52 protein-coding genes (1 of these 52 only partly in view) are annotated in these 55,224 nt (G+C 62.8%); 45 read left to right on the forward strand and 7 right to left on the reverse strand.

Going from position 1 to position 55,224, the window contains the following annotated elements; genetic code table 11:
• From nuoG to ACK4FJ_RS15100, 17 genes are all read left to right on the forward strand, one after another.
• On the forward strand, positions 1-1,506 hold the 3' portion of the coding sequence (gene nuoG, locus ACK4FJ_RS15020; protein WP_409767526.1) for an NADH-quinone oxidoreductase subunit NuoG. 558 nt of this gene lie to the left of the window's left edge; 1,506 of the gene's 2,064 nt are visible here — the last part of the coding sequence; its start codon lies off the left edge, out of view; its stop codon occupies positions 1,504-1,506.
• Positions 1,499-2,530, forward strand: a complete 1,032-nt coding sequence (nuoH, locus tag ACK4FJ_RS15025; RefSeq protein WP_409767527.1) for an NADH-quinone oxidoreductase subunit NuoH — start codon at positions 1,499-1,501, stop codon at positions 2,528-2,530. Before nuoG ends, nuoH begins: the two co-directional genes overlap by 8 nt.
• Before the next feature lie 3 nt (positions 2,531-2,533).
• Positions 2,534-3,022, forward strand: coding sequence for an NADH-quinone oxidoreductase subunit NuoI (nuoI, locus tag ACK4FJ_RS15030; RefSeq protein ID WP_409767528.1), 489 nt, complete (start codon positions 2,534-2,536; stop codon positions 3,020-3,022).
• A gap of 26 nt (positions 3,023-3,048) precedes the next feature.
• Positions 3,049-3,663 carry an NADH-quinone oxidoreductase subunit J gene (locus tag ACK4FJ_RS15035; protein WP_409767529.1) on the forward strand — a complete coding sequence of 205 codons (615 nt, stop codon included), beginning with the start codon at positions 3,049-3,051 and terminating at the stop codon, positions 3,661-3,663.
• Positions 3,664-3,665: 2 nt separating this feature from the next.
• Positions 3,666-3,974, forward strand: coding sequence for an NADH-quinone oxidoreductase subunit NuoK (gene nuoK / locus ACK4FJ_RS15040; RefSeq protein WP_300298993.1), 309 nt, complete (start codon positions 3,666-3,668; stop codon positions 3,972-3,974).
• A 13-nt stretch (positions 3,975-3,987) separates the two neighbouring features.
• Positions 3,988-5,916, forward strand: coding sequence for an NADH-quinone oxidoreductase subunit L (nuoL, locus tag ACK4FJ_RS15045; protein WP_409767575.1), 1,929 nt, complete (start codon positions 3,988-3,990; stop codon positions 5,914-5,916).
• Between the two features lie 4 nt (positions 5,917-5,920).
• Positions 5,921-7,435, forward strand: a complete 1,515-nt coding sequence (locus tag ACK4FJ_RS15050) for an NADH-quinone oxidoreductase subunit M (protein WP_409767530.1) — start codon at positions 5,921-5,923, stop codon at positions 7,433-7,435.
• A gap of 36 nt (positions 7,436-7,471) precedes the next feature.
• Positions 7,472-8,905, forward strand: coding sequence for an NADH-quinone oxidoreductase subunit NuoN (gene nuoN, locus ACK4FJ_RS15055; protein WP_409767577.1), 1,434 nt, complete (start codon positions 7,472-7,474; stop codon positions 8,903-8,905).
• Positions 8,906-8,932: 27 nt separating this feature from the next.
• The gene (locus ACK4FJ_RS15060; RefSeq protein ID WP_409767531.1) at positions 8,933-9,667 is read left to right on the forward strand and encodes a biotin--[acetyl-CoA-carboxylase] ligase; all 735 of its coding nucleotides are present in this window, start codon (positions 8,933-8,935) and stop codon (positions 9,665-9,667) included.
• A 12-nt stretch (positions 9,668-9,679) separates the two neighbouring features.
• Positions 9,680-10,444, forward strand: a complete 765-nt coding sequence (locus tag ACK4FJ_RS15065) for a type III pantothenate kinase (protein WP_409767532.1) — start codon at positions 9,680-9,682, stop codon at positions 10,442-10,444.
• A gap of 5 nt (positions 10,445-10,449) precedes the next feature.
• The gene (locus tag ACK4FJ_RS15070; RefSeq protein WP_409767533.1) at positions 10,450-12,114 is read left to right on the forward strand and encodes a ribonuclease J; all 1,665 of its coding nucleotides are present in this window, start codon (positions 10,450-10,452) and stop codon (positions 12,112-12,114) included.
• A gap of 108 nt (positions 12,115-12,222) precedes the next feature.
• A complete protein-coding gene (gene mce / locus ACK4FJ_RS15075) occupies positions 12,223-12,627 on the forward strand; it encodes a methylmalonyl-CoA epimerase (RefSeq protein ID WP_409767534.1) in 405 nt (134 codons plus the stop codon).
• Positions 12,628-12,647: 20 nt separating this feature from the next.
• Complete coding sequence (locus tag ACK4FJ_RS15080) at positions 12,648-12,911, forward strand: DUF1467 family protein (protein WP_409767535.1); 264 nt, start codon at positions 12,648-12,650, stop codon at positions 12,909-12,911.
• Positions 12,912-13,316: 405 nt separating this feature from the next.
• A complete protein-coding gene (locus ACK4FJ_RS15085) occupies positions 13,317-13,709 on the forward strand; it encodes a hypothetical protein (RefSeq protein ID WP_409767536.1) in 393 nt (130 codons plus the stop codon).
• 89 nt (positions 13,710-13,798) lie between these two features.
• Entirely contained in the window at positions 13,799-15,127 is a 1,329-nt protein-coding gene (proS, locus tag ACK4FJ_RS15090; RefSeq protein WP_409767537.1) for a proline--tRNA ligase, read from the forward strand.
• 44 nt (positions 15,128-15,171) lie between these two features.
• Positions 15,172-16,398 (forward strand): lipoprotein-releasing ABC transporter permease subunit, encoded by a 1,227-nt coding sequence (locus ACK4FJ_RS15095; RefSeq protein WP_409767538.1) that lies wholly within the window; start codon positions 15,172-15,174, stop codon positions 16,396-16,398.
• A complete protein-coding gene (locus ACK4FJ_RS15100) occupies positions 16,391-17,068 on the forward strand; it encodes an ABC transporter ATP-binding protein (RefSeq protein WP_409767539.1) in 678 nt (225 codons plus the stop codon). Before ACK4FJ_RS15095 ends, ACK4FJ_RS15100 begins: the two co-directional genes overlap by 8 nt.
• Positions 17,069-17,076: 8 nt before the next feature.
• On the opposite strand, the gene ACK4FJ_RS15105 is transcribed toward ACK4FJ_RS15100, so the two are convergent.
• Positions 17,077-17,661 carry an NAD(P)H-dependent oxidoreductase gene (locus ACK4FJ_RS15105; RefSeq protein ID WP_409767540.1) on the reverse strand — a complete coding sequence of 195 codons (585 nt, stop codon included), beginning with the start codon at positions 17,659-17,661 and terminating at the stop codon, positions 17,077-17,079.
• A 146-nt stretch (positions 17,662-17,807) separates the two neighbouring features.
• Between ACK4FJ_RS15105 and ACK4FJ_RS15110 the strand changes: the two genes are divergently transcribed.
• Positions 17,808-18,539, forward strand: coding sequence for an SDR family oxidoreductase (locus tag ACK4FJ_RS15110; protein ID WP_409767541.1), 732 nt, complete (start codon positions 17,808-17,810; stop codon positions 18,537-18,539).
• Between the two features lie 3 nt (positions 18,540-18,542).
• Here the strand turns inward: ACK4FJ_RS15110 and ACK4FJ_RS15115 are convergent, their stop codons facing one another.
• Positions 18,543-19,457 (reverse strand): DMT family transporter, encoded by a 915-nt coding sequence (locus tag ACK4FJ_RS15115; protein ID WP_409767542.1) that lies wholly within the window; start codon positions 19,455-19,457, stop codon positions 18,543-18,545.
• Between the two features lie 160 nt (positions 19,458-19,617).
• Here ACK4FJ_RS15115 and ACK4FJ_RS15120 point away from each other — a divergent pair, with 160 nt between their 5' ends.
• Genes ACK4FJ_RS15120 through ACK4FJ_RS15130 form a run of 3 tightly spaced genes read left to right on the forward strand, consistent with a single transcriptional unit; the run spans position 19,618 to position 23,049 of the window.
• Positions 19,618-20,088 (forward strand): (2Fe-2S)-binding protein, encoded by a 471-nt coding sequence (locus ACK4FJ_RS15120; RefSeq protein WP_409767543.1) that lies wholly within the window; start codon positions 19,618-19,620, stop codon positions 20,086-20,088.
• Positions 20,085-22,112 (forward strand): molybdopterin cofactor-binding domain-containing protein, encoded by a 2,028-nt coding sequence (locus ACK4FJ_RS15125; RefSeq protein ID WP_409767544.1) that lies wholly within the window; start codon positions 20,085-20,087, stop codon positions 22,110-22,112. Before ACK4FJ_RS15120 ends, ACK4FJ_RS15125 begins: the two co-directional genes overlap by 4 nt.
• Before the next feature lie 4 nt (positions 22,113-22,116).
• Positions 22,117-23,049 (forward strand): helix-turn-helix transcriptional regulator, encoded by a 933-nt coding sequence (locus tag ACK4FJ_RS15130; protein WP_409767545.1) that lies wholly within the window; start codon positions 22,117-22,119, stop codon positions 23,047-23,049.
• 4 nt (positions 23,050-23,053) lie between these two features.
• Here ACK4FJ_RS15130 and ACK4FJ_RS15135 read toward each other — a convergent pair whose 3' ends face one another.
• On the reverse strand, positions 23,054-23,584 hold the full coding sequence (locus ACK4FJ_RS15135; RefSeq protein WP_409767546.1) for a GNAT family N-acetyltransferase: 531 nt from the start codon (positions 23,582-23,584) through the stop codon (positions 23,054-23,056).
• Positions 23,585-23,904: 320 nt separating this feature from the next.
• Between ACK4FJ_RS15135 and dnaE the strand changes: the two genes are divergently transcribed.
• From dnaE to ACK4FJ_RS15150, 3 genes are read left to right on the forward strand one after another with little or no spacing between them, the layout of a single operon-like run.
• Positions 23,905-27,375 carry a DNA polymerase III subunit alpha gene (gene dnaE, locus ACK4FJ_RS15140; protein ID WP_409767547.1) on the forward strand — a complete coding sequence of 1,157 codons (3,471 nt, stop codon included), beginning with the start codon at positions 23,905-23,907 and terminating at the stop codon, positions 27,373-27,375.
• A gap of 9 nt (positions 27,376-27,384) precedes the next feature.
• The gene (gene pepN / locus ACK4FJ_RS15145; protein WP_409767548.1) at positions 27,385-30,015 is read left to right on the forward strand and encodes an aminopeptidase N; all 2,631 of its coding nucleotides are present in this window, start codon (positions 27,385-27,387) and stop codon (positions 30,013-30,015) included.
• 53 nt (positions 30,016-30,068) lie between these two features.
• Positions 30,069-31,319 (forward strand): MFS transporter, encoded by a 1,251-nt coding sequence (locus ACK4FJ_RS15150; protein ID WP_409767549.1) that lies wholly within the window; start codon positions 30,069-30,071, stop codon positions 31,317-31,319.
• On the opposite strand, the gene ACK4FJ_RS15155 is transcribed toward ACK4FJ_RS15150, so the two are convergent.
• Together ACK4FJ_RS15155 and ACK4FJ_RS15160 are read right to left on the reverse strand one after the other, a co-directional pair.
• Positions 31,316-32,638: a pentapeptide repeat-containing protein gene (locus tag ACK4FJ_RS15155; protein WP_409767550.1), complete on the reverse strand. Its 1,323-nt coding sequence runs from the start codon at positions 32,636-32,638 to the stop codon at positions 31,316-31,318. The genes ACK4FJ_RS15150 and ACK4FJ_RS15155 overlap by 4 nt on opposite strands.
• Positions 32,639-32,702: 64 nt before the next feature.
• Entirely contained in the window at positions 32,703-34,016 is a 1,314-nt protein-coding gene (locus ACK4FJ_RS15160) for a pentapeptide repeat-containing protein (RefSeq protein WP_409767551.1), read from the reverse strand.
• A gap of 288 nt (positions 34,017-34,304) precedes the next feature.
• Here ACK4FJ_RS15160 and rpsB point away from each other — a divergent pair, with 288 nt between their 5' ends.
• From rpsB to gloA, 16 genes are all read left to right on the forward strand, one after another.
• Entirely contained in the window at positions 34,305-35,093 is a 789-nt protein-coding gene (rpsB, locus tag ACK4FJ_RS15165) for a 30S ribosomal protein S2 (protein ID WP_409767552.1), read from the forward strand.
• A 111-nt stretch (positions 35,094-35,204) separates the two neighbouring features.
• Positions 35,205-36,128 carry a translation elongation factor Ts gene (tsf, locus tag ACK4FJ_RS15170; RefSeq protein ID WP_409767553.1) on the forward strand — a complete coding sequence of 308 codons (924 nt, stop codon included), beginning with the start codon at positions 35,205-35,207 and terminating at the stop codon, positions 36,126-36,128.
• Positions 36,129-36,342: 214 nt separating this feature from the next.
• Complete coding sequence (pyrH, locus tag ACK4FJ_RS15175; RefSeq protein ID WP_409767578.1) at positions 36,343-37,053, forward strand: UMP kinase; 711 nt, start codon at positions 36,343-36,345, stop codon at positions 37,051-37,053.
• 89 nt (positions 37,054-37,142) lie between these two features.
• Entirely contained in the window at positions 37,143-37,664 is a 522-nt protein-coding gene (frr, locus tag ACK4FJ_RS15180; protein WP_409767579.1) for a ribosome recycling factor, read from the forward strand.
• A 2-nt stretch (positions 37,665-37,666) separates the two neighbouring features.
• The gene (locus ACK4FJ_RS15185; protein WP_409767554.1) at positions 37,667-38,404 is read left to right on the forward strand and encodes an isoprenyl transferase; all 738 of its coding nucleotides are present in this window, start codon (positions 37,667-37,669) and stop codon (positions 38,402-38,404) included.
• Positions 38,385-39,113, forward strand: coding sequence for a phosphatidate cytidylyltransferase (locus ACK4FJ_RS15190; RefSeq protein WP_409767555.1), 729 nt, complete (start codon positions 38,385-38,387; stop codon positions 39,111-39,113). Before ACK4FJ_RS15185 ends, ACK4FJ_RS15190 begins: the two co-directional genes overlap by 20 nt.
• Positions 39,104-40,330 (forward strand): 1-deoxy-D-xylulose-5-phosphate reductoisomerase, encoded by a 1,227-nt coding sequence (locus ACK4FJ_RS15195; RefSeq protein WP_409767556.1) that lies wholly within the window; start codon positions 39,104-39,106, stop codon positions 40,328-40,330. Before ACK4FJ_RS15190 ends, ACK4FJ_RS15195 begins: the two co-directional genes overlap by 10 nt.
• 20 nt (positions 40,331-40,350) lie before the next feature.
• Positions 40,351-41,487 (forward strand): RIP metalloprotease RseP, encoded by a 1,137-nt coding sequence (gene rseP / locus ACK4FJ_RS15200; RefSeq protein ID WP_409767557.1) that lies wholly within the window; start codon positions 40,351-40,353, stop codon positions 41,485-41,487.
• A gap of 48 nt (positions 41,488-41,535) precedes the next feature.
• Complete coding sequence (gene bamA, locus ACK4FJ_RS15205; RefSeq protein ID WP_409767580.1) at positions 41,536-43,842, forward strand: outer membrane protein assembly factor BamA; 2,307 nt, start codon at positions 41,536-41,538, stop codon at positions 43,840-43,842.
• 15 nt (positions 43,843-43,857) lie between these two features.
• Complete coding sequence (locus tag ACK4FJ_RS15210; RefSeq protein WP_409767558.1) at positions 43,858-44,424, forward strand: OmpH family outer membrane protein; 567 nt, start codon at positions 43,858-43,860, stop codon at positions 44,422-44,424.
• Between the two features lie 2 nt (positions 44,425-44,426).
• Positions 44,427-45,458 carry a UDP-3-O-(3-hydroxymyristoyl)glucosamine N-acyltransferase gene (lpxD, locus tag ACK4FJ_RS15215; RefSeq protein ID WP_409767559.1) on the forward strand — a complete coding sequence of 344 codons (1,032 nt, stop codon included), beginning with the start codon at positions 44,427-44,429 and terminating at the stop codon, positions 45,456-45,458.
• Complete coding sequence (fabZ, locus tag ACK4FJ_RS15220; RefSeq protein ID WP_409767560.1) at positions 45,451-45,921, forward strand: 3-hydroxyacyl-ACP dehydratase FabZ; 471 nt, start codon at positions 45,451-45,453, stop codon at positions 45,919-45,921. The genes lpxD and fabZ overlap by 8 nt, the downstream gene beginning before the upstream one ends.
• A 4-nt stretch (positions 45,922-45,925) precedes the next feature.
• A complete protein-coding gene (gene lpxA / locus ACK4FJ_RS15225) occupies positions 45,926-46,732 on the forward strand; it encodes an acyl-ACP--UDP-N-acetylglucosamine O-acyltransferase (RefSeq protein WP_409767561.1) in 807 nt (268 codons plus the stop codon).
• Positions 46,713-47,543 (forward strand): LpxI family protein, encoded by an 831-nt coding sequence (locus ACK4FJ_RS15230; protein ID WP_409767562.1) that lies wholly within the window; start codon positions 46,713-46,715, stop codon positions 47,541-47,543. Before lpxA ends, ACK4FJ_RS15230 begins: the two co-directional genes overlap by 20 nt.
• Positions 47,533-48,741 carry a lipid-A-disaccharide synthase gene (lpxB, locus tag ACK4FJ_RS15235; protein ID WP_409767563.1) on the forward strand — a complete coding sequence of 403 codons (1,209 nt, stop codon included), beginning with the start codon at positions 47,533-47,535 and terminating at the stop codon, positions 48,739-48,741. The genes ACK4FJ_RS15230 and lpxB overlap by 11 nt, the downstream gene beginning before the upstream one ends.
• A gap of 57 nt (positions 48,742-48,798) precedes the next feature.
• Positions 48,799-49,239, forward strand: a complete 441-nt coding sequence (gene gloA, locus ACK4FJ_RS15240) for a lactoylglutathione lyase (RefSeq protein WP_409767564.1) — start codon at positions 48,799-48,801, stop codon at positions 49,237-49,239.
• Between the two features lie 71 nt (positions 49,240-49,310).
• On the opposite strand, the gene ACK4FJ_RS15245 is transcribed toward gloA, so the two are convergent.
• Together ACK4FJ_RS15245 and gltA are read right to left on the reverse strand one after the other, a co-directional pair.
• Complete coding sequence (locus ACK4FJ_RS15245) at positions 49,311-49,520, reverse strand: hypothetical protein (protein ID WP_409767565.1); 210 nt, start codon at positions 49,518-49,520, stop codon at positions 49,311-49,313.
• A 47-nt stretch (positions 49,521-49,567) separates the two neighbouring features.
• Positions 49,568-50,872, reverse strand: a complete 1,305-nt coding sequence (gltA, locus tag ACK4FJ_RS15250) for a citrate synthase (RefSeq protein ID WP_409767567.1) — start codon at positions 50,870-50,872, stop codon at positions 49,568-49,570.
• A 222-nt stretch (positions 50,873-51,094) separates the two neighbouring features.
• Here gltA and ACK4FJ_RS15255 point away from each other — a divergent pair, with 222 nt between their 5' ends.
• The 5 genes from ACK4FJ_RS15255 to ACK4FJ_RS15275 form a co-directional block, all read left to right on the forward strand.
• The gene (locus ACK4FJ_RS15255) at positions 51,095-51,679 is read left to right on the forward strand and encodes a malonic semialdehyde reductase (protein ID WP_409767568.1); all 585 of its coding nucleotides are present in this window, start codon (positions 51,095-51,097) and stop codon (positions 51,677-51,679) included.
• 404 nt (positions 51,680-52,083) lie between these two features.
• Entirely contained in the window at positions 52,084-52,455 is a 372-nt protein-coding gene (gene rpsL / locus ACK4FJ_RS15260; RefSeq protein WP_341896894.1) for a 30S ribosomal protein S12, read from the forward strand.
• A 15-nt stretch (positions 52,456-52,470) separates the two neighbouring features.
• A complete protein-coding gene (rpsG, locus tag ACK4FJ_RS15265; RefSeq protein ID WP_409767569.1) occupies positions 52,471-52,941 on the forward strand; it encodes a 30S ribosomal protein S7 in 471 nt (156 codons plus the stop codon).
• A gap of 30 nt (positions 52,942-52,971) precedes the next feature.
• Entirely contained in the window at positions 52,972-55,050 is a 2,079-nt protein-coding gene (gene fusA, locus ACK4FJ_RS15270) for an elongation factor G (RefSeq protein ID WP_409767570.1), read from the forward strand.
• A gap of 54 nt (positions 55,051-55,104) precedes the next feature.
• On the forward strand, positions 55,105-55,224 hold a 120-nt coding region (locus tag ACK4FJ_RS15275), incomplete at its 3' end, for a GTP-binding protein (RefSeq protein ID WP_409744194.1).

Raw genomic sequence — 55,224 nt, forward strand, 5'->3', positions numbered from 1 at the left:
GAGCTGTCCGGCAACGTGATCGACCTCTGCCCGGTGGGCGCGCTGACCTCCAAGCCCTACGCCTTCACGGCCCGCTCATGGGAACTGCGCAAGACCGAAAGCGTCGATGCCATGGATGCCGTCGGCGCGAATATCCGCGTCGACGTGCGTGGCCGCGAGGTGATGCGTATCCTGCCGCGCCTGAACGAAGACGTGAACGAGGAATGGCTCTCCGACAAGGGCCGCTTCGCCTATGACGGCCTGAAGGCCCGCCGCCTCGACCGTCCCTATGTGCGCAAGAACGGCAAGCTGCAGGAAGCCAGCTGGAGCGAGGCCTTTGCCGCCGTCGCCGCCGGCCTGAAGGGCCTGGCCGGCAATCAGGTCGCGGCGATTGCCGGCGATCTGGCCTGCGCCGAAAGTGTCGTTGCGCTGAAGGACCTGATGGACAAGCTGGGCTCGGCCAACCTCGATTGCCGCCAGGATGGCGCGAAGATCGACCCGGCCCAGCGCGCCGGCTACATCTTCAACAGCGGGATTGCCGGCATCGACGAGGCTGATGCGATCCTGATCGTGGGCAGCAATCCGCGTCGCGAAGCCGCCCTGATCAACGCCCGTATCCGCAAGCGCTACCTCACCGGCAAGGTGAAGATCGGCCTGATCGGCGAGCAGGCACAGCTGACCTACAAGTACGATTACCTTGGCGCCGGTCCGGCCACGCTGAAGGATATCGCCGAGGGCCGTCATGCCTTTGCGGACGTTCTGAAGGGCGCGCAGAAGCCGATGCTGATCCTGGGGCAGGGCGCGATTGCCCGTGCCGATGGCGCCGCGATCCTGGCACTGGCGAAACAGGTCGCCGATGGCTGTGGCCTCGTGAAGGACGGCTGGAACGGCTTCAACATGCTGCATACCGCCGCCGCCCGTGTGGGCGCGCTCGACCTGGGCTTCGTTCCGGGGCAGGGCGGCAAGGACGTGACCGGCATCATGGCCGGCGCGCAGGCGGGCGAGATCAAGGCCGTTTACCTGCTCGGTGCCGATGAGATCGACATGGCCAAGCTCGGCTCGGCTTTCGTGATCTATCAGGGTAGCCACGGCGATGCCGGTGCGAAGCGCGCCGACGTGATCCTGCCGGGCGCCGCTTATACCGAAAAGGATGCCACCTGGGTGAACACGGAAGGCCGCGTGCAGCTCGGCCGCCGCGCCGCCGCACCTCCGGGCGAGGCACGTGAGGACTGGGCGATCATTCGCGCGCTGTCTGACGTGCTCGGTCAGACACTGCCTTACGACAATCTGGGCATGCTGCGCCGGCGCATGCTGCAGGCCGCGCCGCATTTCGGTGCCGTCGACAAGCTCACCACGGCCGCCTGGGGCAATTTCGGCGCGGCCGGCGCGGTGAGCGATCTGCCGTTCGTGTCGCCGGTGGCCGATTTCTACCTGACCAATCCGATCGCCCGCGCCTCGGCGACGATGGCCGAATGCTCGGCCCTCGCACGCGGCGCTGCCATGCCGAAGACGGGTACCCATGACTGACGCTTTCTGGAACACGCTCTGGACCGGCTACGTCTTTCCGGGCGGCCTGATCCTCGTCCACATCTTGATGCTGACGGTGCCGCTGCTGATCGCGGTGGCCTACCTGACGCTGATGGAGCGCAAGGTGCTGGCGGCGATGTCGCTGCGCATGGGCCCGAACGTGGTCGGTCCCTTCGGCCTGCTGCAGCCCTTTGCCGATGCTGCCAAGCTGATCTTCAAGGAAACCATCATCCCCTCGGGCGCGAACAAGTTCCTGTTCATCATGGCGCCATGCATCACCTTCATCCTGGCGCTGATCGCCTGGGCGGTGATCCCAGTGGCGGAAGGCTGGGTGATCGCCAACATCAATGTGGGCGTGCTGTACCTCTTCGCGATCTCATCGCTGGGCGTCTATGGCATCATCATCGCCGGCTGGTCGTCGAATTCGCGCTACGCCTTCCTCGGTGCGCTGCGCTCCTCGGCGCAGATGGTGTCCTACGAAGTCTCGATGGGCTTCGTGATCATCACCGTGCTGCTCTGCGTCGGTTCGCTCAATCTCTCGGCCATCGTGGAAGCGCAGAAGACGGTGTGGTTCGCCCTGCCGCTGTTCCCGATGTTCATTGTGTTCTTCATCTCGGCCCTGGCCGAGACCAACCGCCATCCCTTCGACCTGCCCGAGGCCGAAGCCGAACTGGTCGCCGGTTATCAGGTCGAATATTCGTCGATGACCTTCGCCCTGTTCTTCCTGGGCGAATACGCGAACATGATCCTGATGTCGGGCATGACCACGATCCTGTTCCTCGGTGGCTGGCTGCCACCGTTCGACATCGCGCCCTTCAACTGGATTCCGGGCATCGTCTGGTTCTGCCTGAAAATCTTCCTGCTGCTGTTCGTGTTCATTTGGGTGCGCGCCACCGTGCCGCGCTACCGTTACGACCAGCTGATGCGTCTGGGCTGGAAGGTGTTCCTGCCGTTTTCGCTGTTCTGGGTGGTGGCCACCGCGGGCGTTCTCGTCGCCTTCGACCTGCTGCCGAAAGGGGTGTAAGCCATGGCTCTGCTTGACCGCGGTGCCCGCTCGATCTTCCTCTGGGAAGTGGTGAAGGGGCTTGGCCTGACCTTCAGCTACATGTTCAAGAAGCGGGCCACCATCAACTATCCCTATGAAAAGGGTCCGTTGGGGCCGCGTTTCCGCGGCGAGCATGCGCTGCGCCGCTACGCCAACGGCGAAGAGCGCTGCATCGCGTGCAAGCTGTGTGAGGCGATCTGCCCGGCCCAGGCCATCACCATCGAGGCCGAGCCGCGCGAAGATGGTTCGCGCCGCACCACGCGCTACGACATCGACATGACTAAGTGCATCTATTGCGGCTTCTGCCAGGAAGCCTGCCCGGTGGATGCCATCGTCGAGGGGCCGAATTTCGAGTTCGCCACCGAGACCCGCGAAGAGCTGTTCTACAACAAGGACAAGCTGCTCGCGAATGGCGAACGCTGGGAATACGAGATTTCGCGCAATATCGCCGCTGACGCGCCGTACCGCTGAGCGCATCGCAGGCGAGGGGGTAAACTATGATCATCCAGGCCTTGGCCTTCTACCTGTTCGCAGCGATCACCGTCGCCTCCGGCTTCATGGTGATCGCCTCGCGTAACCCGGTGCATTCCGTGCTGTTCCTCATCCTGGCCTTCTTCAACGCGGCCGGGCTGTTCGTGCTGATGGGTGCGGAATTCCTCGGCATGATCCTGGTGATCGTCTATGTCGGCGCCGTGGCGGTGCTGTTCCTCTTCGTGGTGATGATGCTCGACATCAATTTCGTCGAGCTGCGCCAGGGCTTCCTGCAATACCTGCCGATCGGCGGCCTGATCGGCCTGATCCTGCTGGTCGAACTGGCCCTGGTGCTGGGCGGCTGGGTGATCACCCCAGCGGCCAAGTCGGTCGCCACCGATCCGATCCCACCGCTTGACCAGGTGACCAATACCCACGCGCTCGGTGCCGTGCTCTATACCAAGTACATCTACCTGTTCCAGGGCGCCGGCCTGATCCTGCTGGTCGCCATGATCGGCGCCATCGTGCTGACCCTGCGCTCACGTCCGGGCGTGAAGCGCCAGAGCATCTCCGAGCAGGTCAGCCGCCCGCGCGATGCCGCGGTGGCGATCCGCAAGGTCGAGCCGAGGAAGGGAATCTGACCATGACCATCGGCCTCGGGCATTACCTCACCGTCGCGGCGATCCTGTTCACGCTTGGGATCATCGGCATTTTCCTGAACCGCAAGAACGTGATCGTCATCCTGATGTCGATCGAACTAATGCTGCTGGCGGTGAACCTGAACCTGGTGGCGTTTTCCACCCACCTGAACGATCTGGTCGGCCAGGTCTTCGCGCTGTTCGTGCTCACCGTCGCGGCGGGCGAGGCGGCGATCGGGCTGGCCATCCTGGTGGTCTATTTCCGCAACCGCGGCACCATCGCGGTTGAAGACATCAACATGATGAAGGGCTGAGGCGGCGATGACGATGTACCATCTGATCGTTTTCCTGCCCCTGCTAGCCGCGATCATCGCCGGCTTCTTCGGGCGCCGCATCGGCGATGTTGCCGCCATGGCGGTCACCTGCGCCGGCGTCATCATCTCGGCCATTCTGTCCTGGGTTGCCTTCTACCTGGTTATTTCAAAGGGCCAGGTCGAAGTCGTGAAGGTGCTGGACTGGATCGATTCCGGCAGCTTCAGTGTCGACTGGGCGCTGAAGATCGACCAGCTCACCGCCGTCATGCTGGTGGTGGTCAATACCGTGTCGGCCGTCGTGCATGTCTACAGCGTCGGCTACATGAGTCACGACGAGCACCGACCGCGCTTCTTCGCCTATCTGTCGCTGTTCACCTTCGCCATGCTGATGCTGGTGACGGCCGATAACTTCGTGCAGCTCTATATGGGCTGGGAAGGCGTGGGCCTGGCCTCCTACCTGCTGATCGGTTTCTGGTTCAAGAAGCCATCGGCCAATGCCGCCGCCATCAAGGCCTTCGTGGTCAACCGCGTCGGCGATTTCGGCTTCGCGCTCGGCATCTTCGCGCTGTTCCTGGCCACCGGCTCGGTCACTTTCGATGCCGTGTTCCAGGCCGCGCCGGATCTGGCCGGCAAGACCTTCCATTTCCTGTGGAAGGACTGGGACATCCTGACGGTCGCGACTTTCCTGCTTTTCCTGGGCGCCATGGGCAAGTCGGCCCAGCTTGGCCTCCATACCTGGCTGCCGGATGCCATGGAAGGCCCGACCCCGGTTTCGGCCCTGATCCACGCCGCGACGATGGTCACCGCTGGCGTCTTCATGGTGGCGCGCTGCTCACCGCTGTTCGAATACGCGCCTGACACGCTGGCCTTCGTGGCCGTGATCGGCGCCAGCACAGCCTTCTTCGCCGCCACCGTCGGTCTGGCGCAGAACGACATCAAGCGCGTGATCGCCTATTCGACCTGCTCGCAGCTCGGCTACATGTTCTTCGCGCTGGGCGTTTCGGCCTATCCGGCCGCGATCTTCCACCTGTTCACCCACGCCTTCTTCAAGGCGCTGCTGTTCCTCGGTGCCGGCTCGGTGATCCATGCCGTAAGCGGCGAGCAGGACATGCGCAACATGGGCGGCCTGTGGAAGCACATCAAGATCACCTACGCGATGATGTGGATCGGCTCGCTCGCGCTGGCCGGTTTCCCGATCTTCGCCGGCTATTATTCCAAGGACATGATCCTGGAAGTGGCCTATGCCGCCGGCGGGGTGGGCACCTATGCCTATGTGCTGGGCATGGCCGCCGCCATCCTGACGGCCTTCTATTCCTGGCGCCTGCTGTTCATGACCTTCCATGGCGAGCCGCGGGCCGATCATCACGTGATGGAGCACGTGCATGAAAGCCCGATGGTGATGCTGCTGCCGCTGTTCGTGCTGGCTTTCGGCGCGGTGTTCGCCGGCATCGCCTTCCACGACGGTTTCATCGGCCATCACTGGAAGGAATTCTGGGGCAACTCGATCCTGATCCTGGAAAACCACAAGGCGATGGACGAGGCGCATAACGTGCCCTTCCTGGTCAAGGTCGGTCCGATCATCGTCGGTGTCATCGGCATCGCCATCGCCTGGCTGGCCTATATCCGCGATACCAGCCTGCCGGTGGCCGCCGCCAAGCAGCACCGGATGCTGCATCAGTTTCTGCTGAACAAGTGGTATTTCGACGAGCTGTACGACCGCATCTTCGTGCGGCCGTCATTCTGGCTCGGCCGCCTGTTCTGGAAGGGCGGCGACGGCAAGATCATCGACGGCCTCGGGCCGGACGGGCTTGCCGCCACCGTGGTGCGGCTGGCCAAGCGGGCCTCGATCCTGCAGACCGGCTATGTCTATCACTATGCCTTCGCCATGCTGATCGGCGTGGCGGCGCTGGTGACCTATTTCTTCAGTGCGATGGGGCACTAATCCGATGTCGAGCATGCCCTTGCTGTCCATCGTCACCTTCCTCCCGCTGGCGGGCGCCGCCTTCATCTTCCTGGCCCGCGGGCCGGAGGAGATCGTGGCCCGCAACGCCCGCGCGGTCGCGCTGTGGACCACCACGATCACCTTCGCGGTCTCGCTGCTGATCTGGCTGAATTTCGACAATTCGACTGCCGCCTTCCAGTTCGTCGAAAAGACCGCCTGGGTCGCGTCCGGCATCAACTACCATATGGGCGTCGACGGCATCTCGATGCTGTTCGTCATCCTCACCACCTTCCTGATGCCGTTCTGCATCCTGGCCTCGTGGGAAGCCATCGAGACCCGCGTCAAGGAATACATGATCGCCTTCCTGGTCATGGAAACCCTGATGATCGGCGTGTTCTGCGCGCTCGACCTGGTGCTGTTCTACCTGTTCTTCGAAGCCGGCCTGATCCCGATGTTCCTGATCATCGGCATCTGGGGCGGTAAGCGCCGCATCTATGCCAGCTTCAAGTTCTTCCTCTACACGCTGCTCGGCTCGGTGCTGATGCTGCTGGCGATCCTGTATATGTATTTCACCGCTGGCACGACCGACATCCCCAGCCTGATGAAGACCGGGCTGTTCTCGGCGCAGGCGCAGACATGGTTGTGGCTGGCCTTCTTTGCCTCGTTTGCCGTGAAGATGCCGATGTGGCCGGTGCATACCTGGCTGCCGGACGCGCACGTCGAGGCGCCGACCGCCGGCTCGGTGATCCTGGCCGCCGTACTGCTGAAGATGGGCGGTTACGGCTTCCTGCGCTTCTCGCTGCCGATGTTTCCGCTGGCCAGCGAGTATTTCGCGCCCTTCGTCTTTGCGCTCAGCGTGATCGCCATCGTCTATGCCTCGCTGGTGGCGCTGGTGCAGGAGGACATGAAGAAGCTGATCGCCTATTCGTCGGTGGCCCATATGGGCTTCGTCACCATGGGCATCTTCACCTTCAACACCCAGGGCATCGAGGGCGCGATCTTCCAGATGCTCAGCCACGGCATCGTGTCGGGCGCGCTGTTCCTCTGCGTCGGCGTGGTCTACGACCGCCTGCATACCCGCGAGATCGCGCGCTATGGCGGCCTGGTCAACAACATGCCGAAATACGCCTTTGTCTTCATGCTGTTCACCATGGCCAATGTGGGCCTGCCGGGCACCGGCGGGTTCGTGGGTGAACTGCTCACCCTGGTCGGTGCCTTCCAGGCCAACACCTGGGTGGCTCTGATCGCCACCTCGGGCGTGATCTTCGCCGCCGCATATGCGCTCTGGCTGTATCGCCGCGTGGTGTTCGGCGAGCTGACGAAGGCCGACCTGAAGGCGCTGGTCGATCTCAGCCCGCGCGAGATCGCGATCTTCGCCCCGCTGGTGATCATGACCCTGTGGATGGGCATCTATCCGGCGCCTTTCTTCGATGTGATCGCCGCTTCGGCCAAGCACCTGCTGGAACAGCATCAGACCGCGCTTGCCGCCGCCAAGGCGGTAGCGACCGCCGCCCGATAGAGCGGAAGAGGAGTTCGACCCGTGACCGCTTCGACCATGCCCGTCCTGGCGCCGGCCTATCCGGAGATCTGGCTCGCCCTGGCATCGATGGCCCTGCTGATCTTCGGCGTCTTTCGAGGCGACACGTCTACCCGCCTGGTGTCGTGGCTGGCTGTCGCCGTGCTGGCGGTTGCCATCCTGCTGGTCGCCCTGCAGCCGGCCGGCACCGTGACCACCTTCGGCGACATGTTCATCGCCGACGGTTTCGGCCGTTTCGCCAAGGTGCTGATCCTGCTCGGTTCGGGTTTCTCCATCATTCAGTCGCTGGGCTATATCCGTTACGAGCGGATGGAGCGTTTCGAGTATCCCGTGCTGATCCTGCTGGCCAGCACCGGCATGATGATGATGGTCTCTGCCAACGACCTGATCGCGCTGTATCTCGGTCTGGAACTGCAGTCGCTGTCGCTCTATGTGCTGGCGGCGTTCAAGCGCGATTCCGGCCGCGCCACCGAAGCGGGCCTGAAGTATTTCGTCCTTGGTGCGCTGTCGTCGGGCATGCTGCTCTATGGCAGCTCGATGATCTATGGCTTTGCGGGTTCGACCAGCTTCCCGCTGATCGCCCAGGCCCTGGCCGGCGGCGGCCAAGCCTCCATCGGCCTGGTGGTCGGTATCGTTTTCCTCTGCGCCGGCCTGGCCTTCAAGGTGTCGGCCGTGCCGTTCCATATGTGGACGCCTGACGTCTACGAAGGTGCGCCCACGCCGGTGACGGCCTTCTTCGCCGTGGCGCCCAAGGTGGCGGCCATGGCGCTGTTCGTGCGCGCCTTGCTCAGCCCGTTCGGCGAAGTGGCCCATGACTGGCAGCAGATCATCATCGTGATCAGCGCGCTCAGCATGATCCTCGGTGCGTTTGCCGCCATCGCCCAGAGCAACATCAAGCGACTGATGGCCTATTCCTCCATCGGCCATGTCGGCTATGCCCTGATCGGCCTGGCCGCCGGCACGCAGGAAGGCGTGCGCGGCATTCTGATCTATCTCGCCATTTATCTGGCCATGAATGTCGGCACCTTCGCCATCATCCTCTCCATGCGCCAGAAGGACCGCATGGTGGAAGGCGTGCAGGATCTGGCCGGCCTGGCCAAGACCCATCCGGGCATGGCCCTGCTGCTGGCCGCCTTCATGTTTTCGCTGGCGGGCGTGCCGCCGCTGGCCGGTTTCTTCGGCAAGTTCTACGTCTTCATGGCCGCCATCAATGCTGGGCTCTATACCTTGGCCGTGCTGGGCGTGCTCAGCTCTGTGGTGGGTGCTTACTACTATCTGCGCATCGTCAAGATCATGTATTTCGACGAAGCGTCTGAACCGCTGGCCAAGCCGGTGCGTGGCGAACTGGGGGCGGTGATGACCGTGACCGGGCTGTTTACGATCCTGTTCTTCGTGATGCCTGGCCCGCTGCTGGCCGCCGCCGAGACCGCCGCCAAGGCGCTGTTCCCGTAAGCGGGGCAGGGCCGGCGGACCCACGGGATGAAGTGGGATCTGCGGACGTTCGACGTCCTCGACAGTACCAACGAGGAAATCCGCCGCCAGGCCGAAACCGGCGCGGAAGAGGGGCTTGCCGTGCTAGCGCGCAGCCAGACGGCAGGCCGTGGCCGCCGCGGCCGGACCTGGGAGTCGCCTGCCGGCAACCTGTTCCTTTCCCTGCTGCTGCGCCCGAAAGCCTCGCCCGCGCAGGCCGCGACGCTGTCCTTCCTGACCGCCGTGGCGCTGGCCGAGGCACTGGAACTGGCCGCGCCGCAGCTTGGCCCCGCCATCACCTGCAAATGGCCGAACGACGTGCTGGTGAACGGCGCCAAGATCGCCGGCATCCTGCTGGAATCCCGCACACGGCCCGATGGCAATCTGGATTGGGTCACGGTCGGCATCGGTGTCAACCTGGCGCGCCACCCGGAGCAGACGCCGTACCCAGCCACGGCGCTTGCCGCTCACGGCTCACAGGTGGCGCCGGAGGATTTTGCACCATGGCTGCTGGCCCGTTATGGCTACTGGTATGGCCGCTGGCGGCAGGAGGGTTTCACGCCTGTCCGCGAGGCCTGGCTGAAAAAAGCCCAGGGGCTGGGCCTGCCGGCCGTGGTGCGCCTGCCGGATCGTGAACTGCACGGGCGGTTCGTGGCGCTGGACGACAGCGGCGCCCTGCTGCTGGAAATGCCGGACGGCCACGTGCAGACTGTCACGGCGGGCGACGTTTTTCCCGCGGGCTGAAAGGACGACGCCATGCTGCTCGCCATCAATGCCAACAACACCAACGTGAAATTCGGCGTCATCGACGGCGACCGCATCGTGGGCGAATGGCGGCAGCATACCTCTGCGATGCGCACCGCCGACGAACATGCCGTCTGGCTGCTGCAGCTGATGCAGATCGAAGGCATCGATCCCAAGAGCATTGATGCGGCCATCATCGCCAGCGTGGTGCCGCAGGCCACTTTCAATCTGCGCCGCCTCTGCACCCGCTATTTCGATACCGAGCCGCTGGTGCTGGGCGAACCTAATGTGACGCCCGGTATCCAGATCAAGGGGCAGGGCGCCGGCGCCGACCGCATCTGCAATACCGTGGGCGCCAGTGTGATGTTCCCGAAGACGCCGATGATCGTGGTCGATTTCGGCACCGCCACCACCTTCGACGTGGTGGACGAGGAGGGCAGCTATTGCGGTGGCGTGATCGCGCCGGGCATCAATCTCTCAATCGAGGCACTGGTGAATGCCACCGCTTTGCTGCCGCGCATCGTGGTGGAGAAGCCGAAGACCGTGATCGGCACCACCACCATCGCCTGCATGCATTCCGGCGTGTTCTGGGGTTATGTCGGCCTGATTGAGGGTATCGTTGCCCGTATCCGCGAGGAATTCGGCCGGCCGATGAAGGTGATTTCCACCGGCGGCCTGGCGCCGGTCTTCGATGGTGCCACGGCGGTGATCGAGCAGATCGTGCCAGATATCACCGTGCGCGGCCTGATCGAAATCCACCGGCGCAGCACTAAATAACCTGTATGTCTGAACGCCTGGAGCAGAACAGCCTGTATTTCCTGCCCCTCGGCGGGGTGAACGAGATCGGCATGAATCTGAACCTCTACGGGTTCGGGGACCGGTGGATCATGGTCGATCTGGGCACCAGCTTCGCCGACGAGGGCATGCCGGGCGTCGATCTGGTGCTGCCGGACGTGACCTGGATCGCCGGCCGACGCGAACGCCTGCTGGGCATCGTGCTGACCCATGCCCACGAGGATCATCTGGGCGCCATCAGCCATGTGTGGGAGGAGTTGCGCTGCCCCGTCTGGGCCACCGGCTTCGCCGCCAGCGTGCTGCGCAAGAAGCTGGAAGAGAAGGGTCTGGCCGACGAGGTGCCGGTACATGTCTACAAGCCCGGCGAACTGATCGATCTGGGGCCGTTCAAGATTCGCTCAATGAACATCACCCATTCCACGCCCGAGAGCCAGGCGCTGGCCATCAAGACGCCGGCCGGCGTGGTGCTGCATACCGGTGATTGGAAACTGGACCCGCGCCCGGTTCTGGGCCCGCAGACGGAAGTGGAAACCCTGCGGGGCTATGGGGATCGCGGCGTGCTGGCGCTGGTCTGCGACAGCACCAATGTATTCAGCCGAGGGCGCTCGGGTTCGGAAGGCGACGTGCGCGACAGCCTGATGCAGGTGCTGGCCAACAAGCCAGGCCGCATCGCGGTGACGACATTTTCGTCAAATCTCGCGCGGCTGGAAAGCCTGTTTTCGGTTGCGGCACATCTGGGCCGCCATGTCTGCCTGATCGGCCGTTCGCTGCACCGCTTTATCCAGGCGGCACGCGAGAACGGCTATCTGGAACATATCCCCAACCTGGTGGACGAGCGCGAGGCTGGTTTCCTGCCGCGCGAGAAGGTGATGTATGTCTGCACCGGCTGCCAGGGCGAGCCGCGCGGCGCCATGGCACGCATCGCCTTCAACAGCCATCCCCATGTGGTGCTGTCGCCTGGCGACACCGTGGCGTTTTCCTCCAAGATCATCCCGGGCAACGAGCGCACATTGTTCAGGCTGCATAACGAACTGGTGCGCAACGGCATCGAGGTGATCACCGAGAAGGATGCCTTCATCCATGTCTCGGGCCATCCCTCGCGCGATGAACTGGCCGAGATGTACCGCCTGGCCCGGCCGCAGATCGCCGTGCCGGTGCATGGCGAGCCGCGTCATCTGGTGGAGCATGCGCGTTTCGCCCAGAGCCTGCAGGTCCCCCATGGTATCGTGCCGCGCAACGGCGACCTGATCCGGCTGGCACCCGGTGCGCCCGATGTGGTCGAGCAGGTGCCTTCGGGCCGGCTGGCCATCGATGGCGATGAACTGGTACCTGTGCAGGGTGGGGCGCTGCAGGTGCGCCGCAAACTGGCCTTCAACGGCGCCGCCTCGGTCAGCCTGGTAGTGGATGGCGAGGGGCGGCTGCAGACCCGGCCACATGTGAAGCTTTCGGGCGTTGTAAATGGCGATGCCGACCTGATCGGGGCTGAGATCGCCGCCGAGATCGCCGCCGCCATCGACCGTCTGAAACCTGGCACCCATCGCGATGACAATAATCTGGAGCAGGCTGCCCAGCGGGCCCTGCGCTCGGTGCTGAAGGGTCTGACCGGCCGCAAGCCGATCACCCAGGTGCATATCATCCGGATGGCGGATTAACGGGCCGCCTCGCGCGCTTCTGACGCAGCGTCATGCCTTGCCCCCGAGCCCGGCCGGCCCCATATTGCACCGCAGAAAACGACCACAGACCGCAGGGAAACGACCAGCATGATCGGCCGCCTCAACCACGTCGCCATTGCCGTGCCCAACCTTGCCGCTGCCGCGGCCACCTATGCCAATACCCTGGGCGCCAAGGTATCGGCCCCGGTGGATGAGCCGGATCATGGCGTGACTGTGGTGTTCGTCGAACTGCCCAACACCAAGATCGAGCTGCTGCATCCGCTGGGCGACAACTCGCCCATCGCGAAATTCCTGGCCAACAATCCTTCGGGCGGCATGCACCATGTCTGCTACGAGGTGGACGACATCATCGCTGCCCGCGACAAGCTGAAGGCCGAGGGCGCCCGCGTGCTGGGCGATGGCGAGCCGAAGATCGGCGCCCATGGCAAGCCGGTGCTGTTCCTGCATCCGAAGGATTTCTGCGGCACCCTGGTCGAGATCGAGCAGATCTGAGCCGCAGGAGTGAGTAAGCCATGAGCTGGTTCAACAGCAGCATCGCCTTCGTCATTATCTACATGGTGGTGCTGTTCTGCGTGCTGCCCATCGGCGTGAAGACGCCCGACGAGGCAGGGCAGGCGAAGTTGCCCGGACAGGCCGATTCCGCGCCGGTGAACCCGCGTCTGGGCTTCAAGTTCCTGCTGACCTTCGCGATCAGCTGCGTGCTGTTCGGGATTTATTACGTGGTCGGCTATTACGACCTGCTGGGCTTGAACGAATTGCTCGGCCGAGGGCTCTGAGCACAGTTTCCGGTGGCGTAGCTGATGGGCGCGGGTTGCTACTTCTGCGCGAAAGCCGGGAAATAGTGGAAAACGGGTCAGCAGAAAAAAGAAAGGAGCAAGGACATGCCTCGCTCCGTATCCCGTCTTGCGGGTAAGTTTAAGCCTCCCCAGACTTGGGCCGCCTGTTACCAAGCGGTTGCGTATTTTCTATACCGAATGATGAAACCGGTGTCACCCGAAAAGTTATGGGTTCCTAACAAAATGGTAATAATGCGTCGCCAAGGTTGTGGGATGTACCGGCTTGCGACCTCTGTAATTCTACCCGGCCTGCTGATGGCCCTGCTCATGGCCCCCGGCGCCCTTGGACAGGCCTCCCAGCCTCCAAAAAAAGCGCCCGAGTCGCAGCCTGAGCCGCTCCAAACCGTGATTGTGCTGGATGCCGCCGAATGCCGGCGCCTGCTGGCCCGCCAGGGCAGCGTGACAGCCCACCAGCCGGCCCCGGACGTGACCTACCAGCCGGGCCGGGATGTGGATTCCAAGGGCCGTCCCATCGCCCCGGCGGACCTGCCGGGCCGCAATGCCTTTCCCTTCGACGGGCCGATTACGCTCGACCTGCTCATTCCGCTGGAAACCCTGCTGGGCAGCCGCACGCCGCCACGCATGGGCAAGGCCGAAACCAGCGTGGGCAAAGTGGCCATCGACCCCAAGACCGGCCGTCTAGCCTTCAATGGCCAGCCGCTGGAGCCGAAGGGCGAGGATGCCCTCGCGGCGGCCTGTCGCGACTATCTCGCCAAACGGCAGCCGACCCGGCGCTAAGGGCCCCGATCCTTGCGGGTGGGGGGAAGCGGCCTTAAAAACGCCCCATTATCCCGCCATCTCCGTTATCCCACAGGATCATCATACCCATGCGGCTCAGCAGCTATTTCCTGCCCGTTCTCAAGGAAAACCCGAGCGAAGCACAGATCGTCAGCCACCGGCTGATGCTGCGCGGCGGCATGGTCCGGCAGACCGCCGCCGGCATCTACGCCTGGCTGCCGCTGGGCCATCGCGTGCTGAAGAAGATCGAGCAGATCGTGCGCGAGGAACAGGATGCCGCCGGCGCGCAGGAACTGCTGATGCCGACCATCCAGTCGGCCGAGCTGTGGCAGAAGAGCGGTCGCTACGAGGATTATGGCAAGGAGATGCTGCGCATCACCGACCGCCATGAGCGGCCGATGCTTTATGGCCCGACCAACGAGGAAATGCTCACTGATATCGTCGCATCGGAATGGAAGAGTTATCGCGACCTGCCGAAGATTCTATATCACATCCAGTGGAAATTCCGCGATGAGGTGCGTCCGCGTTTCGGCGTGATGCGCGGCCGTGAGTTCCTGATGAAGGACGCCTATTCCTTCGATCTCGATCAAGCCGGCGCGCGTCGTTCGTATAATCGCATGTTCGTGGCCTACCTGCGCACCTTCGCACGGCTGGGCCTGAAGGCGATCCCGATGCAGGCCGATACCGGTCCGATCGGCGGCGACCTCAGCCATGAATTCATCGTGCTGGCCGAAACCGGCGAAAGCGGCGTGTTTTGCGACAAGGCGCTGATCGAGCGTGATGTGCTGAGCGAGAAGGTGGATTACAGCGGCGATCTGCAATCCATCGTGGATAGCTGGACCGCGCCCTATGCGGCGACGGAAGAAAAGCACGACGCAGCGCGGTTCGAAGCCCTGCCCAAGGAGCGCCAGGTGGCGGCCCGCGGCATTGAAGTGGGCCATATCTTCTATTTCGGCACCAAGTATTCCAAGCCGATGGGCGCAGTGGTGCAGGGGCCGGGCGGCGAGGGCATCACGCTGGAGATGGGCTCCTACGGCATCGGCGTGTCGCGTCTGGTCGGTGGCATTATCGAGGCGAGCCATGACGAGAACGGCATCATCTGGCCGTTCAGCGTGGCGCCTTTCCATGTCGGCCTGATCAACCTGAAGGCCGGCGACAAGGACTGCGACGCAGCCGCCGAGGCGCTCTATGCCAAGCTGCAGGCCGCCGGCTTCGACGTGCTCTATGACGACCGCGACGAACGCGCCGGCGCCAAGTTCGCCACCATGGACCTGATCGGCCTGCCGTATCAGGTGACCATCGGTCCGCGCGGCGTGAAGGCCGGCACGGTGGAAGTGAAAAACCGCGCCACGGGCGAGAAGGAAGAGATTTCGCCCGAAGCCGTGCTGAACAAGCTGGCCGCTTTGCGTAACGCGTAACCATCCAAGGACCACGTATGCCCTTCTTTTCCCGATTTGAGTGGATGCTGGCGCTGCGCTACCTGCGCGCCCGTCGGCAGGAGGGCTTCATCTCGGTGATCGCGGTGTTCTCCTTTCTCGGCATCATGCTGGGGGTGGCGACGCTGATCATCGTGATGAGCGTGATGAACGGCTTTCGTGCCGAGCTGCTGGGCCGCATTCTCGGTCTGAACGGTCATCTCACCATCCAGCTGGAGGGCCGCAACAGCCTGCCGGATTACGAATTCGTCACGGAAGCCGTGGGCAAGATGCCCGGCGTGGTGCTGGCCAATCCGATGATCGAGGGCCAGGTGATGGCCACGGCCAACAATGCCGCTGCCGGCGTGATGGTGCGTGGCGTGCGCCAGGCCGACCTGATGCAGGAAAGCGCCATCGCCAAAGGCGTACGCGAGGGTTCTTTGCGTGATTTCCAGGGCGATGATGCGGTTGCCATCGGCCACCGGCTGGCACGCAAGCTGGGCCTGCGGCTGGGCGACCAGATCACGCTGGTCTCGCCGCAGAACAACACCACGCCGTTCGGCAGCGTGCCGCGGCTGGTGCGTTATCGCGTGGCAGCGATCTTCGATGTGGGCATGTTCGAGTATGACTCGGCCTTCGTCTATGTACCCTTCGAAGCCGCGCAGACCTATTTCCGCCTGCCCAATGCCGCCAGTGCCGTGGAAGTGCGGCTGGAAAATCCCGACGAGGCCCGCCATGCGGCCCGGCAGATCATTCAGCGACTGGGTCCGCAATACCGCATCTACGACTGGCAGCAGGCCAATGCGCATTTCGTCAGCGCGCTGGAGGTCGAGCGCAACGTGATGTTCCTGATCCTGACGCTGATCATCGTGGTGGCAGCCTTCAATATCATCTCCAGCATGATCATGCTGGTGAAGGACAAGGGGCGCGACATCGCCATCCTGCGCACCATGGGCACCTCGCGCGCTTCGATCATGCGCGTCTTTGTCATCGCCGGTGCCAGCATCGGCGTGCTCGGCACCACCAGCGGCTTTGCCCTCGGCCTGGCATTTTCGCTCAACATCGAGCATATCCGCCAGTTCTTACAAAGCCTGACCGGCTGGCAGCTTTTCCCGGCCGAAATCTATTTCCTCTCGAAACTACCATCGAAGGTGGATTCCACGGAAGTCGTCTATGTCGTGCTGATGGGGTTGGCGCTGTCTCTGCTGGCAACTCTGTATCCCAGTTGGCGTGCCGCCCGCCTCGATCCGGTGGAGGCGCTGCGGTATGAGTAATGTTCTGGAGTTGCAGGATATCCGCCGCACCTTCAGCCAGGGCGGCGAGACGGTCGAGGTGCTGCGCGGCGTCGACCTCTCGGTCAAAGGCGGCGAGATCGTCGCTCTGCTGGGGCCGTCCGGTTCAGGCAAATCCACGCTGCTGCATATCGCGGGTCTGCTGGAACGGCCAAGTTCGGGCAGCATTGTGATCGGTGGACAGGATTGCAGTACGATGGACGACGCCGAGCGCACGCTCACCCGCCGTCATCGCATCGGTTTTGTCTATCAGTATCATCATCTGCTGCCGGAATTTTCCGCACTGGAGAATGCCGCTATGCCGCTGCGGGTGCGTGGCGGAAGCGCATCCGCCGCCGGAATGAAGGCTTCCGACCTGTTGACGCATCTGGGCCTCGGGCATCGTTTGACGCATCGTCCGGCGCGACTGTCGGGCGGCGAGCAGCAGCGCGTCGCCATCGCCCGTGCCGTGGTGGGGAAACCCGATCTGCTGCTGGCCGACGAACCGACCGGCAATCTGGATGAAAAGACCGCCGATACGGTTTTTGCGGAACTGACCGGCCTTGTACGCAACAACGGCATCGGCGCCCTGATCGCCACCCACAACATGGATCTGGCGCGGCGCATGGACCGCATCGTCACCCTGCACGAAGGCCGGCTGCGGGCGGCTTGACAATTCGCTCAGGCGGCTTTCCTGCCGGCCTCGCGCATCTGCGCCAGCCACGCTTGCCGCGTGGCATCGTCGGCGCCACCGACGTTTCCGAATAGCGTCTCATTTACGGGTTCGACCCCGACAAAGCTCAGGATGTTACGTTTGAGCAATCGTAGGGCATGGGCGAAGAAAATCCAGCGATAGGCGAAAGCCGGCATGCCCATGGTGATCGCCACATGGGCGGTGCGACCGGTCAGGCGTTTTTCCGGAAAGCCTTTCGCCCGATAGGCGAAGGCGAAACCAGGCCGCAGAACCTGCTCGAAAAAGGCCTTCAGCATCGCGGGCATGTCGCCGAGCCAGAGCGGAAACACCACCAGCAGATGCTCGGCCCAGGCGATGGCGGCCTGCGCCTCAATCAACGTGCCGGGTGGCGAGCCATGCTCGAAGTCCGATTGGCTGCGCAGATAGGGTATATCGAGCGTGGCGATATCGATGCACCGGACTTCGTGCCCCGCCGCCTGCGCGCCATCGGCATAGGCATCCGCCAGTGCCCGGCAGAGCCGGTCATGCGACGGATCGGGATGGCCCAGCAGGATCAGGATGTGTTTGCCCATGACCGCAGACTGCCGCAATACGCCATTGTCCGCCTTGATCTGAGTCAGGACCAGCCCATAACACCGCTTGCCGCCACGTCACAGCGATGCAGCAATTGCACTGGGCCGGGAAGGGCTTAGGATTTCCTCGATAAACGGAGGAAACCATGAGCCAGCCGCAGATCGTCCTGCTCACCCATGTGAAACATTTCATCGGCCCAACGGCGGTGCATCGCTTGCTGCGCGAGGGGATGAGGGTGGTCTGCCATGACATGGCCTTCGCCGATCCGGCCGTGCGCGAGGCTTTCCAGGCCGAAGTGCCCGGCGTGGAAATCTGTACCACCACGGCGCCCACCGAACTGGTCGCTGAAGTCGCCGGCCGCTTCGGTCGGCTGGATGCGCTGGTCTCCAACGATCCTTATCCGGCGGTTCGCGCCGCCGTCGACGAGGCCGACCCGGCCGAGTTCCGTCGAGCCATCGAAGCCATGATGGTCTGGCCCTATACGTTGATCGGTCGGGCGGCGGCGCAGATGAAGGCGCAAAATGGTGGCCGCATCTTGATCGTGTCGTCGGCAGCGCCGCTCACCGGCATCCCGAATTATTCGATGTATGCCATCGCGCGTGGTGGCGCGAATGCCATGGTGCCCACTTTGTCGAAGGAACTGGCACGCTGGAACATCCCGGTGAATGCCATCGCCGCCAACTACATCAAGAATCCGGATTACTTCCCGCCCGAACTGCTGGCCAACAAGGAAGCCGTGGCCAAGATGGTGAAGAACATTCCGCTCGGCCGCCTAGGCGAACCGGAGGAAGTCGCCGAACTGGTGGCTCTGTTCGCTTCCGGCCGCTGCGGTTTCGTCACTGGCCATGTCATTCCCATTGCCGGCGGCTGGGCATAAACATCAGTCGGCCGGCGCTGCCACCGTCTTCGCCTTAGTCGGCATTGTCATCGCCACCACGCCGATGAAGACGCAGACAAAGCCGATCCAGGCAGTGGAGCCAAGGCTCTCGCCCAGGAACAATACACCTATGCCGACGCCGATGGGCACGCGCAGATAGGCCTGCGCCGTGGTGCCGACCGAACCCAGGGTGTGGATCAGCCGGAAATAGATGGCGAAAGCCAGCGCGGTGGAAAACACCGAGAGGCCAAGCAGGGCAAGGATCGAGTCTGTGGACGGTTCCAGCGTCCATGGCCGGTCGATGACCAGGCTGGCCGGGATCAGCAGGACCGTGCCGCAGAGCATCGAACCGGCTGCCGGCACCAGCGGATCGAGCCCTTTGAAATTGCGGCCAAAGATCGCCGCGCCGGCATAGCTGATAGTGGCGGCGATGATGGCCAGTTGCGAGATCAGTTCGCGGCCTAGGCCGCTCAGAGCCTGCAGGCCAATGATCAGGCAGATTCCAGCCATGCCGACGATCACGCCGAGCAGCTTGCGCCCGGTTGTCGGTTCATGGCGCGTGATCGCCACGGTCAGCAGGAAGGTGAAGATCGGCGTGGTCGAATTCAGGATCACCGCCAGTCCGGCATCCACGCTGTATTCTGCCCAGGCGATCAGGGTGAAGGGCACCACGCTGTTGAGGCAGGCCTGGAACAGGAAACGTTTCCAGGTCTCGGCGTCGCGCGGCAGGCCGATGCCGCGCATGTGCAGGATAGCCAGCAGCAGCAGGCCCGCGATCAGCGTGCGGGCCGCGATGAGAGTCACCGGCGGGATGGTGGCAATGCCTAGCTTGATGAAGGTGTAGGACGCACCCCACAGAGTCGCCAGGACGGCGAGCAGGGCATATTCGACGACTGGGTTGGAGCGGGCTTCGGACATCGGACCTATGGGAATCGGGGAGGAACTGGACGCCAGACTGCCATGCCCCGCAGAATCTGTCGCCGGGCCATACTACGGGCCCGGCCGAAGCATGGCGCGATCGTTCAATACGGCCTGCTCCTTTGCCCGCAGGATGCGGCATCCAGAACCGGAGGATGCCATGCAATTGTCGGTCAATGGTCGCACTGTCGTTATCCCGGATGCCCGGGCAGGCGATCCCCTGCTTTGGGTTCTGCGCGAGCACCTGGGGCTGGTCGGCACAAAATTCGGCTGCGGTCAGGGCCTTTGCGGAGCCTGTACGATCCATGTCGGGGGCACGGCGGTGCGCAGCTGCCAGATCGCTGCGGCCGATGCGGCAGGGCAGGCGATTGTCACCATCGAGGGGCTGGCCGGGGACGATGGCGTACTGCATCCGGTGCAGCAGGCCTGGATCGAGGAAAGCGTGCCGCAATGCGGCTATTGCCAGGCCGGGCAGATCATGTCGGCCGCCGCGCTGCTGCAGGCCACACCACGTCCGGACGATGCCGCCATCGATGCTGCGATGGCGGGCAATCTGTGCCGCTGCGGTACTTATGCCCGTATCCGCAAGGCGATCCTGCGCGCCGGCGTGAGGATGGAGCAGAAGCCATGACAGATCTGTCGCGCCGGCTGCTTCTCGAACATGCGGCCCGCTTTGCGGCGGGCGTCACGGTCTTTGCGGCGACCCCGGCCTGTGCCTTCAATCCGCTGCCGGCCATGCCAACCCGCAGCATGCCGGAAGCTGAGGCGCGCGTCGCCTGGCTGCGGCTGCTGCCCGATGGCCGCGTACGGCTTTTGCTGCCACGCCAGGAAATGGGGCAGGGTGTCAGCATCGCTCTGCGCCAGATCGTGGCCGAGGAGCTGGACTGGGATATTGAGCGCGTCGAGGTCTTGCTGCCCGATACGGCTTCCATCGCGCCGGTCAAATCCACGGTGGGCAGCGACAGTCTGAAGGATTTCGCCGAACCGGTGGCGCGTGCCGCCGCCCTGCTGCGCGAGTATCTGCTTGGCGGAGAAGGCAGTACCGAAATCATTGACCGGGGGCAGCCGGTGACCCTGCGCAGTTTCCGCCCTGATGGCCCGCGCCGCCACGTTGGCTCTGGCCTACCGACCGAGCAGATCGAGAGCATCGTCACCGGCGCTCCGCTTTATGCTGGCGATATCCGCCTCCCCGATATGCTGTTCGGCATGGTCTTGCCAACCGGGGCGACCATCTCGGCACCGGGCGATGATGTGCGAGTGGTAACGCTCAGTGACGGACGCGGCGGCCTTTTGTCGGCACATCCGGCCGCGCTGCATGCAGCCGCAGCGCGGGTCGAACGGGATCAGACGCCGCGCCCGATGCCGGCGGTGGATATCGACACCATCCAGCAACGCGGCGATCTCGAACATAGCCTGCGGGGCGATGCGGTGGAGGCCGGTGCGCCCTGGATTCTGGACCGGCGTTACGACATTCCCGCCGCTGCCCACGCCACCATTGAACCGCGCAGTGCGGTGGCGCAATGGTATGGCCGGGAGGCCGCCGTGCGGCTGGAAGTCTGGACCGGCACGCAGGACACGTTCTTCGTGCGGGAGACCCTGGCGCGGCATTTTGGTTTATCGACGGAAAAAGTACTGGTGCATGGCTGCCGCATCGGCGGCGGTTTCGGTGCTCGCACCATCGTGAGACAGGAACTGGAGGCCGCCCTGCTGGCGGAGGCGGCCGGTCAGCCGGTGAAGGTGCAATGGAGCCGCGCTGCGGAATTCATCGATGGTTTCCATCGTCCGCCATCCTCGCACCGCATCCGTGCCCTGCTGGGGGCCGACGGAAAGATTGCGGATTGGTGGCATGGCTTTTGTTCCGGCCATGTCATCTTCACGTCTGCAGCCATGCCGCGCTGGATGCAGGTGGTAACCAGCCTGGTGAAGGATCCGGGTGTAGCGCGTGGCGCAGTACCGCCCTATGTCGCGGCTCGCATGCGGGTGGAGTTTTCCGATATCCGCCTGCCGGTCGATACCGGCCCGTGGCGTGGCCTGGGGGCTGGGCCGAATGGTTTTGCCATTGAATCTGCCATGGACGAACTGGCCGCCCTGGCCGGGCAGGACCCGCTGCAATTCAGACTGGGCAATCTCGATCCGCAACATGTGCGACTGAAAGCTTGCCTGGAGCGGGTTGCCGATCTGGCCGGCTGGGCAACTGGGCCGTATTCAGGCGGAGGCTTCGGGCGGGGCCTTGCCTGCGGCATCTACAAGGAAAGCAGTTACGCTGCCGTGGTGGCGGACGTGAATGTCGACAGTGATGGTGCCGTGCGGGTGGCGCGGCTGTATTGCGCGCAGGATAGCGGGCTGGTGGTGAACCCGGATCAGGCACGGGCCCAGATTGAGGGCAATCTGGTCTGGGGGATCGGTATGGTCCTGAACGAAAGACTGCCGATTGAGGATGGCCGGGTCGCTGCCTATAGTTTTGCCGATTACGCCATTCCGACCATGGATGCCATGCCACCCATCGACATCGTCCTGATCGAACCAGCAGGAGCACCGCCCAGCGGGGCCGGAGAAACCGCGATGGTGGCGGTGGCGGCAGTGGCGAATGCCATCGCGGCAGCAACCGGCCGGCGTGTGGCGACGCTGCCCTATATTCCACAATCGCCGGTCTGACATCGTGAGCGATTATGCCAGCGCGGCCTTTGTCGGCCTGATCCTGCGCCAGATGGCGGTGGCAGGCATTCCGGTGCCGCAGGAACTGTCGCCAGGGCCACCGCCGGGCGGACCACCTGTGGCATCTCTCGACCTGAAACGGCAGTTACTGGCCCATGCCTGCACTGTGGCGGGGCCGGGTTTTGTGCTGCAGGTCGGGCAGGGTATTCACGCCGTACCCAGCGATCCGACGCTGGATGCCCTGCGCCGGGCGGTCGATGCCGCCGACCTGCTCGACCGCTGGCGCCGGTTGGAGAAATACCATCATTCCCACCATCGTGTTCGTGTGCTGCGGGCTGGCGAGCGGGAGATACGACTCAGTCACGTATCGCTGCGCACGACACCTCCGGGAGCGCTGGAGAATCTGGCGGTGCTGGGATTGCTGGCGGCTTTGCTTCAGGCCATCGGTTGCAGCGGCCTGGATATCGATCTCGGTCATGCCTCGGATTGTGTTCCTGCGATGCGCGACGGCCGTGTCGTGCTTGCGCAGGGGATTGACGCGCTGCCTACGGCCGACTGGTGCATAAGCTGGCGCGATCTGTGTCGGGAAGATCGTATTCAGCCGCCACAGGTGCAGCCCAGTCTTTTGGATCGGCTCTATGCCCTGTTCGACGACGACCCCATGCGTCCTTGGCCGATCGCGCAGGCTGCTGCGGCCCTGGCGATGTCTTCACGGCAGTTGCAGCGGCAATTGCGAGTTGCCGGGGCGTCCTACTCCGGCATCCTGCGCGATGCGCGTGTCCGCCGGTCGGCCCGGATGATGCTGGAAACGCCAGCAAGCCTCGCCGAGATCGGCTATGCCGCCGGCTTTGCCGACCAGGCGCATTTCACGCGCGAATTCCGTCGCATTCTCGGGGCCAGTCCGGCGGAATGGCGTCGCCTCGTGACCGGCGCCTGATCCTTCAGCGCCGCCGCGCCAGCCAGTCCTCGCGGCTTTGGCCCCACAATTCGGTATCGATGTTGATCGGGGCGGGCAGGCGGTCCCGACGCAGCCAGCGTGACCCGAGGCGTTGGGCCACCTTCTGCGAATTCACGTTTTCCGGCACGATGCAATGGATCACATCGGTCCAGCCCAGATGCTCGAAAGCCCAGTCGATGGCTGCTGTGGCACCCTCGGTGGCATAGCCTTTGCCCCAGGCCTCGCGCACCAAGGACCAGCCCACTTCAGGACCCGGCCAGCCTTCCGGACGCCAGGGGCCCAGCCGGCCGATCCAGCGGCCAGAGGCCTTTTCGATCACCGAGAACATCGCAAAGCCGTCGATCTGCCAGGCTCCGGCCATGATGCAGAGGCTGCGCCAGGCTATTGGGCGCTCCTGCACCCCGCCCAGATGGCGCTGGCTCTCCGGATCGGCCATGAAGGCGGCCCAGGCGTCGAGGTCGGCGGCCAGCGGCGGGCGAAGGATCAGGCGTTCGGTTTCGAGCGTAATGGTCATGGGCGAGGCTTATGCCATCCTGTGTGGCTGGGGGAAACCGTAACCGCACCCTTACGGATGTTGAATACTGTTCTCCGACATGCGGCGTGGAATACCATATCTGGCTGATCAATCCCTGGTGATTTCCGGTTCGTTCGCCTAGCGCTGGGATTCGTCCGCAAGCGTTCTCCCGGCCGTCGACGGAAACCCGCACTTATCCACAAGATATTGGGAATCCACGCGAATCCGTAACACTCCTGATGGGATTCGGATTCCTTGCGTTCTGGTTTCCGTCGCCTAGGTCGCGTATCGTATTTCGCGAACGGGAATCGAAAATCGCCATGAGCTTCGCTGATTTTGTCCATCTGCGCGTCCATACCGCCTATTCGCTGACCGAGGGGGCGATCCGGCTGCCCAAACTGGCCGAACTGTGCGTGAAGCTGCGCATGCCCGCCGTGGCGATCACCGACACCAACAACCTGTTCGGCGCCCTGGAGGGTTCGAAGGAGCTGGCCGGCAAGGGTATCCAGCCGATCATCGGCTGCCAGCTCAGCCTGACCCGGGCCGACCAGGCCCAGGCGGGTTTCGGCAAGTCGCTGAAGAAACCAGATCCCGACCGCATCGTGCTGCTGGCCCAGAATGCCGCCGGCTATGCCAACCTGATGCAGCTCTCTACCAAGGCCTATCTGGAACCGCCGCCGGGCGAGGCGGCGCAGGTGGGCTGGGCCGATCTGGAAAAATGCAGCGAAGGGCTGATCTGTCTGAGCGGCGGCCCCAGTGGCCCCATCGCGCGGCTGCTGGCGGAAGGCCAGACCGATGCCGCACGGCAGCAGCTAGCGGCGCTCAAACGCATCTTTCCCGGCCGGCTCTATGTCGAATTGCAGCGCCATGGCTGGGCCATCGAAGCAAAGACCGAGCCGGGCCTGCTGGATCTGGCCTATGCGCTGGATCTGCCGCTGGTCGCCACCAACGACTGCTATTTCCCTGACGAGAGCATGTATGAGGCGCATGACGCGCTGCTCTGCATCGCCGAGGGCACCTATGTGGGCGAACAGAACCGCCGCCGCGTGACACCCGATCATCGTTTCAAGTCGGCCGAGGAAATGCGCGTGCTGTTCGCCGACCTGCCCGAGGCGGTCGACAACACGCTGGTGATCGCCAGGCGCTGCGCCATCAAGGCCGAGGAACGCAAACCGATCCTGCCGAACTTCGGAGACGGCAAGGGAGAGTCCGAGGCCGACACGCTGCGGCGCATGGCGCGGGAAGGGCTGGAACTGCGGCTGCAGCAGATCGGCGTCAGCGGCGAGGCAGCCAAGCCCTATTACGACCGTCTCGACTTCGAATGCGAGACGATCATCAACATGAAATTCCCCGGCTACTTCCTGATCGTGGCCGACTTCATCCAGTGGGCCAAGCGCAACAACGTTGCCGTCGGCCCGGGCCGTGGCTCGGGTGCCGGTTCGGTGGTGGCCTGGGCGCTGACCATCACCGACCTCGATCCGCTGCGCTTCGGCCTGCTGTTTGAACGCTTCCTCAATCCCGAACGCGTGTCGATGCCCGACTTCGATATCGATTTCTGCCAAGAACGGCGGGAAAAGGTGATCGAATACGTGCAGCAGAAATACGGCGCCGCGAACGTGGCCCAGATCATCACCTTCGGCAAGCTGCAGGCCAGGGCTGCCTTGCGCGACGTGGGCCGCGTGCTACAGCTGCCGCTTGGCCAGGTGGACCGCATCTGCAAACTGGTGCCCAACAACCCGGCCAATCCGGTGACGCTGGCCCAGGCGATCAAGGAAGAGGTGCGCCTGCGCGAGGAGCGCGACCGCGACGAAGCCGTGGCGCGCATGATGGACGTGGCGCTGAAGCTCGAAGGCCTCTACCGCAACGCCTCCACCCACGCCGCCGGCGTGGTGATCGGCGACCGCCCGCTGGTGGAACTCGTGCCACTTTATCGCGATCCCCATGCCAGCATGCCGGCGACGCAGTTCTCGATGAAATATGCCGAGGCTGCCGGCCTGGTGAAATTCGACTTCCTGGGCCTGAAGACGCTGGATGTGCTTGAGAAGGCCGTCGAGCTGATCCGAAAGAAGGGCGTGCAGATCGACCTTGCCGCCATCCCGCTGGCCGATCAGCCGACGTTTGAACTGCTGGGCCGGGGCGATACGGTGGGCGTGTTCCAGCTCGAAAGTTCGGGCATGCGCGACATGCTGCGCAACATGAAGCCCGATGCCTTCGAGGACATCATCGCCCTGGTGGCGCTCTATCGCCCGGGTCCGATGGAAAACATCCCGAGCTACATCGCGCGTAAGCACGGCAAGGAAAAACCCGACTACCTGCATGACTGGCTCAAGCCCGTGCTCGAGGAGACCTACGGCGTCATCATCTACCAGGAACAGGTGATGGAAATCGCCAAGGTGCTGGCCGGCTATTCGCTGGGCGAAGCCGACCTGCTGCGCCGCGCCATGGGCAAGAAGATCAAGGCCGAGATGGATGCGCAGAAGGAGCGCTTCGTCACCGGCGCCAAGGAGAAGGGCGTCGATCCCGACCGCGCCGCCTTCATCTTCGAACTGGTGGAAAAGTTCGCGGGCTACGGCTTCAACAAGAGCCACGCGGCCGCCTATGCGCTGGTGGCATGGCAGACGGCCTATCTGAAGGCCAATTTCCCGGTCGAGTTCATCGCCGCCTCGATGACCCTCGATCTGTCCAATACCGACAAGCTGAACGTCTTCCGCCAGGAATGTGCGCGTCAGGGCATAGGTCTGTTGCCGCCAGACGTGAACCGCTCCGAGGTCGAGTTCTCGGTGGAGTATGAGAAGGCCGAGAAGGGCGCGATCCGCTATGCGTTGGCGGCCGTGCGCAATGTCGGCATCGCGCCGATGGGCCAGATCGTGGAGGAGCGCAAGGCCGGCGGCCCGTTCAAGTCGCTGTTCGACTTTGCCGGCCGGGTCGATCCCTCCGCGCTGAACAAGCGCATGCTGGAAAACATCGCCAAAGCCGGCGCGTTCGATGGGCTGGAGAAAAACCGCTCCAAGATGTTGGCTGGGCTGGAGACGCTGATCCGCTACGCCCAGAGCAAGGCGGAGGAGCGCGCCTCCAACCAGGTGTCTCTGTTCGGTGGCGGCAAGACGGAAGAGCGTTTGCCCAAGCTGCCCGAAGGCGAGGCATGGACGCCGATGGAGCAGCTTGCCAAGGAATTCGAGGCGATCGGCTTCTATCTCTCGGCCCATCCGCTGGATGCGTACCAGGCCACGCTCAACCGCGTGGGCGTGAAACGATATGCCGACATGCTCAAGCTGCTACATTCCGGCGACCAGGTGTTCAAGGTGGCTGGCACGGTGATCTCCAAACAGGAACGCACCTCGCAGAAGACCGGCAACCGTTTCGCCTTCGTGCAATGCTCCGATGCCTCTGGCATGTTCGAGGTAATGCTGTTCTCGGAAGTGCTGGCGCAATACCGCGATCTGCTGGAGGCGGGTGCGAATATCGTCTGGACATTGACCGCGCGGGCCGATGGCGAGCAGCCGCGCCTGAGCGCGCAGAAGGCCGAGAAGCTGGACGACGTGGCCGCCCGCGCCGCCGCCGGCATCCGCATCATGGTGGAAAACGACAAGCCCTTCGCCCAGATCAAGGGGCTGCTCGACAAGGCCGGGCGCGGCAAGGGGCAGGTGCTGCTGGGCCTGAAGCTGGATGGAGCGGACCTGCCGGGTGGCGTGGAAGCCGATATCAAGCTGCCGAGCGGTTATGCCATCAATCCGACCATCCGCCACCAGATCCGCGTGCTGCCGGGTGTGGTGGAGGTTTACGACATATAAGAGCCCTGCATGAACCAGGTTCAACCACAGGCCATTCATCGCAAGGATTACCGCGCACCGGATTATCGCATCGAGAGCGTCGCCCTCGAATTCGATCTGGTGTCAGACGCTACGCTGGTGAAATCCCGTTTGAGCATGGTGACCGTCAATCCGAGCTCGCCTCTGGTGCTGGATGGCGAAGACCTGAAGCTGATTTCGCTGAAGCTTGACGGCCGTGCGCTGGCGCCCGGTGAATACGCACTGGAAGAGCGCTCGCTCACCATCGGCAGTCCGCCGGCCAGCTTTACGCTGGAAATCGAGACGCAGGTTGATCCCCGGGGCAACACACAACTTTCGGGGCTGTACCAGTCCAGTGGCAATTACTGCACGCAATGCGAGGCGGAAGGTTTCCGCCGCATCACCTATTTCCTCGACCGGCCGGATGTGATGACGACCTATCGCGTCACCATCCGCGCCGACCGCAAGGCCTGCCCGGTGCTGCTGTCGAACGGCAACCTGGTGGAGGAGGGCGCGCTGCCCGATGGCCGCCATTTCGCCGTCTGGCATGACCCGTTCCCCAAACCCTGCTACCTGTTCGCGTTGGTGGCTGGCGACCTGGCCTGCAACGAAGACAGCTTCACCACGCAGAGCGGCCGGCCGGTGAAACTGCGCATCTTCACTGAGCATGGCAAGGAAGCGCGCAGCGCCTATGCCATGGATGCGCTGAAACGCTCCATGCGCTGGGACGAAACCCGCTTTGGCCTGGAATACGACCTCGACCTGTTCAACATCGTTGCCGTCAGCGACTTCAACATGGGCGCGATGGAGAACAAGAGCCTGAACGTCTTCAACGATCGCTACATCCTGGCCGATCCGGAAACCGCGACCGACGGCGATTTCGCCGCCATCGAAGCCGTGGTGGCGCATGAGTATTTTCACAACTGGACCGGCAACCGCATCACCTGCCGCGACTGGTTCCAGCTCAGCCTGAAGGAAGGCCTGACGGTGTTCCGCGACCAGGAATTCTCGTCCGACATGCGCTCGCGCCCGGTCAAGCGCATTCAGGATGTGCGCAACCTGCGGGCCCGCCAGTTCCCCGAGGATGCCGGACCGCTGGCACATCCGATCCGGCCCGACAGCTATATCGCCATCGACAATTTCTACACTGCCACGGTCTACGAGAAGGGCTCGGAAGTCATCCGCATGATGCACACCCTGCTGGGCGAGGATGGTTTCCAGAAGGGCATGAAACTCTATGTCGAACGGCATGACGGCGAGGCGGCCACCTGCGACCAGTTCGTGGCCGCGATGGCCGATGCCAGTGGCGTCGACCTGGAGCAGTTCCGTCTGTGGTATTCCCAGGCCGGAACGCCGGAACTGCGGATCGATGGGCGGTATGACGCGCAGAGCGGAGATTATGTGCTGAAGATTGCCCAGCATTGCCCGCCCACGCCGGGCCAGCCGGACAAGCAGCCGATGCATATCCCGCTGCATGTGGGTTTGCTGGATGCGCAGGGACAGGATATTCCCCTGCGCCTGGAAAATGAGACCGCAGCGCCGCAGCGCAATGGCCGGGTGCTTTCGGTGACCGCGCCGAGGCAGACTTTCCGTTTCCGGGGTGTGCCGGAGCCGCGCGCGCTGTCGCTCAATCGCGGTTTCTCGGCTCCAGTGAATATCAGGGCGAGTCAAAGCGGCGCGGAACGCGCCTTCCTGATGGCGCATGACTCCGATGCCTTCGCGCGCTGGGAGGCCGGCCAGCAATATGCCACCGACCTGCTTTTGCAGCGTGTGGCTCAGCCATCGAAGGTCTTCGATCCGGATTTCGTCGCGGCGGTGGGGCAGGTCTTGCGCGATGGCAGCCTGGAACCGGCTTTTGCGGCCGAGGCGATCACGCTGCCCAGCGAGGATTACATCGCCGACCACATGGCGGTGATCGATGTGGAGGCCGTTCATACGGCGCGCCGCGCCCTGCGCCGGCAGGTTGCCGACACTCATCGCGACCTGCTGCTGGCGACATATGACGCCAACCGCGTGCCAGGGCCTTATAGTCCCGATGCCGGACCCGCCGGCAAACGCGCGCTGAAGAACGCCGCACTGGCATATCTTGCCGAACTGGTGCCGGATGATCGCGGCATCCTCGACCGCATCGCCGGCCAGTATCGCGATGCCGACAACATGACCGACCGCATGGCCGCCCTGCGCCTGCTGGTCGATCTGGACGTGCCCGAGCGTCAGGCTGCGCTGGACGATTTCCATAACCGGTTCCGCGACGACGCCCTGGTGCTCGACAAATGGCTGGCACTGCAGGCGATCTCGGCCCTGCCGGATACGCTGGAGCGGGTGAGGGCGTTGCTGAAGCATCCCGCCTTCTCGATGCAGAAACCCAACAAAGTGCGGGCGCTGATCGGCAGCTTCACGGCGAACGCCCTGCGCTATCATGCCGCCGATGGCACTGGGTATGCCTTCCACGCCGACCGGATCGTCGAACTCGATCCGATCAATCCGCAGGTTGCAGCCCGTCTTCTGGCGCCGCTGGGGCGTTGGCGCCGTGTCGATGCCGGCCGCCAGGCAAAGATGAAGGCCGAGCTGGAGCGGATCCTGGCCGTGCCGAAGCTGTCGCGCGAGACCTACGAGATCGCCTCGAAATCGCTGGCCGGATGAGGCCGCAAAAGCCGGATAGCGGCGGCCCGCTCTGAGGGGCTATTCCGGCGGGCATGATGATCATGCCCGCCGATCCCGCCTTCCGCCGCCTGTGGTTTGCCAATCTTGCCGCCAATGGTGCCGAGCAGCTTGCGCTCGCCGCCATCCCCCTGATGGCCGCGCTGGCGCTGGGGGCCACGCCTGAACAGATGGGCGGGCTCACCGCTTTCCAGACCCTGCCATATCTGCTCCTCTCGCTGGTGGCAGGGATATGGGCGGACCGGTTCCCCCGGCATTGGCTGATGGCCGGTTCGGAAGCGGTGCGCGCCATCCTGCTGCTCTGGCTGCCGCTACTGGCCCTTTCTGGCTGGCTGGGTCTCGCGGGGCTGGCGGTTGTGGGCTTCGCGCTCTCGGCGGCCACCGTGCTGTTCAATGTCGCCGCCCAGGCCTACCTGCCGGCGCTGGTCGGCCGCGAAGGGCTGGCGCATGCCAATGCGCGGCTGGAATTCGCCCGGGCTGCCGCCGTGTTTCTTGGCCCGGGCCTGGCCGGTATCGTGGCGGGCTGGACCTCGCCGATGGCGGCGCTGGCGATTTCGGGCGTCACCTCCGCACTGGCAGCCTGGCTGCTGTCCGCGCCGATGATGCGACGCGACATACCACAGGCGCAGTCCCGTCTGCCGCTGCGGCAGGTACTGGCCGAAGGTTTCGCGCTGGTCTGGCGGCATGCCCTGCTACGGGCGATCGCCGGCTGCGCCATGGCGTGGAATTTCAGCTGGTTCGTGCTGATGGCCGTGCTGGTTCTGTTTGCCGCCAACGATCTGGGACTGAGCCCGGCGCAGATCGGCTTTGCCCTGGGCGCACAGGGCCTGGGCATGCTGCTGGCCGCGCTCTGTGTTCCATTCATCCATGCCCGGCTGCGGCTCGGCACGATGATCCTGCTCGGGCCGGCGATGTCGGTGGTCGCCGCATTGTGCGTCGGCAGCACGACGGCCCTGCAGGACATGCCGGCCTTCGCCATGCTCTGCGCGGGCTTCTTCCTGTTCGGATTCGGGCCGATGCTGTGGACCATCGGCCAGACCAGCCTGCGGCAGGCCATCGTTCCGGCGCGGCTGATCGGCCGGGTTAGCGCGATCCAGCAGGTGGCGACGCTTGGCATGCGGCCTGTCGGTGCACTGGTCGGTGGCTGGGTTGGCGGTCAGTACGGGCTGACAGCCGCGATCTGGCTGGCAGTGGCCGGTTACGGCGTGCAGCTGGCGATCATCCTGCTATCGCCCATGCCGCACCTGAGCGAACTGCCCGAGGCGATGGCGGAAGAAGCCGTCTAGCCCGGCAGCTTGAATCCGATGGCGCCGCGCAGGTCGGCACCTTCCAGATCGGCGCCGCGCAGGTCGGCATTGGTAAGATCGGCATCCAGGAACGAGCAGCCGCGCAGATTGGCGCTGCGCAGGTCGGCCAAGGTCAGGATCGAACGGTTGAAGATCGCGCCTTCCAGGTCGGCGCCCTGGAATTTCGTCTGCGTCAGATTGCATTCCTGCAGGCTGGCCGCCTGGCGCCGGTGCTTGGCGCCGGAAATGCTTACCGGCGACATCTTGGCACCGCGGAAGTCGGCATTGGTCATGATGGCGCGGTCGAATTTCGCGCCCTGCAGGTTGCAGGTGGCGAAATTGGCATTCAGCATCATGGCGCCGCGCAGATCCGACAGCACGAAACGTGAGCCGGAGAAATCGGTATTGCGCAGGATGGCGTAAGAGAAATCGCCGGCGGAGAAGTTGATCTGGGTGAGTTTCAGGTCGGACAGGTCGTAACGGCTGAAATCGACCCGCATACCCTGCTTGCCCAGGGTTTCGATCCAGGTCAGGTGTTCGCGCACGATGAACTGCAGCGAACGGTCGAGGCTATCGAGGCTGCGCGGCAGGATCGCCTTGGTGACATCGGCATCGCGCAGGTCGACAGGGCGGAAGTAGGCGGCCGTCAGGTCGGCGCCATCGAAATTAGTTTCATTCAGCACCGCGCCGGCCAGCACGGAGCCATGCAGCACGCAATGCGATAGGTTCGAGCCGGTGAGGTCGGCGCCTGTGAACAGGCAGCCGGCGAGGTTGGAACCCGTGAGGTCGGCGCCGTTCAGTTTGGCGTTGGAGAAATTGCAGTTGCTCAGGTCGGTATTGCGACCAACCACTTTCCCGAGTTTGGCCGATGTCAGGTTGGCGCCGGCCATCTTGGCGTTGTCGATCGACGTGGCCCGTTTAAGCACCGCGATCAGGTTGCCATCCTCGTCGGGGCGCAGCAGAACGCCGTCACGAATATCGGCATTGGTGAGATTTGCGCTTTCCAGATTGGCATTGCGCAGATTCACGCCGCGCAGGTCGGCCTTGGTGAGGTCGGCGCGGCGAAAATCGGCGCCTTGCAGGTCTGCGGCGAAAAAGGATGAGCCGACCAGAACGGCATGGCTGAAATCGGCGTAATTCATCTTACTGCCGACAAAATCAGCCGAGGTCAGTTCCTTGCCGCTGAAATCGATGCGCGAGGCATCGCGGAAATGCAGCACCATGCGTTTGCCGCCACGTACGCCGCGCACATAATTGGCATGGTTCTCGAACAATTCGTCGATTTCGTACTGTGCTATGACCTTGACGGGATTGTTCATACGGGCCGTTTCATCCAGTTTTCGGCAGCCAGCCTAGCACAGGAGGCGGTGGTCACGGCAATTCTCATGACAGATTGACGCCCGTGGCGCCGGTGAAATCGGCACCACTCACTTCGGCGTCACGCAGGTCGGCCCCGGTCAGGTCGGCGCCGCGGAAATTCGCCCCTCTCAGGTTGGCGTCGCGCAGGTCGGCATGCATCAGGATGCTGCGTATCAGATTTGCGCCTTCCAGATCGCAGGCGCTTAGATTTGCCTGGCTCAGATTGGCATTCTCCAGGTTGGCATGCCAACGTTTGCCATGCATGGACGAGATCGGCATCGGACTCAGCTTGGCGCCACGGAAATTGCTGCCGATGAGGTTGGCGCCCGAGAATTTCACGCCGCGCAGATCGGCTCCGGCGAATTGCGCATTCAGCAGCATGGCGTCGGTGAAGTCGCACATGGTGAGGCTGGCGCCGCCGAAATCGGCTTCCACCAGGGTCGACTGGATAAAAAGCGCGGCAGAGAGGTCGATCTGGGCGAGTTTGACACCCGACATGTCAATGCGGCTGAAATCGGCGCGGCGCCCCTTGGCGCCAAGGGAATCCGCCCAGGCCAGATGCTCGCGCAGGATGATCTGCAACGGCTTGTCCAGGTCGGCCACCATCTTGGGCAGCAAGGCGCCGCCCATGCGTGCATCGCGCATTTCGCTGGTGCGGAAAAACGCGCCGGCCAAATCAGCGCCGTCAAAGCGCGTGCCGTTCAGCATCGCGCCGGCCAGAACAGCGCCGGAAAGCGTGCAGCCGCTCATGTTGGTATTCGTCAGGTCGGCACCGACGAAGATCGCACCGCGCAGATCGGAATTCGACAGGTCGGCATCCACCAGCCGTGCGTTGGCCAGGTTGGCATGGGTAAGGTCGGCCTGCTGACTCATGATGCGGCCAAGTTTGGCGCCCACCAGTTTGGAATGGGTCATCTGCGCCTTCTCGGTGACCGCACCGCCGACGGCAATCGGTACGAGATTGCCATCCTCGTCGGGTTTCAGCAGGCGGCCGTCACGCAGGTCGGCGCCGGAAAGATCAGCGAATTCCAGGATGGCCCCGCGCAGGATGGCGCCCCGCAGGTCGGAGCGGGTGAGATCGGCCGAGGAAAGGTCGGCGTTCTCCATCACGGCGCCATAAAAATTGGCCCGGGTCAGCTTGGCGAACTTGAAGACGGCGGCGCGGAAGACACCTCCGACCATGTTCACCTCGCGCAAGTCACGGTTGGCGAAATTCAGGCCCGATGCATCGCGGAATTGCAGATTCAGGCGGATGCCGCCTCGCATGCCGCGGGCAAAACGCTCATGGCTGACCAGCAACGGGTCGAGGTCTTTTTGCTGGATCGCCGAGTCAGACATGGCCGGCATATCACCATGCCGCCGCGCCCGGCGCCAGTATCCTGTTGGCAGAACACTGAAAAATCATATGGTTAACGAATTCGGGGGCTGGGCGGACCTTGCGCCGACAGGCGAACCGGACATGCCGCTTGCGCCAGGGCGGCGAACCGGGTAAAAGCGCGGCGCTTAAACCCACACGCAGGCTTGCGCAGCCTTGGGGGAGACATCCCCATTGCCGCGTTCCGGTGTCCGAGCTCCGACAGGGGCAGAGACGACGTCTGCGGAGGCCCAACCGGAAAAGGACAGAGGATGACCCTGCCGACCTTTACTATGCGTCAGCTGATCGAAGCTGGCGTCCATTTCGGCCACCAGACCCATCGGTGGAATCCGAAAATGAAGTCGTATCTCTTCGGAGAGCGCAACAACATTCACATCATCGACCTGCAGCAGAGCGTTCCGCTGCTGCACCGCGCCCTGCAGGCCGTGCGCGATACTGTCGCCGGCGGCGGCCGCGTGCTGTTCGTCGGCACCAAGCGCCAGGCTTCCGAGGCGGTTGCCGAGGCTGCCAAGAAGTGCGGCCAGTATTACGTGAACCATCGCTGGCTCGGCGGCATGCTGACCAACTGGAAGACCATTTCCCAGTCGATCAAGCGCCTGAAGGAACTGGAAGAGCTGCTGTCGGGCGAGCAGAACACTGCCGGCCTGACCAAGAAGGAAGTGCTCAACCTGACCCGCGAGCGCGAGAAGCTCGACCGCGCGCTCGGCGGCATCAAGGACATGGGCGGCCTGCCGGACATCATGATCGTGATCGACACGGTGAAGGAAGACATTGCCATCGCCGAGGCCCGCACGCTGAATATCCCGGTGGTTGCCATCCTGGATTCGAATTCGGATCCGCAGGGCATCACCTATCCGGTGCCGGGTAACGACGACGCGCTGCGCGCCATCAACCTGTATTGCGACCTGTTCTCGCTGGCTGTCCTGGGCGGCATCGAAGAGCAGCTGTCGGCCAGCGGCGCCGATCTCGGCGCGGCTGAAGACATGCCGGTCGAGGCGATCCCGGAAGCGGGCGCCGGCGAAGCTGCGGCCCAGGCCTAAAGCCTGATGCGTTCGGTCGCGGCGCCTCTGTCGGACTCGACGGGGCGCCGCAACCATTTCCATGACATGGCCGTTACAACGCGGCCCAACGCTTTAACCTGAGAGGACAACATGGCTGAGATTACTGCGGCCCTGGTGAAGGATCTGCGCGAGAAGACCGGCGCGGGCATGATGGATTGCAAGAAGGCGCTGGCCGAGACGAATGGCGATCTGGACGCCGCCATCGACTGGCTGCGCAAGAAGGGCCTTTCGGCCGCGGCCAAGAAGGCCGGCCGTGTTGCCGCCGAAGGCCTCGTCGCCGTTGCCATCAAGGACAACAAGGGTGCCATCGTCGAGGTAAATGCGGAAACTGACTTCGTCGCCCGCAATCCGCAATTCCAGGCTCTGGCCAGCGGCATCGCGACCGTTGCGCTGACCGCGGGCGATGATGTCGCCACGCTGGAGGCTGCGGCCTTCCCGGGCACCGGCCGCAATGTGAAGGACGAAGTGACCCAGGCGATCGCCACCATCGGCGAGAACATGACCCTGCGTCGTGCCAAGACCCTGAGCGTCGATGGCGGCGTGGTCGTTGCCTATGTGCACAGCGCCCTGGCCGATGGTCTGGGCAAGCTGGGCGTTCTGGTCGGCCTGAAGTCGACCGGCAAGCGCGAGGTGCTGGAGCAGATCGGCAAGCAGCTGGCGATGCATATCGCAGCGGCCAATCCGCAGTCGCTGAGCACCAAGGACCTGGATCAGAGCCTGGTCGAGCGCGAGCGCACCGTGCTGACCGAGCAGGCTGCCGGTTCGGGCAAGCCGGCCGACATCATCGCCAAGATGGTCGAGGGCCGTATCCGTAAATTCTACCAGGAAGTCGTGCTGCTCGAGCAGACCTTCGTGATCGACGGCGAGACCCAGGTGGGCAAGGCCGTCGAGAAGGCTGCCAAGGATGCCGGTGCCCCGATCGAGGTGACTGGTTTCGTCCGCTTCCAGCTGGGCGAAGGTATTGAGAAAAAGACCGACGATTTCGCGGCTGAAGTCGCCAAGATGGCCGGCTGATCGCCGGACACCAGACTGGACCGGGCAGGGGGGCGAAAGCCCCCCTTTCCATGTCAGCGCCGGGGCAGGGTGGCCATTGTGGGAGCGGGTCATCCGGCCCGGTCGTCTGATATCGCCTGCCATGCTATAAGTCCGCCACAGAATCGCCGCGCTTTTCCGTCATCCCTTGGCGCCGCCGCGTCGAGGCATCCTCAGGGAACCTTCTCCCATGACCATGAAATACCGTCGTGTTTTGCTGAAATGCTCAGGCGAAGCCCTGATGGGTCCGACGCCCTATGGCATCGATTTCGAAACGGTCGACCGCATCACGGCGGAGATCAAGGCGGTGCATGAGCTGGGCGGCGAGGTCTGCCTGGTGATTGGCGGGGGCAATATCTTCCGCGGCGTGGCTGGCGCCACCCAGGGGATGCAGCGCGCCTCGGCCGACTATATGGGCATGCTGGCGACGGTGATTAACGCCCTGGCCGTGCAGCATGCGCTTGAGTCCCATGGGGTGCCGACCCGGGTCATGTCGGCCATCCGGATGGATACGGTCTGCGAACCCTATATCCGCCGGCGCGCCATTCGCCACCTGGAAAAGGGCCGGGTGGTGATCTTTGCTGCCGGTACCGGCAACCCGTTCTTCACCACCGATACGGCAGCTGCCCTGCGCGCGGCGGAAATGGGCTGCGATGCCCTGCTGAAGGGTACCCAGGTGGACGGCGTCTACAGCGACGACCCCAAGAAGAACAAGGCCGCCACCCGTTACGACACACTGACCTATATGGACGTGCTGCAGCGCGACCTGAAGGTGATGGATGCCTCTGCCGTCAGCCTGGCGCGGGAAAACCGCATCCCGATTCTGGTGTTTTCCTTGCACGAGGCAGGAGGCTTCGCCAAAGTGCTGGCCGGCACCGGACGGTGTACGGTCATCCAGGACCAGTAAGGCAGATTACCTGCACAAGCCATTGATTTAATAAGAAGAACGGGAGAAGGCTCGTGGCCGAACCGGATATCGACGATATTGAACGGCGTATGAACAAGGCGATCGATGTGCTGAAGCACGAATATGCCGGCCTGCGTACCGGCCGCGCCAGCATCAGCATGCTCGATCCGGTTCGTGTCGAGGTCTATGGCAGCATGATGCCGATCAACCAGATCGGCACGGTGAGCGTGCCCGAACCGCGGATGATCAGCGTTCAGGTCTGGGACAAGAGCAACGTCAAGGCGGTGGAAAAGGCGATTGCCGCCAGTGGCCTGGGCCTGAATCCTCAGGCCGATGGCACGTTGATCCGCATCCCCATCCCTGAGTTGAACGAGCAGCGCCGCAAGGAACTCACCAAGGTCGCCGGTCAGTATGCCGAGCAGGCCAAGGTGGCAGTGCGCGGCGTGCGCCGTGACGGGATGGATCATCTCAAGAAATCGGAGAAGGACGGCGACCTCGGCGAGGACGACGTCAAGATGTATCAGGACGAGATTCAGAAGCTGACCGACGATTCTACCAAGAAGATTGACGAGATGCTGGCGCAGAAGACCAAGGAGATCCTTCAGGTCTGATCATGTCGCAACCCGTCGCATCCCAGGCTCTGGCCCCCGCGCCGCCACGTCACGTCGCCATCATTATGGATGGCAATGGACGATGGGCGAAGGCGCGTGGTCTGCCGCGCAACCTTGGCCATCGCCAGGGCGTGGATGCGGTGCGCGAGGTGGTGCGAAACTGTCGCAAGCTGGGCATCGAATACCTCACGCTGTATGCTTTCTCATCGGAAAACTGGAAGCGGCCGCAGAGCGAAGTCAGCGGGCTGATGGATTTGCTGCGCCTCTATATCCGCCGCGAACTTGATGATCTGCGCCGGAATGGCGTGCGTATCCGTGTGATTGGCGATCGCACGCGTCTGGCGCCAGACATTGTTTCCTTGATCGAGGATGCCGAATCGCAGACCCGCGATAACCGGACGCTGACTCTGGTAATCGCGCTTAGCTATGGCGGGCAGGATGAGATCGTGGCGGCTTGCCGTCAGATCGCCGAGCAGGTCGCGGCCGGCAAGCTTGCCCCCGAACAGATCACGGCCGATACGCTGGCTGGCAACCTGCAGACAGTGGGCATTCCTGACCCTGATCTGGTGATACGGACCAGTGGCGAACAGCGGTTGTCGAACTTCCTGTTGTGGCAGACCGCCTACAGCGAGCTTGTGTTTGTCGACAAGCTTTGGCCGGATTTTGCCGCTGAGGATCTCGCGGCTGCCGTTGGCGAGTTCCAGCGGCGCGAACGGCGTTATGGCGCAAGCGGTGAGTGAGAACGATCCATCAGCTGCCAGACCGGCACTAGGCGGCAGCGGCCTGATCAAACGTGCCATTTCAGCGGCCGTGCTGCTGCCGCTTGCGGTCGCCGCGGCATGGTTCGGCGATATCGCTTTCATTGTGCTGGTCGCGCTCGCCGGCTTGTTGATGTTGTGGGAATGGCAACGGCTGCCCCGGCTTGGAGCCGAGAAGGGCTGGTCGAGCAATCCGCTGCTTTGGGCCGCTGTTGGGATTCTGTATATCGTCTTGCCCTGTCTGGCGCTGATCTGGTTGCGCGATCAGCCAGGGCATGGCCGTCATATCGTTTTCTGGCTGTTCTGCGTGGTCTGGGCTACCGATACCGGCGCTTATTTCGCAGGACGTACCATTGGCGGTCCGAAACTGATCCCGAGCATCAGTCCGAACAAAACCTGGGCCGGATTGCTGGGCGGAATGGTCTGTGCCTCGCTTGTTGGCGGTCTGGTTGCGGCCATCAATCCGGTGTTGCCCGCATTCGCATTGGCAGGCTTCGCGAGCCTGGTCGCTGTTGTGTCGCAAGCTGGTGACTTCACGGAGTCCGGCATCAAGCGCAACTTTGGTGTGAAGGATGCCAGTCAGATAATCCCCGGCCATGGCGGAGTACTTGATCGACTTGATGGGCTGCTGTTCGCGGCGCCTTTCGTGGCATTGTGCGATCTGCTGTGGGGGTACGCGATATGGTCGTAATTCCTTCCGCCGCCACGCCGCGTCGCGTCACCATTCTCGGTTCCACCGGTTCGGTGGGACGTTCCACCGTGGATCTGTTGAGCCGTGAGCCGGAACGTTTCCCGGTCGAGGCGTTGACGGCACAAAGCAATGTCGTCTTGCTGGTCGAACAGGCGATGCTGCTGAAGGCGCGGCTCGCAGTGATCGGCGATGAAACTCTGTTGCCCGAACTACGGCAGCGTCTGGCCGGCAGCGGGGTCGAAACGGCTGGCGGCAGCCGCGCAATCGTCGAGGCCGCGTCGCGGCCTGCTGAATGGGTCATGGCCGCCATTGTCGGCGCAGCTGGGTTGGAGCCGACGCTGGCCGCCGTGCGCCGTGGTGCAATTGTCGCGCTGGCCAACAAGGAAAGCCTGGTTTGCGCCGGCGCGCTGGTTATGCGTGAGGCGGCGCTGCATGGAGCGACCATCCTGCCGGTCGATTCAGAGCATAACGCGATTTTCCAGGTTTTTGATTTCGATGCACCTGAAAGCATCGACCGTGTGATCCTGACGGCTTCGGGAGGGCCTTTCCGCACTTTAAGCTTAGGCGAGATGCGCGAAGTAACGCCGGCCCAGGCCATCGCTCACCCTGTCTGGAGCATGGGAGCCAAGATATCGGTCGATTCTGCCACCCTGATGAACAAGGGGCTGGAACTGATCGAGGCCAGTTTCCTCTTTCCCGTGCCGGAACCGCGTATTGAGGTGCTGATCCATCCGCAATCGGTGATCCACAGCTTGGTATCGTACGTCGACGGGTCCGTCCTGGCCCAATTGGGAACCCCGGACATGCGCACGCCCATCGCCGTCGCATTGGCCTGGCCCGCCCGCATGGCCACGCCCGCCGGACGGCTGGATTTGGCCAGCATTGCCAAACTGACCTTCGAAGTACCTGATTCTGCTAGATTTCCTGCCCTGAACCTGGCCCGGCAGGCCTTGCAAAGTGGGGGCGCGGCTCCTACAATTCTTAATGCAGCCAATGAGGTCGCGGTTGACGCCTTTCTGAATGGTCGGATCGGTTTTCTCGACATCACCCGGATCGTCGAGCAGGCCCTGACCCGGCTTCCGGGTGGAGATCTAGGCGATCTGGATGCAGTGCGCCAAGCCGATCAGGCGGCTCGGCAATATGCCGCCCGCCTGATAGATCCAGCCGATGACGGCCGGGTCGTGCGGGTGCAAACGAGAGGACGGAACCGGCCTTAGCCGCCGGTGATCGAGGAGCCATGGATTTCATCGCCAGTCTTGCCGGATACGTCGTTCCGTTCGTCGTCGTTCTGACTATCATCGTATTCATCCATGAGCTGGGTCATTACTGGGTCGCGCGCCGTTGTGGCGTGCGGGTGGAAGTTTTCTCCATCGGTTTCGGTCCGGAATTGTTCGGCTGGAATGACAAGCACGACACACGCTGGAAGATCAGCGCGATCCCGCTTGGAGGCTATGTCAAATTTTTTGGCGACGCCGATGCGACATCCAGTGCCGACAACGGCGCGGTGGCGACGATGACGGCCGCGGAACGCAAGGTTTCGTTCCATCACCAGCGTCTGCGGAACCGCATGGCCATCGTTGCGGCCGGCCCGGTGGCGAATTTCATTTTTGCCATCTTCATCTATGCCGCGTTGTTCAGCTTGATCGGGCAACCCTTCACGCCGCCGGTGGTGGGCGATGTGGTGCAGGGCAGTGCTGCCGAGGCCGCCGGACTGCGCGCCGGCGATCGCATCCAGAGCGCAGACGGCACCGGCATTCAGCGGTTTGAGGAATTGCGTTCATACGTGGCTCTGCGCGCCGAGACACCGATTGCGCTCACTGTTCTGCGCGATGGTGGCGAGATCGCCCTGACGGTGGTGCCGTCGCGGGTGGATGTGGCCGATGGCATGGGCGGCACGCAGCGGGTCGGCCAGATCGGCATTCGTACCACCGGCATCGATTTCGTGCGCCACGATCCAGCCACAGCGATTGTGCAGGCTGTGCGCGAGACCTGGCAGGTGGTCGCCAATACCTTCACTTATCTTGGCCGCATCATCCAGGGGCGCGAATCCGGCGACCAACTCAGCGGCCCACTCGGCATTGCCAAAATGTCGGGGGATGTGGCCAAGAATGGCTGGCTCGGCCTAGTCTCCCTGATGGCCACCCTGTCGGTTGCCATCGGGCTGATCAACCTGTTCCCGGTGCCGATGCTCGATGGCGGCCATCTTATGTTCTATGCCGTCGAGGCTGTGCGGGGGCGCCCGTTGGGCGAACGGGCTCAGGAATACGGTTTCCGCATCGGTTTTGCCCTGGTCATGTCCCTGTTCCTATTTGCGACGTGGAACGACTTGAACCGCTTGCCAATTTTCAATTTCCTCACTGGGCTTTTCTCGTGAATCCGGCTAAGTGAGGGGGCTCGATTGGGGAAGGGGATTGTGGCGGATATGATCCGATGCGAAACGCTGCGCAGGCTGCACCGCGTGGCATTGATGCCTGTGGTTGGCCTGTTGATGCTGTTTGCCGGGGTGCTTTGCGCGGATACTGCGCATGCCCAGAGCGGACCGCAGATACGCGACATCGTGGTCGAAGGTAATCAGCGGATCGAGATTTCCACGATCCAGAATTACCTGACCCTCCAGCCCGGGGCGACCTATTCTAGTGCCGAGGCCGACAAGTCGCTGAAGGCCCTGTTCGCAACCGGCCTATTCGCCGATGTCAATCTGCGCCTCCAGGGCAGCAGCCTGATCGTGCGGGTAACCGAGAATCCGGTGATCAACCGCATCCTGTTTGAAGGCAATCGCAGGGTTCAGGCCGACCAACTCCGCTCGGAGCTGCAGCTCAAGACCCGCCAAGTCTATACACGGGCCAAGGTGCAGGCCGATACCCAGCGCATCCAGCAGATATACCGCCGCACCGGCCGCTTTGCCGCCACGGTAGAGCCGAAGGTCGTGCAACTGCCCCAGAACCGCGTCGATCTGGTGTTCGAGATCAGTGAGGGCCCGCTCACCGGGGTCAGCCGCATTCGTTTTATCGGAAACCGGCATTACAACGACTCTCGGCTGCGCGAGGAAATCCAGACCAAGGAAAGTGCGTGGTATCGGTTTTTGTCGTCGGATGACAGTTACGATCCCGATCGTCTGACCTTCGATCGCGAGAAACTACGAAAGTTCTATCTGAGTAAGGGCTATGCCGATTTCTCGGTGATCAATGCTGTGGCCGAACTGATGCCGGATCGCGAGAAATTCATCATCACATTCACGGTGGATGAGGGCGAACGCTACCGCTTCGGCGAGATGGATGTCGTCAGCGAGATGAAGGGTGTCGATGGCGCTCAACTCAAGGAGTTCGTCGCCACCAAGAAAGGCGACATTTACAACGCCGACCAGGTCGAAAAGACCGTGCAGGATATGACCACCGAGCTTGGTCGGTTTGGCTATGCCTTCGCTGATGTGCGGCCCGATATCAGGAAGGACCGCGAAAAACGGATCATCGATGTCACCTACCGAATCGGCGAGAGCCCGCGGGTTTTTGTCGAGCGTATCGATATCGTCGGTAACGTACGGACTCTCGACAAGGTGGTCCGTCGCGAATTCCGTCTGGCCGAAGGCGACGCGTTCAATTCGGCCAAGCTGCGGCGGACCCGTACCCGTCTGCGCGGCCTGAATTTCTTCGAGAAGGTTGAGATCACTGAAAGCAAGGGCAGTGCGCCCGACAAGGTGGTGCTGACCGCCGAGGTTCAAGAGAAATCCACCGGCGAATTGTCGTTCGGTGTCGGTTACTCGACAACGGAAAGCGTGCTTGGTGACATTAGCATTCGCGAGAGGAATCTGCTCGGCCGAGGCCAGGACCTTAGGCTGGGCTTCAGTCTGTCTACGCGGCGGCAGCAGATTGATGTCGGTTTCACCGAGCCGTATTTTCTCGATCGCGAACTGGCCGCCGGCATCGATATCCAGCGCCGCCGCACCGACTATTCACGGCGCAGCAGCCTGGATCAGACCACCACCTCGGCTTCTCCGCGTATTTCCTACCCGATCACGGAAAACCTGTCTCAGCAGGTTTACTATCGCATCCGGCAGGATGAAATCACCGATGTCGACAGCACTGCATCGCGCTTCGTTCGGGCCCAGAAGGGCACATATGTCACATCGTCTATCGGCCATATCCTGACATATGATCGCCGCGACGATCGCATCGATCCCACCACCGGCTATGTCCTTCGTTTATCGCAGGAGGGTGCTGGTCTGGGGGGGACCGAATATTATTTCAAGAATGTCGTTAACGGGATGAAATATTTCTCGGTAACCGACGAGGTGGTGCTCAGCGTGGGTGCCGAGGCGGGCATCATCACGGCCCTTCAGGATGATGTCCGGTTGCCGAACCGCTTCTTCATCGGTGGCGATACGTTCCGCGGTTTCCGTACCGGCGGCATCGGCCCTCGTGACATCACCACGAATGACGCCCTGGGTGGTGAACGCTATTACAAGGCTGAAGCTGATCTGACCTTCCCGATCGGTTTGCCGAATGAGTTTGGCATCAAGGGGCGTGTTTTCACAGAGGCAGGCTCGCTGTGGGAAACCAGCGATTCTGGTCCGGAGGTTGTCGATGAGAACAGCCTGCGCGTTTCATCCGGCGTCGGCGTGCAATGGAAGTCGCCGCTTGGTCTTATCCGTGTCGATTTCGGTGTTCCTCTCGTCAAGGAAGATTACGACCGGAGAGAGCTGGTCCGGATTAATTTCGGCTCCCGCTTCTAACAAGGTTTGCGAGTTATGAATCCAATCTCCAAGTTCTTGATCGCCGTAGCGGCATTGCTCTGTGTGGTGATGCCCGGACTGGCCATGGCGCAGGCCAAGACGCCTGCATCCGTGATTGCCATCATCGATGGCCAGAAGATCAACCGTGAGGCTGCGGCACTCAAAAACGCAAGGCAGCAGCTTGAGCAGTATCGCTTCAATTTCCAGTCCGAGATAGCCAAGGAAGAGGAGAAGCTGCGCGCAGAAGAGCAGGAAATCGCCCGCCAGCGCTCAGTGCTTGCGCCCGAAGCTTTCGAACAGCGCCGTCAAGCTTTTCAGGGTAAGGTGATCGATCTGCAGAAGCGCATCCAGGAGCGTTCGCAATCGCTGGAAAAGATGCTGAACAGTGTCCGTGAGCAGGTAACACTGCAAGTCATCGAGATATTGAAGGCACTGGCTCAGGAACGCGGATTCAACATCGTGCTGGATCGTGCCCAGGTGCAGATTTTTGTCGGGGACAATATCGACATCACCGTCGAAGTGCTCAAGCGCCTGGATCAGCGCCTGCCGTCGGTGAAGGTGGCCTTGCCTGCCGGGAAATAAGCATGGCTGATCCGCGCTTCTTTGAGCGAGCGGGGCCTTTCGCGCTGGGCGACCTTGCCCAGCGATGCGGTGCCAGACTGGCGGATACCGGGCAGGCCGGTTATCTGGTCAGCGATGTCGCTCCCCTGGATCAGGCCGGTCCGGATCAGTTGGCATTTCTCGACAATCCCAAATACGCCGAAAGCTTCGCCGCTACCCATGCAGGAGCCTGCATTTTGCATGAAAAGCATGCCGGACTCGCGCCGGCCGGCGTGGCTCTATTGTTTTCGGCCAAGCCGTATCTGAGTTATGCGCGAGCGGCGCAGGCATTTTATCCGGCGTCGCGCCCGGCTGCCGGTATTCATGTCTCAGCCATTATTGATCCCACGGCCAAACTGGGACCGGACATAACGGTCGCTGCGGGCGCAGTGATCGAGGCTGGTGTCGAGATCGGATCGGGCAGCATGATCGGTCCAGGCAGCGTGCTCCATCGCAATGTGGTTATCGGTGCCGAATGCCGCGTGGGTGCAAACGTTACCCTGACCCACTGCCTGATCGGCGACCGCGTTACCCTGCATCCCGGTGTGCGGATTGGCCAGGACGGGTTTGGCTTTGCGCCGGATCCGACCGGGCATGTGAAGGTGCCACAGCTGGGCAGGGTGCTGATCGGCGATGACTGCGAGATCGGTGCCAACAGTACGATTGACCGAGGAGCCGGTCCGGATACCGTGATCGGGCCGGGCTGTTGGATTGATAATCTGGTCCAGATCGGGCACAACGTCACCCTCGGGCGTGGCTGTATTATTGTGGCCCAGGCCGGTATTGCGGGTTCGACCCAGCTTGGCGATTTCGTGGTGCTGGCGGCACAGAGTGGCATTGCCGGTCATCTCAAGATCGGCACTGGCGCCAGGATCGGGGCGAAATCGGGCGTCATGACCGATATCCCGGCCGGGGACAGCTATTTCGGTATCCCGGCAACGAAGGTGAAGGAATATTTCCGGCAGGTCGCTACTCTACGGCGCCTGGCGCAGAAGAAGGGTGGGCAAAATGAGTGAGAGCCAGACGGGAGCCAGCGTCGGAACCATCGACATCCTGCGGATCATGGAGATGATCCCGCATCGCTACCCCATGCTGCTGATAGACCGTGTGGTGGACATGCATGCAGGCAAGGGCGCGGTCGGCATCAAGAATGTCACAATCAATGAACCGCAATTCACCGGTCATTTCCCCAGCCAGCCGGTGATGCCCGGCGTGATGATCGTCGAAAGCATGGCTCAGACGGCAGCCGTGCTGGTGGTCTACACGCTGGGGAAGGAGTCCGAGGGCAAGTTGGTCTATTTCATGACCATCGACGAAGCCCGTTTCCGTAAGCCAGTAACGCCGGGCGATCAGATGCATATCCATGTCAGCGCGCTCAAGCAGCGCGGGCCGGTCTGGAAATTCGAGGGCAAGGCCATGGTGGATGGTAAGCTGGCGGCCGAGGCGATCTTCTCGGCTATGATCCTCGACAAGAAATAAGCGCATGGCCCAGATACACCCCTCGTCTGTCATCGAAGACGGCGCCAAGATTGGCGCGGATGTACGGATCGGACCGTTCTGCCAGGTTGGCGCCGGCGTGGAACTTGGCGACGGGGTGGAATTGGTCAGTCACGCGGCTGTGGCTGGGTTTACCAGTGTCGGCAGCGGTACGAAGATATTTCCCTTTGCCTCGGTAGGGCATCAGCCGCAGGATCTGAAATACAAAGGGGAACCTTCGCGTCTCGTGATCGGCAGGAACAACATGATCCGCGAAGGCGTGACCATGAACCCCGGCACTGAAGGCGGGGGCATGCTGACCAAGGTGGGCGATAATTGCCTGTTCATGGCCGGCGCCCATGTGGCGCATGACTGCATCCTTGGCGACCATGTGATCATGGCCAACAACGCCACCTTGGCCGGCCATATCGAAGTTGGCGACTATGCCTTCGTTGGCGGTCTGGCCGCCGTGCACCAGTTCTGCCGCATCGGCAAGCATGCCATGATCGGCGGCATGTCCGGTGTGGAGCAGGATGTCATCCCCTTCGGGATGGTGACCGGTAACCGGGCGCATCTCTCCGGCCTGAATCTGGTGGGCCTCAAGCGCCGCGGCTTTGATCGTGACGAGATTCACAAGCTGCGTTCCGCTTACCGGATGCTGTTCGCGGACGAAGGCACGCTGGCCGAGCGTATGGAAGACGTCGCCCAGCTTTTCCCCAATGTAGGCCTTGTGCAGGATGTCGTCGATTTCATCCGCAATGCTTCCGCACGGGGCGTCTGCCAGCCGTTGCCGGATGGCACCAAGCCCGCTTAAGCTCGGTCTCATCGCCGGCGGCGGGCAGATTCCCACGCTGATCCGCGATGCCTGCAGGGCGGAAGGCCGCCCGCTTTTCATTGCGGCCCTGAACGGATTCTGTGAGCCTGCCAGCGTGGCTGGTGCCGAACATGACTGGTTCGACCTGCCGCAGGTCGGCCGGTTGTTGAAAGCACTTAAGTCTGCGGGTGTGCAGCAGGTATGCCTCTGCGGCCATGTATCCAAGCCCGATTTCTCAAACCTGAAACCCGACTGGCGCGGCGCCATGCTGTTGCCGAAGCTGATCAAGGCCACCCTGATCGGTGATGACGCTCTATTGCGTGTGGTGACGGAAACCTTCGAAGGCGAAGGCTTTGGGATCGTTGGGGTCGACGCGCTGATGCGTGATCTGCTGGTACGTGAGCAAGCATACTCGACGCGGCAGCCAACCGAGCAACAGGAAACCGATATCAGGGCAGCCATGGCCGCCGCGCGGGATTTGGGCATCGCCGATCGGGGGCAGGCTGCCGTGGCGGCGCAGGGGATCGTCGTTGGGCTAGAAGACGATGCCGGCACGGATGCATTATTGCTGCGCATGGCATCGCGACCGGAGGCGCGCGGGGGCGTTCTAGCCAAATGCGTGAAGCCGCAGCAAGATCGCCGGGTCGATCTGCCCACAATCGGCGTCACCACCGTCGAGAACGCCGCCGCAGCCGGTTTGTCGGGTATTGCGGTTGAGGCCGGTGCGGCCTTGATGGTGGACGCGGCGGCCACGGCTGCGGCCGCCGACCGTCTGGGGCTGTTTTTGATCGGACTGCGCCATGGCGGGTGAGGCGAGGCCATTGCGCATCGCGTTGATTGCCGGCGAGCCATCCGGTGACGTGTTGGGGGCCGGGCTCATGCGGGCGCTGCGCGAGGAAACCGGCGGCAACGTGGCGTTCACCGGGATTGGCGGCGAGCAGATGGGTGAGGAAGGGCTGCAAAGCCTCTTCCCTATTGCAGAACTGGCCGTGATGGGCCTGGTCGAAGTTCTACCGCGCGCGAGGGCGCTGCTGCGGCGCATACAGCAGACTGCGGAATTCCTGTTGAACGATCCGCCCGACATCGTGGTGACAATCGACAGCCCAGGTTTTACTCGCCGTCTTGCGCAGAAACTGGCGGTGCGCAGCTTTCCTTTGGTTCATTACGTCGCGCCCACCGTCTGGGCCTGGCGTCCGGGGCGAGCCCGGCGTCTCGCGCGACTGTACGATCATCTGCTGGCCGTGCTGCCTTTCGAGCCGCCGTATTTCGAGGTGGTCGGCTTGCCGACAACCTTTGTTGGCCATCCCGCCGTCGAGACTCTCCGTGCTGCACGTGAGCGCGAAGCCGCCGCCGTCGCTCAGGGCCGGGACTTCCGTCGCCGCCATAAGCTGGCGGCCGATGCCCGCCTGCTGGCAGTGATGCCCGGCAGTCGGCGAGGTGAGGTGACGCGGTTGCTGCCGATTTTCCGGGATGTGCTGTCTCGGCTGAAGGCCGGTGGGCTGCAATTGCAGGTGCTCCTGCCGACGGTGGGAACCGTCGCCCCAATGGTGCGGGAGGCCGCGCTCAGTCTGCCTTATCCTGCCATCGTGCTGGATCAGGCTGACGAGCGTTACGCTGCCATGCTTGCCGCAGAGGCCGCGCTGGCAGCTTCGGGTACGGTGACGCTGGAACTGGGCCTAGCAGGGACGCCGACTGTACTGGCCTATAAGGTGAATCCGCTGACAGCGGCGATCGTGCGGCGCCTGATCCGCATCCCGTATGCCGGGCTGATCAATATCCTGCAGAAGAAACTCGTGATGCCCGAGTTCCTGCAACAGGATTGCCGCGCCGAACTGATCGCACCGGCTCTGAAGGCGTTGCTGAGCGATCCTGTCACGCGACAGCGGCAGATCGAGGCCTGTGCCGCCGTGGCCAGTCAGCTAGGCGCGGACGAGGCGCTGTCTCCCAGCCATCGCGCAGCCCGTGCCGTGCTGGCGGTTGCCGCGCGACGCCTGTTGCCGCCGGTCTGACCTCGACTTCCGTTCGCCGACAACTATTTTGCCGTTTCACATGCCCCGGAGGATATCATGAGCCAAACCGCAACCGCCGACAAGCCGGCAACCCCAGCCCAGGCCACGCCATTCCGCATGCTGCATACCATGCTGCGGGTGCTGGATCTGGAGAAGTCGCTGGATTTCTATGTCAATAAGATGGGCATGAAATTGCTGCGCCGGCAGGACTACCCGGGCGGTGAATTCACTCTGGCCTTCGTCGGGTATGGTGACGAAAAGGATCAGGCGGTGATCGAGCTGACGCATAACTGGGGGCAGAAAGAGCCCTATACCATTGGCAGCGGCTACGGCCATATTGCCATCGGCGTTCCCGATATCTACGGCCTGTGCGAGACACTGCAGTCTTCGGGCGTGAAGATTCCGCGTCTGCCAGGTCCGATGAAACACGGCGGCAGCGTGATCGCTTTCGTCGAAGACCCGGACGGTTACAAAGTCGAGTTGATCGAGAAGAAATAAGTCCCGCTGGCCCGAAAAAGCGAAAGGCCCGGCAATTGCCGGGCCTTTTTGCGTTTTGCTACTGGCGGCATTCAGAAGCGGGTGGCGATCCAGGTCAGGCCGAGAGCCATCAGGCCGACCCAGACCCAGAATTGCGGCTTGCGCAGCAGGGAACCTGGCGGCATCCGGTTGTCGTTGGATGGTGCCGGCATGGTGAGATAGCCGGGACGCAGCCAACCATAGCCGGTTGTCCGGTTGCCCGTCGGCGGTTCACCGCCATGCTGTTCCGCTCGCTTGCCCATCGGCCCGCCTCCCATCGGTGCCGCCAACAGCCCTTATAAAACGCGCATTATTTACGCTTGTCGAGTGGAATAAACGCGCGCTTGGGGGAACCGGTATAAAGCTGGCGGGGCCGGCCGATCTTCTGGGCTGGGTCCTCGATCATCTCGTTCCACTGGGCGATCCAGCCGACCGTGCGCGCCAGGGCGAACAGGGCGGTGAACATGGCGGTAGGGAAGCCCATCGCCCGCAAAATGATGCCCGAGTAGAAGTCGACATTCGGATATAGCTTCTTTGAGACGAAATAATCGTCTTCCAGGGCGATCCGCTCGAGTTCCATGGCCATCTTGAGCAGGGGCTCGTCCTTCACCCCCAACTCGTCCAGCACCTCGTAGCAGGTCTGGCGCATGACCTTGGCGCGGGGGTCGTAGTTCTTGTAGACGCGGTGGCCGAAACCCATCAGGCGGAAGCCCGAATTCTTGTCCTTCGCCTTCTTGACCGCCTCGCCGACCTTGTCGATCGAACCGATCTCTTCCAGCATCTTCAGAACGGCTTCGTTGGCGCCGCCATGGGCCGGGCCCCAGAGGCAGGCGATGCCAGCGGCGATGCAGGCGAATGGATTGGCGCCCGACGAACCAGCCAAGCGCACGGTCGAGGTCGAGGCGTTCTGCTCGTGATCCGCATGCAGGATGAAGATGCGGTCCATGGCCTTGGCCAGCACCGGGCTGACCTTATAGGGCTCGGCCGGTACGCCGAAGGTCATGTGCAGGAAGTTTTCCGCATAACCAAGATCGTTGCGCGGATACATGAACGGCTGGCCAACCGAATACTTGTAGGCCATGGCTGCAATCGTCGGCATCTTCGCGATCAGGCGATGCTGCGCGATCATGCGCTGGCGCGGATCGTCGTAGTCGGTCTGGTCATGATAGAAGGCCGACAGGGCGCCGACGACGCCGCACATCACGGCCATCGGATGGGCATCGCGGCGGAAGCCGCGGAACAGGAAGTGGATCTGCTCATGCAGCATGGTGTGCATGGTGATCGACTTCTCGAAATCCGTACGCTGCGTGGCGTTCGGCAGTTCGCCGTTCAGCAGCAGATAACAGGTTTCCAGGAAGGTCGACTTCTCGGCCAGGTCGGCGATGTCGTAACCGCGATACAGCAGCACGCCCTCATCGCCGTCGATATAGGTGATCTTGCTTTCGGTGCTGGCGGTCGAGGTAAAGCCCGGATCGTAGGTGAAATGGCCGGACTCGGCATAGAGCTTGCGGATGTCTATCACCGACGGGCCGACCGAGCCGTCCATCATGGGCAGGGTGATCGTCTTACCGGTATTGGGATCGTTGAGCGTGACGGGCTTGCTGCCGGCGGTCATTCGTTTACCCCCAGGGTTGGGTGACTGCGTATCTGGTTGTTGTGCAAACGATTATAGGGTGGGCGGTGCGCCGGAGGAAAGAGTTCCGTCCGTCGCAAAATATCCGACCTTGGATGAATAAATTTCCAGCCCGCCATATTACGGCGGCGTAACCAAGGTTTTCAGCCGGCAAGAGGCGTGTTAGCGGTGAAGCAACCAACATTGCCGTTCTGAGGATTTACCATGCTGGATGCCGGCGCTCTCGATACCCTGTTCCGTCACGCGCGCACCCATGACGGCTGGCTGGACAGGCCGGTCAGCGACGAACAGCTGCATCAGATATATGAGTTGATGAAAATGGGTCCGACCAGCGCCAATTCCTGCCCGGCGCGCATTGTCTTCGTGCGGTCCCGGCAAGCGAAGGAACGCCTGCGTCCGGCGTTGTCGGAAGGCAACCTGGAAAAGACCATGGCGGCACCGGTGACTGCGATCATTGGTTTCGACCTGAAATTTTATGACCGGCTCCCCGACCTGTTCCCCCACAACCCGGAAGCCCGGAGCTGGTTTGCCGACGATCCGAAAAGCGCCGAACTGGCCGCTTTCCGTAACGGCACCCTGCAAGGAGCATATTTCATCCTTGCGGCTCGGGCGGTTGGACTGGATTGCGGCCCGATGTCGGGATTTGACAATGCTAAGGTGGATGCGGAATTTTTCCAAGAAACTTATGTGAAATCTAACTTCCTATGTAACCTCGGTTATGGCGATTCGAACAGGCTTTTTCCCCGCGGCCCCCGTCTTGGCTTCGAGGAAGTCTGCGTTGTTCTCTGATTGTACCCGTATCCGAGGCTGCGGGATCGACCTCGCCTGGGCCAGGAATGGCCACGAATCCCAGTGTTTTTGAGCCTTCCCGAGCGACCTGAAAAACTTCATCGCAATTGCTCAAATCGCGCTTGACCGGGCAGGGGGCCATGAGTAATGTCCGCCCCGCGATTCGACCTGGTGGTAGGGGTTCAACCTAGACACAGATCGATGAACGGCCAGGGTCTCCGTAGCGCTCACGTCGAGGCTAGGCTTACGCAAGAGACATAATGACCCCTCTCCGTGATCGATGGATCACAAGGATGGGTCGGGAGCGAAGTTTCAAGGTGGATTGCCGGGCCCAGAGGGCCGTCGGTGGTTCGCCTTGGGTTGTTTTTGTGTGTTGAACCAAACTTGGCGGAGTTTCCACTCGTATGCCGACGATCAACCAGCTGATCCGCAAGCCGCGCTCGCCGAAGCCGGTCCGTGACAAGGTTCCTGCCCTGCAGGAATGCCCGCAGCGCCGCGGCGTCTGCACGCGCGTCTATACCACGACGCCGAAGAAGCCGAACTCGGCCCTTCGTAAGGTTGCCCGCGTGCGCCTGACCAACGGCTTCGAGGTCACCAGCTACATTCCTGGCGAAGGCCATAACCTGCAGGAACACTCGGTGGTGATGATCCGCGGCGGCCGCGTCAAGGATCTGCCCGGCGTGCGCTACCACATCATCCGCGGCGTGCTCGACACGCAGGGCGTCAAGGACCGCAAGCAGCGCCGTTCGAAGTACGGCGCGAAGCGTCCGAAGTAATCCAGGAGAGACCCGATGTCGCGTCGCCACGCTGCTGAAAAGCGCGAAATCCTGCCGGACCCGAAGTTCGGCGATCTCGTGCTGACCAAGTTCATGAACATGCTGATGTACGACGGCAAGAAGTCGGCCGCCGAAGCCATCATCTATGGCGCTCTTGATCGTATCAAGAGCAAGACCGGCAACGACCCGGTCAAGATGTTCCACGATGCCCTGAACAACGTGCGTCCGCAGATCGAAGTGCGTTCGCGTCGTGTCGGCGGCGCCACCTACCAGGTTCCGGTCGAGGTCCGTCACGACCGCGGCCAGGCTCTGGCGATCCGCTGGCTGATCTCGGCTGCCCGTTCGCGCGGCGAGAGCACCATGATCGACCGTCTGTCGGGCGAGTTGCTGGATGCCGCCAACGGCCGTGGCGGTTCGGTGAAGAAGCGCGAAGACACCCATCGTATGGCGGAGGCCAATAAGGCCTTCTCGCATTACCGCTGGTAAGAGCGGCTTAGAGAGTACCCGGAGATCGTCATGCCTCGCACGACCCCCTACGAGCGCTATCGCAATATCGGCATCATGGCCCACATCGATGCCGGCAAGACCACCACGACCGAGCGCATCCTGTATTACACCGGCCGTTCGCATAAGATCGGCGAAGTGCATGACGGCGCTGCCACCATGGACTGGATGGAGCAGGAGCAGGAGCGCGGCATCACGATCACGTCGGCTGCCACCACCTGCTTTTGGAACGACCATCGCATCAACATCATCGACACTCCCGGCCACGTCGACTTCACCATCGAGGTCGAGCGTTCGCTGCGCGTGCTGGACGGCGCGGTCTGCCTGTTCGACGGCGTCGCCGGCGTCGAGCCGCAGTCGGAGACGGTGTGGCGTCAGGCTGACAAGTACGGCGTGCCGCGCATGTGCTTCGTCAACAAGCTCGACCGCATGGGCGCCAACTTCTTCCGTTGCGTCGACATGATCGTGGACCGCCTGGGCGCCACGCCGCTGGTGCTGACTCTGCCGATCGGTGCGGAAGCCGATTTCAAGGGCATCGTCGATCTGGTGCGCAATCGCGCCATCATCTGGAAGGACGAGAGCCTGGGCGCCGAGTTCTTCTACGACGAGATTCCGGCCGATCTGAAGGACCAGGCCGCCGAATGGCGCCAGAAGATGATCGAGGCTGCTCTCGAGATGGACGATGCCGCCCTCGAAGCCTACCTCGAAGGCAATGAGCCGGACGAGAAGACCCTGACGGCCTGCATCCGCAAGGGCACCATTGCTGGCAAGTTCGTGCCGGTGCTGTGCGGCTCGGCTTTCAAGAACAAGGGCGTGCAGCCGTTGCTCGACGCCGTGATCGATTATCTGCCGTCGCCGGTCGATGTCGACGCCGTCAAGGGCATGAAGTCCGGCTCCGATGATGAAATGGTCCGCAAGACCTCGGACGACGAGCCTTTCGCCGGTCTGGCGTTCAAGATTATGAACGACCCGTTCGTCGGTTCGCTCACCTTCGTGCGCATCTACTCGGGCGTTCTGGAAGCCGGTTCGGGCGTCCTGAACACCGTGAAGGAAAACCGCGAGCGTATCGGCCGCATGCTGCAGATGCATGCGAACAGCCGCGAGGAAATCAAGGAGGCCCGCGCAGGCGACATCGTCGCGCTGGCCGGCCTGAAGAACACCACCACCGGCGACACCCTGTGCGATCCGAACCATCCGATCGTGCTGGAGCGCATGGAATTCCCTGAGCCTGTCATCGAGGTCGCGGTTGAGCCGAAGACCAAGAACGACCAGGAGAAGATGGCAATCGCCCTGAACCGCCTGGCCGCTGAGGATCCCTCCTTCCGCGTGTCGGTCGACCAGGAAAGCGGCCAGACCGTGATCAAGGGCATGGGCGAACTCCATCTCGAAATCATCGTCGACCGCATGAAGCGCGAGTTCAAGGTCGAGGCAAACGTCGGCGCCCCGCAGGTCGCCTATCGTGAGGCCCTGACCAAGACCGCCGAAATCGACTACACCCACAAGAAGCAGTCGGGCGGTTCGGGCCAGTTCGCCCGCGTCAAGCTGCGCTTCGAGCCGCTGGAGCCGGGTTCGGGCGTGCAGTTCGAGAACGACGTGGTCGGCGGCAACGTGCCGAAGGAATACGTGCCGGCCGTCGAAAAGGGCATCCGCCAGGTCGCCGCTTCGGGCGTGCTGGCCGGCTTCCCGGTCATCGACTTCAAGGCCACGCTGTATGACGGCGCCTACCACGACGTCGACTCCTCGGCGCTCGCCTTCGAAATCGCTTCCCGTGCGGCGTTCCGCGAGGTTGCGCCGAAGGCCGGTGCCAAGCTGCTCGAGCCGATCATGAAGGTTGAGGTGGTGACGCCGGAAGACTTCGTCGGCGACGTGATGGGCGACCTGTCGTCCCGCCGCGGTCAGCTGACCGGCACCGAACCGCGCGGCAACGCGCAGGTCATCAATGCCATGGTGCCGCTGGCCAACATGTTCGGCTACGTGAACAACCTGCGCTCGATGACCCAGGGTCGCGCGCAGTACACCATGACTTTCGATCATTACGCACAGGTGCCGCAGAACGTGTCGGACGAAGTGCTGGCTAAGCTCGCCGGCTGATCCGAAGACACCAGGCACCGAAACAGACACAGATCCGAATAGCGGAGAAGGCAGATGGCCAAGGCAAAGTTTGAGCGTACGAAACCGCATTGCAACATTGGTACGATTGGTCACGTTGACCACGGCAAGACGTCTTTGACGGCTGCGATCACGAAGGTTCTGGCTGAGACCGGC

Origin of the sequence: Ferrovibrio sp. (assembly GCF_046297595.1) — a bacterium.
Classification (GTDB): domain Bacteria; phylum Pseudomonadota; class Alphaproteobacteria; order Ferrovibrionales; family Ferrovibrionaceae; genus Ferrovibrio.

What these genes read in the sequence shown, in the direction of transcription:
- nuoH (WP_409767527.1), top strand. Translation starts at nt 1,499, where the DNA reads ATGACTGACGCTTTCTGGAACACGCTCTGGACCGGCTACGTCTTTCCG.
- nuoI (WP_409767528.1), top strand. Translation starts at nt 2,534, where the DNA reads ATGGCTCTGCTTGACCGCGGTGCCCGCTCGATCTTCCTCTGGGAAGTG.
- ACK4FJ_RS15035 (WP_409767529.1), top strand. Translation starts at nt 3,049, where the DNA reads ATGATCATCCAGGCCTTGGCCTTCTACCTGTTCGCAGCGATCACCGTC.
- nuoK (WP_300298993.1), top strand. Translation starts at nt 3,666, where the DNA reads ATGACCATCGGCCTCGGGCATTACCTCACCGTCGCGGCGATCCTGTTC.
- nuoL (WP_409767575.1), top strand. Translation starts at nt 3,988, where the DNA reads ATGTACCATCTGATCGTTTTCCTGCCCCTGCTAGCCGCGATCATCGCC.
- ACK4FJ_RS15050 (WP_409767530.1), top strand. Translation starts at nt 5,921, where the DNA reads ATGTCGAGCATGCCCTTGCTGTCCATCGTCACCTTCCTCCCGCTGGCG.
- nuoN (WP_409767577.1), top strand. Translation starts at nt 7,472, where the DNA reads ATGCCCGTCCTGGCGCCGGCCTATCCGGAGATCTGGCTCGCCCTGGCA.
- ACK4FJ_RS15060 (WP_409767531.1), top strand. Translation starts at nt 8,933, where the DNA reads ATGAAGTGGGATCTGCGGACGTTCGACGTCCTCGACAGTACCAACGAG.
- ACK4FJ_RS15065 (WP_409767532.1), top strand. Translation starts at nt 9,680, where the DNA reads ATGCTGCTCGCCATCAATGCCAACAACACCAACGTGAAATTCGGCGTC.
- ACK4FJ_RS15070 (WP_409767533.1), top strand. Translation starts at nt 10,450, where the DNA reads ATGTCTGAACGCCTGGAGCAGAACAGCCTGTATTTCCTGCCCCTCGGC.
- mce (WP_409767534.1), top strand. Translation starts at nt 12,223, where the DNA reads ATGATCGGCCGCCTCAACCACGTCGCCATTGCCGTGCCCAACCTTGCC.
- ACK4FJ_RS15080 (WP_409767535.1), top strand. Translation starts at nt 12,648, where the DNA reads ATGAGCTGGTTCAACAGCAGCATCGCCTTCGTCATTATCTACATGGTG.
- proS (WP_409767537.1), top strand. Translation starts at nt 13,799, where the DNA reads ATGCGGCTCAGCAGCTATTTCCTGCCCGTTCTCAAGGAAAACCCGAGC.
- ACK4FJ_RS15095 (WP_409767538.1), top strand. Translation starts at nt 15,172, where the DNA reads ATGCTGGCGCTGCGCTACCTGCGCGCCCGTCGGCAGGAGGGCTTCATC.
- ACK4FJ_RS15100 (WP_409767539.1), top strand. Translation starts at nt 16,391, where the DNA reads ATGAGTAATGTTCTGGAGTTGCAGGATATCCGCCGCACCTTCAGCCAG.
- ACK4FJ_RS15105 (WP_409767540.1), bottom strand. Translation starts at nt 17,661, where the DNA reads ATGGGCAAACACATCCTGATCCTGCTGGGCCATCCCGATCCGTCGCAT.
- ACK4FJ_RS15110 (WP_409767541.1), top strand. Translation starts at nt 17,808, where the DNA reads ATGAGCCAGCCGCAGATCGTCCTGCTCACCCATGTGAAACATTTCATC.
- ACK4FJ_RS15115 (WP_409767542.1), bottom strand. Translation starts at nt 19,457, where the DNA reads ATGTCCGAAGCCCGCTCCAACCCAGTCGTCGAATATGCCCTGCTCGCC.
- ACK4FJ_RS15120 (WP_409767543.1), top strand. Translation starts at nt 19,618, where the DNA reads ATGCAATTGTCGGTCAATGGTCGCACTGTCGTTATCCCGGATGCCCGG.
- ACK4FJ_RS15125 (WP_409767544.1), top strand. Translation starts at nt 20,085, where the DNA reads ATGACAGATCTGTCGCGCCGGCTGCTTCTCGAACATGCGGCCCGCTTT.
- ACK4FJ_RS15135 (WP_409767546.1), bottom strand. Translation starts at nt 23,584, where the DNA reads ATGACCATTACGCTCGAAACCGAACGCCTGATCCTTCGCCCGCCGCTG.
- dnaE (WP_409767547.1), top strand. Translation starts at nt 23,905, where the DNA reads ATGAGCTTCGCTGATTTTGTCCATCTGCGCGTCCATACCGCCTATTCG.
- pepN (WP_409767548.1), top strand. Translation starts at nt 27,385, where the DNA reads ATGAACCAGGTTCAACCACAGGCCATTCATCGCAAGGATTACCGCGCA.
- ACK4FJ_RS15150 (WP_409767549.1), top strand. Translation starts at nt 30,069, where the DNA reads ATGATGATCATGCCCGCCGATCCCGCCTTCCGCCGCCTGTGGTTTGCC.
- ACK4FJ_RS15155 (WP_409767550.1), bottom strand. Translation starts at nt 32,638, where the DNA reads ATGAACAATCCCGTCAAGGTCATAGCACAGTACGAAATCGACGAATTG.
- ACK4FJ_RS15160 (WP_409767551.1), bottom strand. Translation starts at nt 34,016, where the DNA reads ATGTCTGACTCGGCGATCCAGCAAAAAGACCTCGACCCGTTGCTGGTC.
- rpsB (WP_409767552.1), top strand. Translation starts at nt 34,305, where the DNA reads ATGACCCTGCCGACCTTTACTATGCGTCAGCTGATCGAAGCTGGCGTC.
- tsf (WP_409767553.1), top strand. Translation starts at nt 35,205, where the DNA reads ATGGCTGAGATTACTGCGGCCCTGGTGAAGGATCTGCGCGAGAAGACC.
- pyrH (WP_409767578.1), top strand. Translation starts at nt 36,343, where the DNA reads ATGAAATACCGTCGTGTTTTGCTGAAATGCTCAGGCGAAGCCCTGATG.
- frr (WP_409767579.1), top strand. Translation starts at nt 37,143, where the DNA reads ATGAACAAGGCGATCGATGTGCTGAAGCACGAATATGCCGGCCTGCGT.
- ACK4FJ_RS15185 (WP_409767554.1), top strand. Translation starts at nt 37,667, where the DNA reads ATGTCGCAACCCGTCGCATCCCAGGCTCTGGCCCCCGCGCCGCCACGT.
- ACK4FJ_RS15190 (WP_409767555.1), top strand. Translation starts at nt 38,385, where the DNA reads ATGGCGCAAGCGGTGAGTGAGAACGATCCATCAGCTGCCAGACCGGCA.
- ACK4FJ_RS15195 (WP_409767556.1), top strand. Translation starts at nt 39,104, where the DNA reads ATGGTCGTAATTCCTTCCGCCGCCACGCCGCGTCGCGTCACCATTCTC.
- rseP (WP_409767557.1), top strand. Translation starts at nt 40,351, where the DNA reads ATGGATTTCATCGCCAGTCTTGCCGGATACGTCGTTCCGTTCGTCGTC.
- bamA (WP_409767580.1), top strand. Translation starts at nt 41,536, where the DNA reads ATGATCCGATGCGAAACGCTGCGCAGGCTGCACCGCGTGGCATTGATG.
- ACK4FJ_RS15210 (WP_409767558.1), top strand. Translation starts at nt 43,858, where the DNA reads ATGAATCCAATCTCCAAGTTCTTGATCGCCGTAGCGGCATTGCTCTGT.
- lpxD (WP_409767559.1), top strand. Translation starts at nt 44,427, where the DNA reads ATGGCTGATCCGCGCTTCTTTGAGCGAGCGGGGCCTTTCGCGCTGGGC.
- fabZ (WP_409767560.1), top strand. Translation starts at nt 45,451, where the DNA reads ATGAGTGAGAGCCAGACGGGAGCCAGCGTCGGAACCATCGACATCCTG.
- lpxA (WP_409767561.1), top strand. Translation starts at nt 45,926, where the DNA reads ATGGCCCAGATACACCCCTCGTCTGTCATCGAAGACGGCGCCAAGATT.
- ACK4FJ_RS15230 (WP_409767562.1), top strand. Translation starts at nt 46,713, where the DNA reads ATGGCACCAAGCCCGCTTAAGCTCGGTCTCATCGCCGGCGGCGGGCAG.
- lpxB (WP_409767563.1), top strand. Translation starts at nt 47,533, where the DNA reads ATGGCGGGTGAGGCGAGGCCATTGCGCATCGCGTTGATTGCCGGCGAG.
- gloA (WP_409767564.1), top strand. Translation starts at nt 48,799, where the DNA reads ATGAGCCAAACCGCAACCGCCGACAAGCCGGCAACCCCAGCCCAGGCC.
- ACK4FJ_RS15245 (WP_409767565.1), bottom strand. Translation starts at nt 49,520, where the DNA reads ATGGGCAAGCGAGCGGAACAGCATGGCGGTGAACCGCCGACGGGCAAC.
- gltA (WP_409767567.1), bottom strand. Translation starts at nt 50,872, where the DNA reads ATGACCGCCGGCAGCAAGCCCGTCACGCTCAACGATCCCAATACCGGT.
- ACK4FJ_RS15255 (WP_409767568.1), top strand. Translation starts at nt 51,095, where the DNA reads ATGCTGGATGCCGGCGCTCTCGATACCCTGTTCCGTCACGCGCGCACC.
- rpsL (WP_341896894.1), top strand. Translation starts at nt 52,084, where the DNA reads ATGCCGACGATCAACCAGCTGATCCGCAAGCCGCGCTCGCCGAAGCCG.
- rpsG (WP_409767569.1), top strand. Translation starts at nt 52,471, where the DNA reads ATGTCGCGTCGCCACGCTGCTGAAAAGCGCGAAATCCTGCCGGACCCG.
- fusA (WP_409767570.1), top strand. Translation starts at nt 52,972, where the DNA reads ATGCCTCGCACGACCCCCTACGAGCGCTATCGCAATATCGGCATCATG.